The organism is Citrobacter sp. NCU1 (assembly GCF_010231475.1).
Classification (GTDB): Bacteria; Pseudomonadota; Gammaproteobacteria; order Enterobacterales; family Enterobacteriaceae; genus Citrobacter_D.
Genome location: NZ_NRDO01000044.1, coordinates 1 through 55,979, shown reverse-complemented (window position 1 = coordinate 55,979; position 55,979 = coordinate 1). Strand labels below are relative to the sequence as shown.

Genomic DNA, 55,979 nt, shown 5'->3' with positions numbered 1-55,979 from the left:
TGACAAAAATATGCTTTTCTCTCGCTAGACTCTATAACATCAAGGATGAAGGAGGGAGGATTAGCAATGATTAAAAGAGCCGCCGAAATAGATAACATCTTACTGAGCCTGAATCTATCTATTGATGCCCATTACAAGTGGTTGGTAAAAATGTTTCGCTGCGTGGCTTCTGGCGATATCACTCAGCCAGAAATTATCCATGTTAATTCCTATTATTTGTGCGAATTTGGTCAATGGATAAATAATCATCCTGCGTGTGAAGACGATGAAACAGGATATCTCTATCATATAGATAACGCGCACATCGACATGCATGTCAGTGGCCGTACTTTACTGTCGGCAATTGTCGAAAAAAGATGGCTGCCAGAACATTTTGAGCATTTTCAGGACACATTATTAGCGTTTACTGCCGCAGTGACGGACTACAAAATATACCTGCTTAATATCCGGAGCAATATGGATATATTGACGGGATTACCGGGGCGACGTCTTTTGGATGAGTCTTTTGACCGTCAGCTTGTTGAAGCCAGTCCCAGTCATTTATATCTGCTGTTATTGGATATCGATCGCTTCAAGTCCGTTAATGACACCTATGGGCATGTGATTGGTGATGTTGTGTTACGGGCGCTGGCCTCTAATCTCTCGGCATGGACCCGGGATGACGAAACGGCTTACCGCTACGGCGGGGAAGAATTTATCGTCATCATCAAAGCACAAACAGACGACATGGCTTGTCAGGCTGGAATGCGTATTTGCGACTTAATTGCCAGAAACAGCATTCCCTACCCTGGCGGCGAGATTAACATCACTGTGACCGGAGGAGTGACCCGGGCGCGACCCGGAGAACCTCTGGATGTGGTGTTGGGGCGCTCGGACCAGGCCATGTATGAAGGGAAACAAACGGGCAGAAATCGCTGCATGTTTATCGATGAACAGCAAAAAATCACCCGAATAACCCGTTGTGAGCCTGTTCACCCGATCTTTACAAAATCGGCTGTTGGCTGACATAACTCTTCATTAGAACTGTTAGTTTATATTTAACTAATTGATTAATGGAATAATAGCTGCGTTATGGAGGCCACATGAAGTTATTCGCGGGTAAAAAACGTCAAGGTAAACGCTGGAATCGTCGCCCTGAGTCTCAGGATTTACATCAGATACAGTCGCCAGGAAGGTGGGTTTCGCGGACCGCATGTTGTCAAAGTAAAAAAGGATGGAAGCGAGAATGACCCGTTTTGCTGGTTTAGTTCCGTGTTGTTTAACCTTCATTGAGATTGTCAGTGATAGGGTGTATGCGAGCCGTTGTCATCGCAGGGAATTGCCAGATAACGTATAAAGCAAAACACAAATCTATCCATGCAAGCATTGACCGCTGGTTCATCCGGCGGTTTTTTTTGCCCGTTTTTCAGGTAAAAAAATAGCCCCTTGTGCAGTGATGCAACAAGGGGCCATGTCGGTGCGTCATTATCTCCGTTCATTAGTCATCCCATTTGTGACTGAAGTACGCGGCCAGAAAGCCAGAAAATAAAATAATTCCCAGTACCGCCATAAAAACGTTCATGTTACCCAGCATATTATCTCTCCTGTTTTGATGTGTTTCCTCGTCTACCTTTATTTCATTTCGTTGATATCTATCATGGCACAATGAACTTAAACAAAAGATGAATTAGATGATGATTCTAAATTTAGCGTAAGTTTTTTCACCGCATGATGGCCAGAAATATGAAAAAACGTAACCAAAATAGCGATGTGTAGAAAGGGAGGATAACGGAATTTGCATTAATAGAGGGCAATGGCAGGTGATGTGCATCAATTTGTCACATCGCGTTGCACTTTTGCAAAGCATGACTGTTTCATGATGGTTCATTTCCTTCTTTGAATGTCTCTTCATTTGGCGTTGCCATCACGAATTTTATCTTCGTTAAATAACAACACATTGATATTGATATGCTTTAAATAGATGGCATCGATTTTGCCTTATCGCTTCTGAACATCGGTGATATGCGCTGATTTGTCTTACCGATCGCGCAGGGACTCTCAGCAAGCCAAATTTCAGGAGTGAATATATGCAGCGTCGTACATTACTAAAAGCATTTGCCCTGTCAGCCTCGGTTGTTGCAATGGGGCTGAGTTTCAGTGTTCAGGCGGCCGACACCATTAAGGTCGGCATTATGCATTCTTTATCTGGCACGATGGCCATTTCTGAAACCCCGCTCAAAGAGATGGCGTTAATGACCATTGCTGAAATTAACGCGAACGGTGGTGTTCTTGGCAAAAAACTGGAGCCAGTGGTGGTTGATCCCGCTTCGAACTGGCCGCTGTTTGCGGAGAAAGCACGCCAGTTGCTGAGTCAGGACAAGGTCGCGGTCGTGTTTGGTTGCTGGACTTCCGTCTCGCGTAAGTCGGTGTTGCCGGTCTTTGAAGAGTTGAACGGTTTACTGTTTTATCCCGTGCAGTATGAAGGTGAAGAGATGTCGCCAAACGTCTTTTATACCGGCGCCGCGCCAAATCAACAGGCTATTCCGGCCGTCGAATACCTGATGAGTGAAGATGGGGGTGGGGCAAAACGTTTCTTTCTGCTGGGGACTGATTATGTGTATCCACGCACCACCAACAAAATTTTGCGTGCCTGGCTGCATGCAAAAGGGGTCGCGGATAAAGATATTGAGGAAGTCTACACCCCGTTTGGCCACAGTGATTACCAGACCATCGTGGCGAGTATTAAGGCATTTGCCGCTGGAGGCAAAACGGCGGTGGTGTCCACCATCAATGGCGACTCCAACGTGCCGTTTTATAAAGAACTGGCGAATCAGGGCGTAAAAGCAACGGATGTTCCGGTAGTCGCTTTTTCCGTGGGCGAAGAAGAGTTGCGGGGGATCGACACCAAACCGCTGGTGGGAAATCTGGCGGCATGGAATTACTTTGAATCGATTGATAATCCAGCCAACCAAAAGTTCGTCGCAAAGTATCGGGCCTGGGCCAAATCGCATGCGTTACCTAATGCGGATACGGTGGTGACTAACGATCCGATGGAAGCCACGTATGTTGGCCTGCATATGTGGGCGCAGGCGGTAGAAAAAGCCGGTACTACCGATGTGGACAAAGTCCGCGTAGCCATGGCAGGTCAATCCTTCCCGGCACCCTCGGGCTTTACCCTGACGATGGATACGACCAACCATCATCTGCATAAACCCGTCATGATTGGCGAGATTGAAGGCGATGGACAGTTCAACGTCGTGTGGCAAACCGAAGGGCCGGTTCGCGCCCAGCCGTGGAGTCCGTATATTGCCGGTAACGACAAAAAGCCTGATCAGCCGGTTAAGACCGCCAGCAACTAAACCGATCTCTCGCCCTCTTGCGGGAGGGCCAGTTCTGGAGAATGCGCTCATGAAAGCCATGCGCTTTATTCGTGGTCTGTTGCTGATGGCGGGATTATTACCATTATGTGTTCAGGCAACCGATGCTGATACTTTTACCGCGGCCAACCGCACACAGCAGGCGACCTTACTCGAACAGTGGGCGATAACGCCGGAGGCACAGCGTTTACCGCTGCTGAAGGCGCTTGAACAGGAGCATCTTTTTGCCGACAGCGCGAAGCACGCGTTTATCCTGAACGGGACGCATGCTGTTTCGCTTGGCAGCGGCAGCGCCCCTGAAGGCGAACTGAAAAAGATTCGTCTGACCAATCGTCTGCGTGCTGCGCTGACGACGGCCATCGCGACACATCATTTTTTAAGTGACAGTGTCACTAATAGACTGTCTGCCGCAAAGGTATTACAACGGAATGCATCGCCAGCGATGTACTCTTTTTTGCAGCAGAGACTGAGGCAGGAAACGGATGAGGGGGTGAAGTCCCGTCTGGCCATTGCGCTGGCAAACCTGCAACTGACCAGTCCTCTGCCAGAAGTCAGACGCCAGGCCGTTCAGCTGTTGGCCGACTCGGATGATCCTGAAACATCGTCCCGTCTTACCCCCTTCATGAGCGCCCGGCACGAGCCGGATGCCCGTGTTCGGGCGGCAGCGGCGGACAGTTTACACACGCTGTCGCAACGAATCTGGCTAAGTGACCTGCTTGGGCAGGCGTTTATGGGATTGTCTCTGGGGGCGATTTTGTTGCTGGCTGCCCTCGGATTAGCCATTACCTACGGATTACTTGGCGTGATTAACATGGCGCACGGTGAGATGTTGATGTTAGGGGCTTACAGTACCTGGATCGTGCAGCAGTTCATGGGGCAGTGGTTCCCGCAATGGCTGACGTTTTATCCGATCGTGGCGCTGCCGATAGCATTCTTGTTTACCGCGGGTGTCGGAATGGCTCTCGAGCGTGGGATTATTCGCCATCTTTACGGGCGACCTCTGGAAACGTTGCTGGCAACCTGGGGGATCAGCCTGATGCTTATTCAACTGGTTCGTATGACGTTCGGGGCGCAGAACCTTGAGGTGGCCAACCCGGCGTGGCTTTCCGGCGGGGTTCAGGTTTATGCCAGTCTGATCTTACCGTGGAACCGTATTGTTGTGCTGGGGTTCGCGCTCTGCGTACTGTTCTTTACCTGGCTCATGCTGAATAAAACGCGCCTTGGCATGCGCATCCGAGCCGTGACACAAAATCGCAGCATGGCAGCCTGCTGCGGTGTTCCTACGGGGCGAGTGGACATGCTGGCATTCGGCCTGGGTTCCGGGATTGCCGGATTAGGCGGCGTGGCGTTATCGCAGTTGGGCAATGTTGGGCCGGAACTGGGTCAGGGCTACATCATTGACTCCTTTCTGGTGGTGGTGCTCGGCGGTGTGGGGCAACTCGCAGGGAGCGTGGCGGCGGCGTTTGGGCTGGGGATTTTTAACAAAATTCTGGAGCCGCAACTCGGCGCGGTGCTCGGCAAAATCGCCATCCTGGTGATGATCATTCTGTTTATTCAAAAACGTCCCCAGGGGTTATTTGCACTGAAAGGGAGGATCATTGACTGATGACGATGCCAATGACATTTGCACTGGCGCGTAAGGCGCCACGGGCGACAACTATTATCGCCACGATCCTCCTTCTGACGTTGACAGTGCTGCCGTTTCTGGCTCTGTTGCCCGCAGACCATCCGTTGGCGCTCCCTGTCTGGACGTTGACGCTGGCGGGGAAAATGCTTTGCTATGCCGTTGTAGCGGTGGCGCTGGATCTGGTTTGGGGGTATGCCGGAATGCTGTCACTGGGGCACAGTCTTTTTTTCGCCCTCGGCGGATACGCGATGGGGATGTATTTGATGCGCCAGGCATCTGGCGACGGACTGCCTGCTTTTATGTCGTTTCTGTCCTGGAATGAACTGCCGTGGTACTGGTGGGGAACACAACATTTTGCCTGGGCGATGTTGCTGGTGGTTCTGGTGCCTGGCGTGCTGGCGCTGATCTTCGGTTTTTTTGCCTTTCGTTCAAAAATCAAAGGGGTCTATTTTTCCATTATGACTCAGGCGTTGACCTTTGCGGGGATGCTGCTGTTTTTCCGCAATGAAACAGGGTTTGGCGGTAATAACGGTTTTACGGGCTTCACCACGCTACTTGGGTTTCCGGTGACGGCGGTCGCTACCCGGATAGCATTGTTTCTCGCGACGCTCCTTTTGCTGGTGCTGGCACTGTGGCTGGGTAGTGTCCTGGCGCGCAGTAAATTGGGTCGCGTGCTGACTGCGGTACGAGATGCCGAAAATCGGCTGATGTTTTGTGGCTACGACCCGCGTGGATTCAAGCTGCTGGTGTGGACGCTTTCTGCGGTGCTGTGTGGGATGGCGGGCGCGTTGTATGTCCCGCAGGTGGGGATCATTAACCCTGGCGAAATGTCGCCGACCAACTCTATCGAAGCGGCGATTTGGGTCGCGCTGGGCGGACGAGGAACGCTGGTGGGGCCGGTGATTGGCGCGGTCGCTGTCAACGGCGCGAAAAGTCTGTTCACGGTCATTATACCGGAATACTGGCAGCTCTTTCTGGGGCTGATTTTTATTGTCGTGACCCTGTTTTTGCCCCGGGGCGTCATGGGGCTGTTTCATAAGGGAGAGAAATGATGCGACCCGATGATGGACTCTTCACCCGCCAGTTACCGGGCGACCGTTTTCGCGATCAAACCGACCCGGTATTGCAACTGACAGAGATTAACGTGAGTTTTGACGGTTTCCAGGCGCTGACCGATCTCACCCTGAACATCGGAGTGGGTGAACTGCGCTGCGTGATTGGGCCAAACGGTGCAGGGAAAACCACGCTCATGGATGTGATTACGGGGAAAACACGACCTCAGAGCGGGCGGGCAATTTATGATCAGTCAACGGATTTAACCTTGCTTGATCCCATCACCATTGCCCGTAAGGGGATTGGCCGCAAATTCCAGAAACCGACGGTATTTGAAGCCCTGACGGTGGAGGAAAATCTGCAACTGGCGATGAAAGACGATAAATCGGTGTGGGGAACGTTGCGGGCGCATCTTCGCGGCGAACAACGTGACCGGATTGATGAGTTACTCGTGTTGCTGAGACTGGGCGCGGAGCGCTCGCGTCGGGCCGGGATGCTTTCGCACGGGCAAAAACAGTTTCTGGAGATTGGCATGTTACTGGCGCAGGAGCCTCATTTGCTGTTGCTGGATGAACCCGCAGCGGGCATGACGGACGCTGAAACGGAATATACCGCTGAACTGTTTCGTACCCTGGCAGGTAAGCATTCGTTAATGGTGGTCGAACACGACATGGGTTTTGTGGAAACCATTGCCGATCGCGTCACGGTTTTACATCAGGGACGCGTTCTGGCGGAGGGAAGTCTGCGTCAGGTGCAGGCCAATGAGCAGGTCATTGAGGTCTATCTCGGACGCTGAGGAGGGGAAAATGCTGCAGGTGAATGCGTTGAATCAATTCTATGGTGGGAGTCACATTCTGCGCGGGGTGAGCTTTGAGGCTCATATTGGCGAAGTGACCTGCTTGCTGGGACGAAATGGCGTAGGCAAAACGACGTTGTTGAAATGTCTGATGGGACTTATCCCCGCGCGTAGCGGCAGTGTTATCTGGCAAGGAAAGGCGATAACGCATCGCAAGCCCCACCAGCGAGTTCAGGCTGGCGTGGCTTATGTTCCCCAGGGGCGGGACATTTTTCCCCGCCTGACGGTAGAGGAGAATTTGTTGTTGGGGCTCTCCCGCTTTTCCGCCCGTGAAGCCACAACCGTACCGGATGACATCTACGCGCTTTTTCCGGTGCTTAAAGAGATGAAGCACCGGCGGGGCGGCGATCTCTCCGGTGGGCAACAACAGCAGTTAGCCATTGGCCGCGCGCTGGCCAGTCGGCCGCAATTGCTGATTCTGGATGAACCTACGGAAGGTATCCAGCCGTCGGTTATCAAAGAGATCGGTCTGGTTATCTCGCAACTGGCGCGTCAGGGCGAGATGGCGATTCTGCTGGTCGAACAATTTTATGACTTTGCCGCCCAACTGGCAGACCATTACTTGTTGATGTCACGGGGCACGATTATTCAACACGGGAGGGGGGAAAATATGGACGCAGAAGGTGTTCGCGGTCTGGTGGCTATCTGAATCTAAAACCGTGCAGGTAACGCGCCTGCACGGTGGTCGATGATTTAACAGGTTACTGGCTGTTGCCAGGGTTTAACGCGCATGCCTTTTAGCATCATCAACCATGCCAGACCAATGGCGACGATCAGTACCGCAAACAACGACCAGGCGGGCAGCGTGGTTAAAATGATGCCGCTGGCTAATGGGTTGAACGCCGCGCCCAGCCAGCCAAGCGACTGCGCAGAGAAGTAGCTCGCTTTCATGCCCGCAGGCGCAATATTGTCGATCAACATATATTCCCCTGGCGCGTAGATTACTTCACCGAGGGTAAAGACAGCGGCAGAAACGCCCCACAGGATCAGGTTGTTTCCGGAGAACATAAAGCCTACCAGGCCAATAATGAAGCAAAGGGTGCCTGCCGCCATTAATGGCCGGATATTCGCGGCATTGAGCTTGCGCCCGAGGGCGTATTGCAGGCTGACTACCATTGCTGCGTTCACCGGTAAGACCACGGCGACGACCTTCTCGGCAAAATCACCGTCAGCAACGACCATCACATACTGGGAGATACAGGATGAAAACGCGCCGCCTACGAACGAGGCGAGAAACGCGGAGAGGGTAAACCAGAGCAATGCTTTATCGCGCAGCAGAACCGACGGCGACCACACGGCGGTGTTCATCCCTTCCGTTGGGGTCATTGACCGTGTTACCCATGTCTGAATAAAAACCAACGGGAAGGCAGAGCAGACGGCCGCCAGCCAGAAAGGCAGGTTAATGCTTTGCATGACCAGCAGGGTGCCGAGCGGCGGCCCAATTGTCCAGCCAATGTTGAGTACGGTGTAGTTGAGCGAAAAAATTTTGGTTTTCGCGCTGGCTGAGAGGTTATCGGCAAACCAGGCTTTCAGCACAGTGGCGAAAACGGAATAGGCGCAGTTGATCAGTGCAAACAGCAGGACCACCAGGGTGACGCTATGCACGAGCGGGATCGCGATAAACCCGAAGGCAAATGCGCAAATCGCCACCAGCATGTAGCGTTTTTTATCGAATTTATCCGCCAGAATGCCGAAGCCAAGACTGAAGATCACGCCGATGGTCAGCGCCACCGTCATCGCATAGCCAATCAGATCGACGCTCAGCGCATACTGGCGATTCAGATAAATGGTCATGAACGGTAGCGTGGCGCCACGACCAATGGTCAGTAATAACGATGAGGCGAGTAATGCAAGGGTTGACCGTCTCAGAGTGGTGTTCATTTTCCTGCCCGACAATGCGTGTTGTTTTGTTTTTGTTAACGACCAGAAAGGAATAGCACGGCAAAATTGTGATGTATACCTAATAAGTTGTTCAAAAGTGCCTCTGTTGACCTACCTGAATTAATGATCTGTTACAGGACAACAATTTCCGCTAACTTAACTTGTTTACAAAAATTTAATATTTGCAGAGGTCAGGGGATGTCACGTAAAGACGGGCTGTTGGCATTATTGGTCGTGGTGGTATGGGGGCTAAATTTTGTCGTCATCAAGGTGGGATTACACAATATGCCGCCACTGATGCTGGCAGGGTTACGTTTCCTGCTGGTGGTGTTCCCGGCGATTTTCTTTGTTGCCCGTCCTAAAGTCCCGCTCAGGCTTCTGCTGGGTTATGGCCTGACGATCAGTTTCGGGCAATTTGCGTTTCTGTTTTGCGCCATTAACTTCGGCATGCCCGCCGGACTGGCGTCGCTGGTACTTCAGGCGCAGGCCTTTTTCACCATCGTTCTGGGGGCGTTTGCCTTTGGCGAGCGTTTGCAGGGGAAACAACTGGCGGGGATCGCGCTGGCGATTTTTGGCGTGCTGGTGCTCATTGAAGCGAGCCTCAACGGTCAACATGTGGCGATGACCGGATTTATGCTCACCCTGGCTGCCGCGCTCAGTTGGGCCTGCGGCAATATCTTTAATAAAAAGATCATGTCGCGTGCGGATCGTCCGGCCGTCATGTCGCTGGTGGTCTGGAGCGCGTTAATCCCGATTATTCCGTTTTTCCTCGCGTCGCTGCTTCTGGATGGTTCTGACCGCATGATGCAAAGCCTGATCAGCCTTGATATCACGACGGTGTTATCGCTGCTTTATCTTGCCTTTGTTGCCACCATTGTCGGGTACGGAATTTGGGGCACGCTGTTGGGGCGTTATGAAACCTGGCGTGTGGCACCGTTATCGCTGCTGGTTCCGGTTGTTGGGTTGGCCAGTGCCGCCGTGCTGTTGGATGAAACGTTGACCGCACTGCAATTAATCGGCGCAGTGCTGATTATGGCGGGATTGTATATCAATGTGTTTGGCTTTCGTTTACGCAAACCGGCGCCGGTGAGAGGGTAAAAAAAAGCCCCGCAGTGACGGTAACACGGTTAGTTTAAGACTGGAATATTCGGGGCGACCACCGGGTTTGGCGTCCCTCCGGGAACCAAATCCCGGTGTTTCCCCTCATTCATTGACTTAAGTGAACCGTGTTACGCAGTGACGGGGCAAAACGAATTAGAGGTCGTACCGATTGTAATAAGGCACACCTAACTCGTCGGACTTATCGCTGCCAGCCCCCATATGATTGAAATCAAAAGGGTATTGTTCGTGCGCCGTGGGCATTACCATCACATCCTGATTGGTTTGTGTCGCGGGCTGGGCAGTTTGCTCCGCAACACTCTGGCCGGAAACGACAAGCAACAGAGCCAGCATTGCAGAAGACAAAAATTTCATGATTTCCTCGATTACGTTGTTAGCAGGCGATTAGCAATGACACTGATTGAGCGGCAGCAAATACCGGGATTCGCCGTGCATATTGGTAATGCGGAACTTATGCGGCGGCACATCAAAATAGTTTTTAAACGTGCGGGTCAGCGTTTGCTGCGACTCAAAGCCGTAACGTTCAGCCAGGTACAAAATGGGCTCGTTACTTTCTTTTAATTTCTGGGCTATCTCGGTCATTTTGCGGCTGCGGATGTATTGACCTAATGAATGGCCGGTTTCTTTTTTAAACATCCGTTGCAGGTGCCATTTGGAGTAACCTGAACGCTCTGACACCTTTTCCAGTGAGAGCGGCGACTCCAGGTTATCTTCGATCCAGTCCAAAATGCTATGAATAGTGATAGCGTCAGTGTTGCGTCTGGACATCGTCATACCTCTTTCTGTTTACGGCAGGATTTTCTTGAGTAAATACTCAAGTGTTGCCACTTCATCCGCCGTTAAGTTTTTTGTGAGTTCCTGGTGTAGGTCTTGTCCTACTAATTGATGACATTGCTCGCAAATTGCCGCGCCGTGTTCGGTGAGTTTCACCAGCACGCCGCGTTTATCGTTGGGATTTGGCAGTCTTTCGATCCAGCCTTTACAGACCAGGCGGTCAAGCATGCGCGTTAATGCGCCAAGATCAACAGACAGCACTTTTTTAAGTTCAACCGGGGTAATACACACCGCGCAGCGGATGGAACACAGCACCTTAAACTGAGAGGCGGTGATATCCAGCGGTGACAGATAGTCGTTTAACAAACGATCTTTTTTCTGATTAACCATGTAGATCAAGCGGCCAAGTGGAATGATTTCATTGAAAAGGTCACTGGTGCTTTTCACGATGGTTGCCCCGGCAAGTAGTTAGTCACGGCAGATACTATTGCCCAGGCAAGTATAAGTCAAACGAATGAATTGACTGATGACACAATTTGCTAAAACGGTTCATTAGGCTGATGGTTTAGCTTTTAATAACTTAATGATAATTACAGATTATAGATGTGATGGGAAAATGAATGCTTACATCGCTGAAATAGCGGTCGGCGCGCATTTGAACTTATACTTGCCGCTATGAAGAGCGACTGGAGAAGAGAGTACCAATGATAGATTTGTTTAAAGCGATAGGGCTGGGTCTGGTAGTTCTGCTGCCGCTCGCCAACCCACTGACCACCGTGGCGCTGTTCCTCGGGCTTGCGGGCAACATGAACAGCGCGGAGCGTAATCGTCAGTCAATGATGGCGTCGATTTACGTGTTTGCGATCATGATGGTGGCGTATTACGCCGGTCAGTTAGTGATGAATACGTTTGGCATCTCGATTCCTGGGCTACGGATTGCCGGGGGATTAATTGTCGCGTTTATCGGTTTCAGAATGCTGTTCCCACAGCAGAAAGCGCACGAGTCGCCGGAAGCGACAAGCAAATCCGAAGAGCTGGAAGACGAACCGACGGCCAACATTGCGTTCGTTCCACTGGCGATGCCCAGTACGGCAGGGCCGGGGACCATTGCGATGATCATCAGTTCGGCCTCAACCGTGCGTGATGGTTCCGATTTCCCAGGTTGGGTGATTGCCGTGGCGCCGCCGCTGATCTTTGCCATTGTGGGGGTCATTCTGTGGGGGAGTCTGCGCAGTTCTGGAGCGATCATGCGCCTGGTCGGCAAAGGGGGAATTGAAGCGATTTCGCGCCTGATGGGCTTCCTGCTGGTCTGTATGGGCGTACAGTTTATCATTAACGGTATTCTGGAAATTATTAAAACATACCACTAAAGCCTGCGGCCCGGCGCTAACACGTCGGGCCTTTTCTGTCTTTTCACTGCGGTTGTGGCTGTTCTTCCAATGAGACAGGCCAGCGGCGAAAAATAATCACTGACCAGACTAACGCGATGACCGCCGGGATAACCCCGACGTAGCCGATGGCCGACATCGACCAGTGTAAACTCACCTGATTACCCACTAACGCCCCTGCACCAATCCCGATATTGAAAATGCCGGAGAACAACGACATCGCGACATCGGTGGCATCCGGCGCCAGCGCCAGCACTTTCACTTGCATTCCCAGGCCGATAACCATGATGGCAATCCCCCAGAAGATGCTCAACATCGCCAGGTGTGTTTCGCTGTCGGCGGCAGAGCGCAGAAGGAGAAGGCAAGCGACCAGCAGGACAATGGCAAGGGTGATGAGCGAGGAGGCATGACGATTGCCCAACTTACCAAAAATCACGCTGCCGACGATCCCGGCACCGCCGAGAATAAGCAACAGCAGCGTGGCAAAGTTGCCGCTCAACCCGGCCACGGTTTGCACAAACGGCTCGATATAGCTGTATGCCGTGTAATGGGCGGTCACCACGATCACGGTCAACAAATAAAGACTCATCAGCGCAGGGCGGCGAAACAGCACCGGCAGGCTTTTCAGCGAGCCAGAATGTTCACTGGGTAAGGTGGGCAGGAGCTTGAACAGACACACCAGCGTTGCCAGCGCGCCAACGCCGATAGCCAGGAAGGTGGTGCGCCAGCCAAAATATTGCCCAACAATGCGCCCAATAGGGATCCCGAGCACCATCGCCAGTGCGGTTCCGGTGGCTATCAGACTCAGTGCCTGCGCGCGTTTACCGGCAGGGGCCAGGCGAATGGCGAGCGAGGCGGTGATCGACCAAAAAATGGCGTGCGCAAAAGCAATGCCGATGCGGCTAATTAACAGAACGGTAAAATTCCACGCCAGAAATGAGAGCACATGGCTGGCAATAAACAGCACAAACAGACAGATAAGCAGCTTGCGTCGTTCCACCTGGCTTGTCAGCAGCATAAAGGGAAGCGACATCAGCGCCACAACCCAGGCGTAGATGGTCAGCATAATACCGACCTGTGCGGTCTGCATATCAAAGCTTTGAGCAATATCAGAGAGTAAGCCGACCGGGACAAACTCCGTGGTATTGAAGATGAAAGCGGCAATAGCAAGCGTAACGACCCGTAGCCACGCGACTTTACGGGAAACAATGCGAGTTGACATAAAAAGTAATGGGGCTTGTTGCGAAAAGGTGAGGTCAGGATCTTAAAACGTTTGCTGGCGTAAATACAATCACTTTGTGATTAAGGTCACATTTTTTAGTTACTAAAAAGTAACGCCACGGACGTCACGTTTGGTATACGCTTTTTTGGTGGTGACGTTGTCACAAAATGATTTGCACTCTGTGTTGTTGTCACTCCGCCCGGTGCCGAGCGGAGTCGTTATACGGCAATATTATGCCCGCGTTTGCGGTGGCAGCAGTTCTATAAAGGCTTCAAGTCGCCGGGTCATTGCGCCGCGTCGCCAGACCAGCCAGGTATTCAGCCAGCGCCACTCTTCTGTTAACGGCCAGGCGTCGACCTGATGATGTCCGGGCATACTTTCTAACATCGTGCGAGGAATCAACGCGATGCCCGCACCGGCGATAACGCAAGCCAGCATTCCATGATAGGACTCCATTTCATGAATCGTACCCGGTGTGGCGCGATCGTCATGGAACCAGCTTTCAAAATGGCGGCGGTAAGAGCAGTTCGCGCGAAAAGCGTAAATATTACAGCCGTTAACATCACTCGCGCGGCGCACGACGGGGTGACCGCACGGGGTGACAATCATCATCTCTTCACGGTAAACCGGCATCCCTTCAAGACCGGGATGGGTAATGGGGCCATCCACAAAGGCGGCATTCAGTTTCCCCTCAAGTACCCCCTCCAGCATGGTGCCGGAAGGCCCGGTGGATAAGGCAAACTGAATCTTAGGGTAACGTTGGTTATATTCGGCAAGCGTCGCGGGAATACGCACGGCGGCGGTACTTTCCAGCGCGCCAAGGGAGAACAGCCCTTGCGGTTCATCACCGGCCACCACCATCCGCGCTTCATCGACCAGCGCCAGGATCTGCTGGCTATAGCGCAAAAAGTTATGGCCTGCCGGAGAAAGTCTCAGACGCTGATTCTCGCGAATAAACAGATCCACCCCGAGGTCGGCCTCAAGCTGGCGAATGCGTGTCGTGAGGTTCGACGGAACACGATGCACTTTCGCGGCGGCCTGAGTAATGCTGCCCGTCTGTGCGACAGCATTGAACATTTCCAGTTGCGTCAGATCCATGGCTTTCTCTTTTTGTGAACGGAGTGGTTAATATTATTCAATTTTCAGAAAGAGTAAACGGGGTCATGATATCGCCATTCCCTGTGATGAAGAGAGCACGCTATGAACCCGACACCCGCGACACATGCAATTTCAGTGAACCCCGCAACGGGAGAACATTTGACGGCCATGCCCTGGAGCAGTGACCGCGAGATTGAGCAGGCCCTAAATCTGGCTGCCAACGCGTTTGCCGCATGGAAGCGCACGACGGTCGCGTACCGGGCGCAGAAATTGCGTAATGTCGGACAAGCCTTGCGGCTACGGGCTGAAGAAATGGCGCAATGTATCTCGCGGGAGATGGGAAAACCGATCAAGCAGGCGCGGGGTGAAGTGGCAAAATCCGCCAGCCTGTGCGACTGGTATGCAGAGCACGGCCCAGCCATGCTCAACCCTGAACCCACGCTGGTGGAAAATCAGCAAGCGGTGATTGAGTATCGCCCGCTGGGGACGATTCTGGCGGTGATGCCGTGGAACTTTCCGCTATGGCAGGTGCTGCGTGGGGCGATCCCCATTCTGTTGGCGGGTAATGGCTATCTCCTGAAGCATGCCCCGAATGTGACGGGCTGCGCCGGGCTGATTGCCGATATTTTTGCCGACGCGGGAATGCCTGACGGTGTATACGGCTGGCTCAACGCCAGTAATGCGGGCGTCAGTCAGATGATTAACGATCCGCGTATTGCGGCAGTTACGGTTACTGGCAGCGTTCGCGCTGGTGCGGCTATCGGCGCTCAGGCGGGGGCAGCGCTGAAAAAGTGCGTGCTGGAACTGGGCGGTTCGGATCCCTTTATTGTGCTGAATGATGCCGATTTGGATCTGGCGGTAAAAGCGGCTGTCGCCGGGCGTTATCAAAATACCGGACAAGTTTGTGCTGCGGCGAAACGTTTTATTGTCGAAGAAGGCATTGCCCGTGACTTTACCGAGCGCTTCGTCGCAGCGGCGGCGGCCCTGAAAATGGGCAACCCTTTGGACGAGGAAAACGATCTCGGGCCAATGGCGCGCTTTGATTTACGTGATGAACTGCATCAACAAGTGATGGCGTCGGTCGCACAAGGCGCGCGTTTATTACTGGGTGGAGAAAACATCGCAGGGGAAGGCAATTACTATCCGGCAACGGTTCTCGGTGATGTCACCCCTGAAATGACGGCATTTCGCCAGGAGCTGTTTGGTCCGGTGGCGGCAATCACGGTGGCGAAGAGTGCCGCGCATGCCTTACAGCTTGCCAATGACAGTGATTTCGGTCTCTCGGCGACAATTTTTACCGCCGACGAAACGCGCGCACAGGAGATGGCCAGCCAGCTGGAATGCGGCGGGGTGTTTATCAATGGCTACAGCGCCAGCGATGCGCGGGTGGCATTTGGCGGCGTGAAGAAAAGCGGTTTTGGCCGTGAGCTTTCCCATTTTGGTTTGCATGAGTTTTGTAACGTACAGACGGTCTGGAAAAACCGTATCTGATCTCTGAAGCGCCTCGTCAGGGGGCGCGATGGTCTCTGCCGACCTGACGTCGCCTATTCCGCTCTGTTATACTCGCAGACCTTTTCAGACCAGCGGCAAGGAGCATATGGTGGCCAGGGCCATGGACAATTCAGTATTAGAGACCATTCTGGCGCAGGTTCGCCCGTTAATTGGTCAGGGAAAAGTGGCTGACTATATTCCAGCATTAGCCTCCGTCGAGGGGTCAAAACTGGGTATCGCCATTTGTACCGTTGATGGGCAACACTATCAGGCCGGTGATTCGCAGGAACGTTTTTCCATTCAGTCTATTTCGAAGGTGCTGAGTCTGGCAGTGGCAATGCGTCACTACCAGGAAGATGAGATCTGGCAGCGTGTGGGAAAGGATCCTTCGGGTTCTCCCTTCAATTCGCTGGTGCAACTGGAAATGGAACAGGGAATTCCGCGCAATCCCTTTATCAACGCTGGTGCATTGGTTATCTGCGATATGTTACAAGGGCGGCTGAGCGCCCCTCGCCAGCGTATGCTGGAAGTGGTGCGCCTCCTGAGTGGCGTTCCCGATATTGTTTATGATTCCACCGTGGCCCGTTCGGAATTCGAGCATTCGGCGCGTAATGCGGCGATTGCCTGGCTGATGAAATCATTCGGTAATTTTCAGCATGATGTGACGACGGTTTTGCAGAATTATTTCCACTATTGCGCGCTGAAAATGAGTTGCGTTGAACTGGCGCGCACGTTTGTTTTTCTGGCGAACCAGGGACACGCGTTTCATCTTAACGACCCGGTGGTGACACCGATGCAGGCCAGACAAATCAACGCGTTGATGGCAACCAGCGGCATGTATCAGAACGCCGGGGAATTTGCCTGGCGAGTCGGGCTGCCCGCGAAATCGGGGGTTGGTGGCGGCATTGTTGCGATTGTGCCGCATGAAATGGCCATTGCTGTCTGGAGTCCTGAGCTGGATGCCGCCGGAAACTCGCTGGCAGGTATCGCAGTCCTTGAGCAACTGACCCAACAATTAGGACGCTCAGTCTACTGATGAACGTATCCGATTCACTGTTTACCCGGCTGTCTCGTTCCACATTTCGTTCCCGGTTTCATCTTGGCGCAAAGGAGAGACAGTATTGCTGGGATAAAGGCGCGCAGGTCATCGATCAACACGCAGCGGACTTTGTGGCAAAACGTCTGGCCCCGGCAATTCCCGCCAATGATGGTAAGCAAACGCCTATGCGCGGTCATCCTGTTTTTATTGCCCAGCATGCCACGGCAACCTGTTGTCGCGGTTGTCTGGAAAAATGGCACCAAATTCCTCAAGGGCAACCGCTCAGCGAGGAACAGCAAAAGTATGTGGTGGCGGTCATTCATCATTGGTTAGTTATTCAAATGAATCAGCGATAACAAAATATACAATTTTCAACGTGCTGGTAATCGCCATAAAATAACGCATGAAAACTTTGTGGTTTAAATAGTTACAATTCCTCTCTTTTGCAATATAACGTGATGCCCACCTTCGAGGGTGAGTCACTTTTGCAAATAAAGCGTGCTATGCTTAATTAGATTACACTCGCTATGTCGAAATAATTGCCATGTGCAATTATATGGATAGATATTTAATGCACGCACTCTTCACTTCTTCATTTCGCTTGTTTCGGGAAGATAATCCGTTACGTAATGCTTTCGTCCTTTTTATCATCACCACGCTATTTTATTTTATTGGCGCGCAATTGCGCCTCGTTGAGGCGTTGTCGCTGTTTTGGCCTCTCAATGGCGTGATGGCTGGGGTGTTTGCCCGTTATGTGTGGCTTAACCGTCTGCATTTCTATGCCGTATGCTATGTCGCCATGCTGGCTTATGATGCCATAACGACCGAATGGGGATGGGTGTCGCTAATCATTAATTTATCTAATATGGTATTTATTATTACCTTTGCTCAACTGATATTACGGGATAAACGACGGGGTATAAATACATATGAACCGATAAATGCCTTACGTTTGTTTAATTATTGTCTATTTGCTGCTTTGCTGTGCGCCTTATTCGGTGCGACAGGATCGATTGGTATTGAGCGTCAATCATTCTGGCCGTTATTTGCCGACTGGTTTAGCGAACAATTCTCCACTGGCGTATTGATTGTACCCTGTATGCTGACGCTCTCTTTGCCAGGGACATTGACACGGTTTAAAGCGGAACAACTGATGCCGGTTGGGGCGTTGATAGTCTCTGTTGCCGCTTCGGTGATCATTGGTGGCGCAGGGAGCCTGGCCTTTCCGCTGCCCGCGCTCATCTGGTGTGCGGTGCGTTATCCTACGCCGATCACCTGTTTGTTGACCTTTATGACCGGGGCCGTTGAGATAATCCTGGTTGCCAACTCCATTATCAATATCTCTGTGGCCTCACCGTTTTCGGCGCCGCACATGTTTTCAGCGCGCCTGGGTATCGCCACAATGGCGATCTGTCCGGTGATGGTTGCCGTCAGCGTTTCGGCAATCAATTCGCTGATAAAACAAGTCTCTTTACGGGCCGATTTCGACTATTTGACACGGGTATATTCCCGTTCCGGTTTATTTGAAGCACTTAAAAAACGAGAACCACAGAAACCGCAGCACGTGACGGTAATGTTGCTCGATATCGATTACTTCAAACAGATTAATGACAATTTTGGCCATGAGTGTGGCGATCAGGTGTTAAGCGCCTTTGCCCGACACGTGCAAAAAATTGTCGGTGACAAAGGACTTTTGGCCCGTATGGGCGGTGAGGAGTTTGCCGTCGTCGCGGCTTCTGCTGATAGCGATGAGGGAATACAACTGGCAGAAAAAATTCGTAAAGCGGTTGCGTTACAGCCTTTCAACTGGCAGCAGCAAACCCTTTATCTGACCGTAAGTATCGGTTTGGCTAACGGAAAAACGCAATCGCACTCCTTAGCTGATCTGTTTAATACCCTTATCGTTGACGCCGACGAATGTTTATATCGCTCGAAAAAAGAGGGGCGTAATCGAACCAGCGTCAGGTTCGACAACACACAAAATGTGCCCGGTAATGATGCGTGTCGATGAAACATAACGTAATCCTATGGTTGCGGCGCTTGTGTAAAAAAAATGTTAAGTGCATGGTGGTGCAGTCAATCAAGGAGACCCTATGGCTGCCACTCATTCCTGTTTTATCCTCGATGCTGAGCATATCCACGACAGAATCAATGAACTGAGCGATGTGCTTGAGGATTGCGTCAATCAAGGCGCGTCCGTCAGTTTTGTATTGCCTTTTGGTCGCGAAAAATCCCTCCCTTTCTGGACGAACGTCGCGCAGCACGTTGCGGGAGGAGAGCGCATTGTCCTGGCGGTTGAAGATGCCGCGGGGATGATTGTCGGTACGGTACAACTCCTGTTGGATCAACCTGAAAATCAACCGCACCGTGCCGACGTGGCCAAACTGTTGGTTCACTCGTCCGCGCGCCGGGGCGGTATCGCCAGGCATTTAATGGAGAGGCTGGAGAATTGCGCAAAACAACATCATAAATCGTTGCTGGTGCTGGACACCGCAACGGGAAGCAGCGCAGAGTTGTTCTACCAAAATTGCGGCTGGCAGAAAGCAGGGGAAATACCGGATTACGCGCAAATGCCAGACGGAAAGCTGACCAGCACCACGGTTTTCTACAAATACCTGTGATTTATGTTTGAGAGTTGATCAAAACAGGGTTTCATTGCATTAAAGGTTTGCTAACCTGTTCCACCAATTCAAGCAGGTTGTATGACTAATCCAAAAGGGAACTCATTGTGAAAACTCTAAACCGTCGCGATTTTCCTGGCGCCCATTATCCTGAGCGTATCATTCAGTTTGGCGAAGGGAACTTTCTGCGTGCTTTTGTTGACTGGCAGGTTGATCTGCTAAACGAGCACACCGATCTGAATGCCGGCGTGGTGATTGTCCGTCCCATCGAAAGCACATTCCCTCCGTCACTCAGTACGCAGGACGGTCTCTACACCACCATCATTCGCGGTTTGAACGAAAATGGCGACGCCGTCAGCGATGCCCGGCTGATTCGCTCGGTGAACCGTGAAATCAGCGTGTATGGCGAATATGATGAGTTCCTGAAACTGGCGCATAACCCTGACATCCGCTTTGTGTTCTCTAACACGACCGAAGCAGGGATCAGCTACCACGCAGGTGATAAATTCGAAGATGCACCTGCGGTTAGCTATCCGGCGAAACTGACCCGACTGCTGTTTGAACGCTATACGCACTTTGCCGGGGCGTCTGATAAAGGCTGGATAATCATTCCTTGCGAGCTGATTGATTATAATGGCGATGCATTACAAGAGCTGGTTCAACGCTACGCCAAAGAGTGGGCGCTTCCGGAGGCATTCTTGCTCTGGCTGGATCAGGCAAATGCCTTCTGCTCGACGCTGGTGGATCGCATCGTGACCGGTTACCCGCGTGATGAAGTGGCACAACTTGAAGAATCGCTGGGTTATCACGATGCGTTTCTCGACACCGCCGAACATTTCTACCTGTTTGTGATCCAGGGACCGAAGTCACTGGCGTCTGAATTACGCCTTGATAAATATCCGCTGAATGTGCTGATCGTTGATGACATCAAGCCTTACAAAGAGCGTAAAGTGGCCATTCTGAATGGCGCGCATACGGCTCTGGTTCCGGTGGCGTTCCAGGCGGGTCTGGATACCGTTGGCGAAGCGATGAACGACACTGAGATCTGCGCGTTTGTCGAAAAAGCCATTTATGAAGAAATCATCCCGGTACTCGATCTTCCGCGCGATGAGCTGATCTCTTTTGCGAGCGCGGTGACCGGGCGTTTCCGTAATCCGTACATCAAGCATCAGCTCCTTTCTATCGCCTTGAACGGCATGACGAAATTCCGCACCCGAATTTTACCTCAGTTACTGGCAGGGCAGCAGGCGAAGGGAACTTTACCCGCGCGTCTGACGTTTGCGCTGGCCGCACTGATTGCGTTTTATCGCGCAGAGCGCAATGGGGAGTCTTATCCGGTTCAGGACGATGCACACTGGATCGAGCGCTATCAGCACCTGTGGAGTCAGCATCGCGATGGCGTGATCAGTACGCATGATTTGGTTAATTCGGTGCTGGCGGTGGCAGAACACTGGGAACAAGACCTGACCCAGGTTTCCGGTCTGGTAGAGCAGGTCAGCGCCTGCCTGGATGCTATCCTGACGAAAGGGATGCGCGAAGCAGTGAAGCCACTGTGCTAATGACGCCTCGCTGAAGGGTTAACCCGGTTTCGGCCGGGTTTTTAATAAATCTTCTTTAGTTACAACATACAATGATGTTTTTTTAAAATAAGCCGATCTGCAACCCCGTGCTACTGGCGTCAATCAGTCAAAAAGAGGCGCAATATCTCTATTTGGAGATGCTTGCAACATTGACCGTGATCACGTTTAATGTTCGCGCTTTCCCATTTTCCGAAGATAATCATGATTGTTCGACCTCAACAGCACTGGCTACGCCAGATATTCGTCTGGCACGGCTCCGTTTTATCCAAAATCTTCTCCCGGTTGCTCCTGAATTTCATATTGTCTATCGCGGTTATCATTATGCTGCCGTGGTATACGATGCTGGGTATCAAATTTACCCTGGCGCCTTTCAGTATTCTCGGCGTCGCCATCGCCATATTTTTGGGTTTTCGCAACAATGCTTGCTATGCGCGCTACGTTGAGGCCCGACATTTGTGGGGGCAGTTGATGATTGCTTCCCGCTCATTACTGCGTGAAGTAAAAACCACGCTGCCAGACGATCGCGAATTAGGGCAGTTTGTCCGTTTGCAGATCGCTTTTGCACACTGTTTACGCATGACGTTACGTCGACAACCGCAGGCAGAATCGCTGGCAAAATACCTCAGTACCGGGGATCTGCAGCGCGTCTTTTCTTCCCATTCACCGGCAAACCGTATTTTACTGTTGATGGGGGAGTGGCTGGCGGTTCGTCGGCGGGAAGGACAACTGTCTGATATATTATTTCACAGTTTAAACAACAGGTTAAATGATATGTCGGCGGTACTGGCAGGCTGTGAACGCATCGCGAATACCCCCATTCCTTTTGCATACACCTTGATTTTGCATCGCACGGTGTACCTGTTTTGTATTATGTTGCCCTTCGCGCTGGTGATGGATTTACACTATATGACGCCGTTTATTTCAGTGCTTATTTCCTATACGTTTATTTCGCTCGATACGCTGGCAGAAGAACTGGAAGATCCGTTTGGTACGGAAAATAACGATCTGCCACTGGACGCCATTTGCAATGCCATCGAAATTGATTTGTTGCAGATGAACGATGAGACAACCATTCCGGTTAAACAGATCCCTGACAGGCATTACCAGTTGACGTAAATACCGCATCGACAACATCGTCAAAACAACCGGTTAAGAGAGCAACAGTGGGCGCATCATCTATTGCGCCTATCGAGCTTCCGCAACGGGGGCAAAAGGCTCTGCTGGAGAATTCAGAAGAGCGCCACATCGCCGGTTTACCGCCTTTCCCCGTCCATTGGACATCCTGAACATCAAATTCTACCCAGCCGACGCTGTGCGCTCCTGTGTGCTTTTGACACAGAGTGCATGAGCAGGTGTGAGGATTTCTGGGCGAATGGGCACTAATACGGATAAAGCCGCAGAGGCAACCGCCGGTGTACACTTTCGTCATCGCCCATCTCCTGAAATTCGCGTCTCAGCACACTACCAGATGATCTGTTGAGCAACCAGTCTTCAATGGTAAAAAGGCGAGGAGAGTTCAAACATACTGATTGTTAACAATATTTAACGGCACCTGGCGGACGTTCGGGATTGATGGTTGCCCGTTGTTCATTTATTGTGATTCCGTTCAATTAGACATGATGTCTGAGAGGGCGTCATACCTATCCACTTTTTATTGATCATTGAGCAGAAACCATGACATCAGCAAATTTCTATCCAATTGGCACTCCCGGACAGCCCTGGGGAGAATCTGAGCGCGAGCAATGGCGTAAGAACCAGTTACCGTCACGGTCCTATGACGATGTGTTAAGTCAAATCCGCGCGCTTGGCAACGACTATAAGATTGTTAAATACGGTGAAATAACCTGTGCCAGTGATACCTATGCCCTGATGGCGCTGCGCAGCGTTGATTGGGATGAATCGTTACCGGCGGCGCTCGTTACCGGTGGCGTGCATGGCTATGAAACCAGCGGCGTGCTGGGTGCGCTGCGGTTTTTAAAGGAGCATGGGCAAGAATACAAAGGCAAAATGAATTTGTTGGTAGCTCCTTGTGTCAGTCCGTGGGCATTTGAACGGGTATCACGCTGGAACTATCATCTCATCGATCCGAACAGAAGTTTCTACCCCGAAGGAAAAGCAGAAGAGGCTCAGGCGCTTATGTCGCTGATTGCGCCGCTGCGGGAACAATTTCGGGTGCATATCGATCTCCATGAGACAACGGATAGCGATGAAAGTGAATTCCGTCCGGCACTCGCGGCCAGGGACGGCAAGCAATTTATTCCGGACATTGTCCCGGATGGATTTTACCTGGTCAGTGACGAAGAAAATTCTCAACTGGATTTCCAGCGGGCGATCATTGCCGCTGTTGAAAAAGTGACCCACATAGCACCTTCCGATGCCGAAGGGAAAATGCTGGGATTTCGGGTCGCGAGTCCTGGTGTCGTTGAATATCCAAATAGTCACTACCATCTTTGCGCAACCGCCACCAGTGCGCGTTGTACCACGACCACTGAAGTGTATCCGGACAGCGAAAAAACAAATCCGGAACAATGCATCATTGCCCAGGTCGAGGCGGTGAGAGCGGCGCTGAATTTTGCGCTGAAGGGGTAAACGTCAGCAGATAACTAAAACGAATCGAGCAGCCTGAAAGGGCTGCTCTAAATACAAAAAAATCGCCAGTTTTTATATCATCCTGAATGTCTTAATCATCAAAAAAAATGAAAAGGGATTTTCATTCAATTTGATAGTAAAATCGACAACCATCGTATCCACGCCTGGCGTTGATAGCGAGATTACGACAGGCTGAAAGGGAATGCCTTTCATGTGAAAATATTCAGTTCAGGACGAATGTCATGAGAAATTACGTGGTTTTATTCGTTGCAGCAGTTTCTTTCCCTTTGGCGGTTCACGGGAATATCAATACAATAAAACCCACGGCATTTGTTGCGTTGAAGAAAGGCAGTGAACAGTATACGGGCGTATGTAAAGCCTCGTTCAACCATTGTGGGGAAGACACAAAGGTCTGGAAAGCAAAAGGCCAGGAGGATATTTTTTACTTAATAGAGCCCACGCTTGAGATGATTAAATTCCGCAAAAAAAATGGCGATTACATCAGGGAAGGACAATGGAAGATCGCCAATAAAAATAACGATGAAAATGCGGTGAATGAAGATCTGACAAAAGATAACGTGTATATTTATCCGGCTTTATATCCCTTAAGCAAAACAAAACAGGCCATTGCTGTCGTGACGAAATGGCAGGCATTGTATTCTGGGGGTAGCCGTGAAGAAGAGTATGCTGATTTTATTATGCTTAATGATGATGGCTCATCTCAGGTGGCATTTAAAGAGATCCTTTTTTCATCAAAGGCGATGATCAGAGCGTGTTTTACAGCAGAAGAGTATGCAAAAACCTCACACTGTCATGACGAAGACTGGTCGCTTCTGAACCTGAAGTTTATTGATGAAGGTAAAGAGTATTATTCATGGAAGTTTATTACCAAATCATACACCTGGCCCGCATTTGTTGAAAAAGCCCCAACTCAGGCAAAAATAACGGAACGTGTCGCCTATCCGTTCCAATAGCGCCATCATGGCGGGAAGATGTTTTTTATCCCGTGTATAGAAAATTTTTCCACGAGAGTCGGTAATCAGATCCCCCAATGCCGAGGATTAAAAACAGGGGTTCACAGGAATGCGGTTTCACTGCTTCCTGTTTTTTTGACTTCACTTCCATAAAATTTAATTCCTAACCCATGCTCCGGGTCAAGGGAAGTGGAAAGCATGAAGCCGAATTGACTCTTCTCTTCAGGGAAAAGGTATATTTTTACCAGCGTAAGATCGTTCACAAGCACGCCATATACGCGATCACAATATTGTTTGGCCTCGGCATTTACCTTCTGACAGAAATCATTTTGTCTCTTGACGAGAAAATCGATGTCGTCTTTCATTTTTTGATCCACAACCTCAGCCTCAAGATTTATGCACTGAACTGGATCAGGACCAAATACCTGTAGAATTACATCAACAGCAATGCCTTCGTCGTCTTCATAAAACTGCAGCTCATCTAAATTCATGAATGTTCCCTTTCTATAAGACTTGTTACGTACCCGGTGTCGCACCGGTGTTGATGGAGCAGGGAAGAGACTTGTCACTGTCTGAAACCTCACCGTAGAAAATGTCAACGCTTCTGTTCGTTCAGGCAGATTTTCGATACAGATAGAATATCAATTGTCATTATTATTAGTAATGGGGCTAAAATGTTTTTTCCTATGAAAACCCTTCATAAATTCTCTTCGAGGGAATGCCTGAATAAGGAAATAGCTAATGCTCAAAGAAAACTTCAATGAACTGCACATTTTTCTGGTCGTGGCAAGAGAGCGAAGTTTTACCAGAGCGGCCAGTAAGCTTGGCGTTTCGCAGTCAGCGTTGAGCCATGCGATGAAAGCGCTGGAAGAGCGTTTAAATATCCGTCTGTTAACGCGAACCACCCGAAGCGTTGCGCCAACGGAAGCCGGAGAGCGAATTATTGCCTGTCTGGAGCCTCGAATCGCCGAGCTTGAACAAGCGCTGGAGGCGTTGGTTCAACTGAACGGTGCCCCCGCAGGCAATATCCGCTTATCAGCAGGTGAGCATGCTGCACGGAGTCTGGTATGGCCAAAGCTGAAATCCTTCCTCAGGGAATACCCGGAAATCAATGTCGAACTGGTGGTTGATAATGGTTTTGTCGATATTGTCGAAGGGCGCTTTGATGCCGGAGTACGCCTTGGCGAAAACGTTGATAAAGATATGGTCGCAGTGAAAATTGGGCCGGATATGAGGATGGCCGTGGTCGGCGCGCCAGCTTATTTTGCCGCAAACCCTGCGCCTGAAACACCACACGAACTGCAACATCACCGGTGTATCAATATGCGCTTGCCCACTGCCGGCGGTCTTTATCATTGGGAATTCGAAAGGGAAGGGAAGTCGCTACGCGTCAGGGTTGAAGGGCAACTGACGTTTAATTTGTTGTCAGAACGCATTGATGCCGCGTTATCCGGGTTTGGCATTGCCTGTGTACCTGAAGATATGATTCAGGATTATGTCAAATCAGGAGAACTTATTCAGATTCTGCAGGCGTGGTGTCCGTCTTTCCCCGGATACTACCTTTATTATCCCAGCCGTAAACAACATCCGCCAGCTTTCGCACTGATGATCGAAGCGCTTCGCTACACGGAATGACTGGTCTGCAGCGCACCGCAGACCAGTATGTGATTAACGATCTACACGCGCCTGATGTTCTGGAGAGTAACGATGGCCGACGATTTTCACCGTTTCAAGCGCCTGGGTTATCCGCTGCAAATCATCCTGAGAAAGATGAATATCGGCGGCTCCCAGGTTTTCCTCCAGTCGATGCAGTTTGGTGGTACCCGGGATGGGAACAATCCACGGTTTTTGTGCCAGCAACCAGGCGAGAGCAATTTGTGCAGACGTCACCCCTTTTTCAGCCGCCACTTTGCCCAGTAACACAATCAGTTTTTCATTGGCTTCAAGTGCTTGTGCGGCAAAGCGCGGCACCTGGCTTCGGTAATCATCCTGACCAAACGTGGTGCCTGCCTTGATAGATCCGGTCAGGAAACCTTTGCCTAATGGACTGAAGGGGACGAAACCAATGCCTAACTCTTCCAGCAGCGGCAGAATTTCCTGTTCAGGTTCGCGCCACCACATTGAATATTCGCTTTGCACCGCCGTAACCGGTTGGACGGCATGCGCCCGGCGAATCGTCTTCGCGCCCGCTTCGGAAAGACCGAAATGTTTGACCTTGCCTTCAGCAATCAGATCTTTCACTGTTCCTGCAACATCTTCGATGGGGACATTTGGATCGACGCGGTGCTGATACAGCAGATCAATAACGTCCGTTTTGAGGCGGCGCAATGATCCTTCTACGGCTTCACGAATGTGCTCCGGACGGCTGTTTAAAATCTGCTGCTTGTTGTCATCACCGAAGGTAAAACCAAATTTGGTGGCGATGACCACGCGGTCGCGAAACGGTTTTAAGGCTTCGCCGACCACTTCTTCATTCAGATATGGGCCATACACTTCGGCGGTGTCGAAGAAAGTGACGCCACGATCAACCGCGGCACGAATGAGTTCGATAGCCTGACGGGTGTCTGTCGCTGGGCCATAACCGTGGCTGAGTCCCATGCAACCGAGACCCAGAGCCGACACATTGAGTCCAGATTTACCCAAATAACGTTTCTGCATTTAATACGTACCTCTTTTGCGTGGCTTAAACGTCGAGTTTTCGGCCTGTTAACCATTCCACCATCGCCGGATCGCGATGAGAGAAGAACGCGCTGGTTGCGGTATCAAGGGACGCAATCTGCAGCATATCTTCCGGGCTAAGTTCAAAATCGAGAATATTGATGTTCTCTTCCATGCGTTCTTTTCGCACCGATTTCGCCAGTGAAACGATGCCACGCTGGAGAATCCACCGCAGGACAACCTGACCCACACTTTTGCCGTACTTCTGACCGATCGCCGCTAAGGTGGGGTGCTGGAAGAGACCATTTTTACCTTCAGCAAAAGGGGCCCAGGCTTCCGGCTGAATGCCGCGGCTTTGCATCCACGGAACAGCATGCAGCTGCTGATTGAAAGGGTTTACTTCAATCTGATTGACGGCGGGGACGATGTTGTTGAAAGCGATAAGGTCGGCAAGTCTGTCCGGATGGAAGTTACTTACGCCAATCGCGCGAATTTTCCCTGCCTGATGCAGTTCTTCCATTGCACGCCAGGCACCGTGGACGTCGCCGTAGGGCTGATGAATCAGATACAGATCAACATAGTCCAGCTGTAGTCGGTTCAACGAACGTTCGAACTGTGCTTTAGCACCCTGGTAATGGGTATCCTGCAGCCATAGTTTCGTGGTGATAAAAAGTTCGCTGCGTGAAATGCCGCTGCGTTTCAGCGCGTTCCCGACCTGAGTTTCGTTCTGGTAGGAGGCCGCGGTATCAATTAGCCGATAACCCGTTTCGATAGCATCGATAACCGATCTTTCGCACTCGGCGGCATCCGTCATCTGAAACACCCCAAAACCCAGCAAGGGCATTTCAATACCATTGTTCAGTTTTACCGTTTGCATAACGTTATCCTTCCGTTGTTATCGGGGAAAAGCATAACGCAGAGTGATTTATTTGATTAGATGGGGTAATAAACTAGGGTTTATTAGTAGGGTTCATTAATTTGCCCGTATATGGCAAGTTTTTTTGCCAGATGCGAAGGTTGCGTTGAGAGTTAACAACTACAGTCTGGAACCTTCGGTTCATTCCTGGGTTTCTGAATCTGTTGAATCATCAGCCTGCTTGCACATGCCATCCTGACGAAGTGCCATGCACAGCAGGCATCAAGGTTAACGTCAAAACCTTAGGGGCTCCCGAAAGAGAAGGGCAATGTGCAGGGGAATACAAGCAAGGGGAATTAAGCCCCCCAGGAATACATTTCAGAGGGAGGCATAAAATGTATTACTTAATGAGCTTTGAAATAAACGGGATGTTTCTGTATTTGTGATCCCACGGCAAACCATACCCAATCAGTAAATCATCATTGGTCATTTCGTAGGCATAGTATTGCTCGAAGGGGATTTCAACTCTTCCTGGTTTTACAAACAGAGTAACAATAGACAGGGATTTTGGTTTAAATTCGTTCGAAAGGAACTGAACAAGCCTTTTCATCGTGCCACCGGATTCTATTGCATCATCAATAATTAGAACGTTTCTCCCCGTTATACCAATGTTATCGTGGAAAATGATCTCTGATTCATTGCTTGTTGCGCCAGGGGTATGTGGGCACGAAATGTAATCCATGCTGACATTAAAATTCAACTGTCTGACCAGATCGGCTGTGAACAAAATACCACCGGGGACTACGGTGATCACAACGGCGTCGTCGAACGTATCATTAAGGCGTTTGGCTACCTTCTGCACACCTTCTTTGATTTGCGATTCACTCAAGACCAACTCACCAATAGGACGTTTATTCATGCTTTCCTCTTTACAATGCCTTTGGGCTGGGTATTGACCATATCTCATTGATTGCACATTTTACATTTTAGAAGAGTAGGTCACTTCTGCTTTTCGCTCATCTTACAACTACACATTGAACGTCAAGAACTTTTCAACTGATGACAGTGCAAACGTCATCCGACATGCGGTTCCGCAGCCAGATCCCGCGAACCACGCGGGCTAGAGCCTCTTGGTGGCATCCAACGCCTCTGGGTGACATATAAAAGTGCGTACGCGCTTTACTGAATCTTCCGATAAAATCTATCGTCATCGAACAAACCAAACTCGCTCTGATGAGATTCGGCAGCTGTCATTTCGTGACAGAACCCCCGGTGCGACGTAGCCACAAGAACAAGAAGGCGATAGGCATGACCCCAATGGTTCGTATTGCGGCCCTGACCAACTACCTGGAGGAGGCCCGCCACCTTGGCCTGAATCTCCTGCAGCCGCTCACCCGGATGGGTCTGAGCCTACCCATGCTGGAGCACTCTGAACAGCATGTCCCCAGCACTCGGGTGGTAAGCCTGTTGGAAAATCCCCTGGGCGAGATGTCTGGTAAGCAGAGTCTTTGAAATATAAGGCTTTCAATAACACCCAGGTCTACCTCATTTAAAATTTGCAACCATGCCGCTGGTTCATCAACCAGTACGGCATGTCGCTGGCTGCCTGGCGACGGGAGCATACGAGGGCGGGAATCAGAGTGAGGTTTCGCTGGGGCGGGCTTTTTTAGGCCGGGGAGAATGTCAATTACCAATCGCCAAAATTGCAGAGCTGCGAGACAGAATGCTTGTGATGGGCATGCAGTTATTGTGACTCCAGAGCAATGGAATGCAATCCGGACAGGGTAAATGCGATTTTGCGGGATTTCAAATGCGATTAGCTACATTCAGGCAGGAGAAAAACCATGCAAGAGAAAAACGACACTTTGCACTTCAAGAAGCATCTGCCTGAATTGACCCTCGCCATGGCGACAGCTCTGTTCTCGGTGTCTGCACTGGCATTCGACTTCAATATTGACAACCCGGATCTGAACGTCCACTGGAACAACACCGTAAGGCTCAATTTGGGTTATCGAATAGGCGAGCAAGATAGGGCGATCACGCACACCCCCAACAGCAACGATGGAGATCTCAACTTCGGCAAGGGGGCTATGGTTACCGAGCGCCTTAATCTATTAAGTGAACTCCAGTTGGATTACCAAAAGAAGATGGGGTTTCGCGTCAGCGGTTCGGCCTGGTACGACCCGGCCTACAGCAATCTGGAGAGTAATAATAATACTCCGAACACTTTGGTGGACGGTAAGCCGACTGCCGGCGCACTCAGCCCGTACACTAAACGCTTTGCGGAAGGCCCATCTGGCCAGTTGCTGGAAGCTTACGCCTATCATACTTTCGAGTTTGGGCAGCAGAAACTCAATCTCAGTATCGGTAAAAGCCTGCAGTCATGGGGGAATAGCTTGTTTGCTCCGCTGCATGGAATCAACTACGGCCAGTTTCCGATTGATCTCGGAATGATGTTTGGTTCACCACTCAGCGAGCGTACTGAAATACTTCTCCCACGTAACCAGGTGACTGCTGATTACATGGTCTCCTCCACCTGGTCGTTCGGCGCAGAATATTTCCTTGACTGGCAGCACGCACGCTTTCCTGAGTCCGGTTCGTACATGGGCATGTATGACCTTGCGTTAGACGGCGGTGAAACAGTATATCTGCCTAACGGTAAACTCGCTACGCATGGCGATGATGTGACACCAAATAAGGTCGGCGACTTTGGTTTGTATGTGAAGTGGAGCCCTGGTTGGCTCGGAGGTACGATGGGGCTGTTCTTCCGCCGCACCGCAGACCAGTTACCGGATACGGTAGTGTTCAACCCGAAAACCAATCAATACGCCATTACCTATGCGGGCGATATCGACATCTACGGTTTTAGCCTGTCCAAAGACATTGCCGGAGTGAAAACCGGTCTGGATTTGAGCTACCGCCGAAACATGCCTCTGAATAGCCAGCAAGTCCTCACGGTGTTGCCAGTTAAAGCAGGCACGCCTGGTTTCATCGGCGCGATGCCACAGGATGGTCAAACCGGTGGGGCGATTGGCAACACCTTTCATGCCGTGTTGAACGGGGTGAATGGAATCGGAAAAACGCCTTTCTTCGATAGCGCGACGGTAGTGGCCGAACTGGCCTGGGACCACGTACTATCGGTGACCGAGGGATATGCGCAATATCGTGGTAATCCTGCGTACACCGGCATCGATAAGTCTACGCGTGATTTCTTTAGTTTGAACCTGAACTTTATGCCAACCTGGGACCAGGTGTACCCTGGGATTGACCTGTCAATGCCATTGACATATGCCGTCGGCCTCAAAGGCGAATCTGCCGTCCCACTAGGGGGCAATGCGCACACGGGCAATTATTCTATTGGTCTTAGCGCGATGGTGCAGTCCAGGTATCAGATTGAATTGAAATACACCGATTTCTTCGGCCCATTCGTGACGACACCGAGCGGGACGATCTCCTCGTATGCTGGCCTGACGAGCTTACTTAGTGATCGTGAGACCCTGTGGCTAACCTCCAGGATCAAGTTCTAAACGACAGACTTGACTCAAGCAGTTGTGCCATTTCCAGAGTGCGCCCAGACGCTTATCGTCCACAATAACGCCTTGATCTATTTCTGAAAGACGGACATAGGTGGAGTAGGGAAGTGATACTCCATGAAATTTGATTTCCTTACGGTCATCTGGGTAATGTCATATATCCAGATATTTACCGATTGCTCGGCGGCAAAGTTCACTGTCTTCAATCAAATAAATTTATCGTATTGAAGTGTAAGTGATTTATTCACTTTTCGCGGTTCTTGCCATGTAAAAATACTGTTCAGATCATCGCCATCTTCAAGCTGACGATGAACATAGCCTCGTGTGGCCTCAAAGTAGGTGAATGTTGATTCGGAGTGCACGAAACGTAAATGCATTAATTGCTCGTGGCGTCATCCACATATACCAGCAAAGTGCATCGCCGGGCGCGGGATTCAAACGATAACGTTTAAGAAGACGACTTAGATGCCGAGGTGTGACATTCAGGATTTCTGCCGCCTGGCCAGGGCGAAGATTACGACTGATGACATCCTGTATGATTTTGATGCGTGTATTGTCATTCATGGTACGGGACCTTTATGTCTGTAGTCGAATGGACATTCCTGGTAAATGAGCCAGAAATAGACTTTACTATTGAGCCACCACAACGTTAGTGCGCATAATGTATATTATGTTAAATTGAATTGGACTGTACAAACGCCGCTAAACAAGGCGTATTACGCCCTTGCTGCAAGACTCTAACTTCTCGCCTGCTTCTCAGTCCTGATTATTTCAACTACAAACTGCGCATTAAGGCGATTGACCTCAGCCTGCCTTGCAACCCGCTGGCCGCTTCTGATTGTGTGCGAGCATTAAAAAACCCGGATACGCAAACCGGCACCCCCGTCAATCCGATATTCACCAATGCCCGGACGCCCTGACAGCCACTTCACGGCTGACATGTTACCATCTGACAGACGCTGGGTTGCGGCCATCACTTTACCCATTGCCGAACGGTTTTTCTTAAGCCACTTTTCAAGTGGGCTTTCACCGTCTTCCTTTTTATAGTGTTTAACTTTCACGTTAAAACCTCCCTTACCTGTTAATAATGGTAACGTATGTGTTACCATGCTGCAAGCGGACAAAAAGAGACCGGCCAGTGCCGGGCACAATGTGACAAGGGTTTGGTGTCCCTCCGGGAACCTAATCCCGGTGTTTCCCCTCACTCATTGGCTTAAGTGAATGGTGTTAGCCAGTATTCGCGGGATTTTTAGCTTTTCTATTACTGACCCTACGTTGCCGATGGCACCGCTTTCTTGTACTCTCACCGCAATTCTAAATTGTCGGGACCTTCCTGTGACTGCTCACTTTTCTAAAGACCCTTTACATGGCGTAACGCTTGAAATGCAAGTGAATGCACTGGTTGCGCGTTATGGCTGGGTTAAGCTGGGTCAACTGATCAACATCAACTGTTTTAAGAATGATCCCAGTGTCAAATCGAGTTTAAAATTTTTACGGCGTACGCCGTGGGCCCGCGCGGAAGTTGAAGCGCTGTACCTTGATTCTCTGAATGATGCAGTGCCTGAAGAAAAGGATGAACCCGCGTTTAATCCGTGGACCGAGGGGCGCAGTAAGAAAGAGTAATCCCCTGCTCTGCCAGTCAGCCTGTAGGCCGCACGCTGCGTATTGACTTAAGTTCGAATAATACGAGAATGACCTTCTCACGTGATTACCGGAAACTGGCATACATGGATATCTGTTCTCGTCGCCTCCAGCTCATGGCTAAAAAGTCATTCTCATTTATCGCAATGGCTCTTTTACTTTCCAGTTGTTCCTCAGAACCACCGGTTTCGCTTGTCACTCCGTCAAAACCGGTCGCGCCAGTTCCATCTCAACAGAGCCAGCAACCCATGCGCGGTATCTGGTTGGCGACGGTTTCTCGCCTTGACTGGCCACCGGTGTCATCCGTCAATGTGAGTGATACAGCCAGTCGAATTCGCCAGCAACAAAAAGCGCTAACTGACAAACTGGATCAGCTGAAAAGCATTGGTATCAACACGGTATTTTTTCAGGTTAAGCCCGACGGTACGGCACTCTGGCCTTCGGAGATTTTACCCTGGTCAGATCTTATGACTGGCACCATCGGCGAAAATCCGGGTTACGACCCGCTGCAATTTATGCTTGATGAAGCGCACAAACGCGGCATGAAAGTACATGCCTGGTTTAATCCTTATCGCGTATCCACCAACACAAAGCCCTCGACCGTTGCAGAACTGAACCGCACGGCGTCGCAACATCCTTCCAGCGTTTTTGTACAGCATCGCGACTGGATTCGAACCGCTGGCGATCGTTTTGTTCTCGACCCGGGTATTCCGGAGGTACGCGAGTGGATCACCCGTATTGTTGCTGAAGTCGTCTCGCGCTATCCGGTCGATGGCGTGCAATTTGATGACTACTTCTATGCGGAATCCCCGGGTTCCACCCTCAATGATAACGACACCTTCCGAAAATACGGCGGCGCGTTCGCGTCGAAAGCGGACTGGCGTCGGCACAATACGCAACAGTTGATAGAACAGGTTTCACGCACCATTAATACGCTTAAACCCGAGGTCGAATTTGGCGTGAGTCCGGCGGGCGTATGGCGCAATCTCTCACATGATCCCGCCGGTTCCGACACGCGAGGCGCTGCGGCCTACGATGAATCTTATGCCGACACACGTCGCTGGGTGCAACAAGGATTACTGGACTACATTGCCCCGCAAATTTACTGGCCTTTTTCGCGCAGCGCGGCCCGTTATGATGTGCTGGCAAAATGGTGGGCCGATGTCGTAAAACCGACCAACACGCGGCTCTATATCGGTATTGCCTTCTATAAAGTTGGCGAACCGTCGAAAAATGAACCGGACTGGATGATCAATGGCGGCGTGCCGGAGCTTAAAAAGCAGCTTGATTTGAATGAATCCGTGCCACAAATTAGCGGCACGATCCTGTTCAGAGAAGACTATCTCAATCAGCCGCAAACGCAGCAGGCGGTCAACTATCTGAGAAGTCGCTGGGGCAGTTAACGAACCTTCCCTTCCCTGCATCACGCCTGGCAACGTGCAGTTATGAGATTGCGCGTTGCTGGGCTGGGCTAGATGTCGCTTTCCTGACGTGCATAGAGATACGCCGTTGCTCTGGAGATACCGAGATGTTGAGCGATGGTCTCCATCGATTTTTTCACCTCCAAAAGTCCGTCTTTGCGTAATTCCTGAATAACGGCTTTGCGGTCGGCAACACTGAGCGCTCGCGCCGTGGTCGCACGTTTGGCGGCGTAACTGTCGATACGCTGACGGATCGCCTCAGATCCTGTCGGTTCTATATGTTCCTGTACGGAGGTATTTTCGATCTCGGTGAAGCGCGCTAACGCACTTTGCATCCCCCTGAACAGCGTCATGTCCACGTTCAGGCACAGGGCCGCGACGTAGTTGCCGTCATTATCTTTGATGCCAATAGAGGTGCTTTTCACCGGACGGCCATCGGCAAATTGATTACCGTAGTTCGCCACAATGTTGGGGAAATCTGGCGAGGCAATGCGCGCAAGCCCCAGTTCGGTGGCGGGCTGCCCTGCTTTCCTGCCGGATAAGTTGTTATGAATCGCGAGAATCGCATGGTCGGGATTTTTAAGATCGTGCACAACAACTTCGCAGAATGGCGAAAAGGTTTCACTGAGCCCTTTAGCAATGATATCAAGTTGACCTAACAGTGAATTTTCTTCGGGTTTAGACATTTTCTCTCCTGCGAACGACACAATATTCCCGGTGCAGTCTAAAGAAAAAGGATATCTGCTGCCAGATATCCCTGCGTAGTTTAGCCCGCCAGAAACTCGCTAAACCGGCTGATATCGACGTTGCCGCCGCTGATAATGATGCCAACCCGTTTCCCGCGTAACTGTTCTTTATTGGCCCGTGCCGCGGCAAACCCTAAGCAGCCGGTCGGTTCAACCACCATTTTCATCCGCTCGGCGAAAAAGGCCATTGAGTCAATAAGTTCCTGATCGGAAACCGTCAGAATATCATCAACATGTTTCATAATTAGCGAAAACGTATACTGCCCAAGATGCTGGGTTTGCGCGCCATCGGCAATGGTTTTGGGGGTATCAATGTGGACGATGCTGCCAGTGCGAAACGATTGCTGCCCGTCATTGCCCGCTTCTGGCTCGACACCGTAAATTTTGCACTTTGGCGACAAATGCCGTGCGGCCAGCGCTGAACCGGAAAGCAATCCGCCACCGCCCAGACAAACATAAAGCGCATCGAGCGGCCCGACCTCTTCGATCAACTCTTTGGCGGCTGTACCTTGCCCGGCAATCACGTGCGGGTGATCGTAAGGCGGGATGAGCGTCAGCCCGTGTTTTGTCGCCAGATCCCGACCAATCTGCTCGCGGTCTTCGGTATAACGATTGTAAACCACCACATTACCGCCATACCCTTTCGTCGCCGCCACTTTTGCCGCTGGCGCATCATGCGGCATGATAATCGTCGCGGGGATGTTTAAAAGCTTTGCCGCCAGTGCAATGGCCTGGGCGTGATTGCCTGAGGAAAACGTCACGACGCCAGCTTCGCGCTGCTGTGGCGTAAACTGGCTGAGGGCGTTCATCGCCCCACGAAACTTAAATGCGCCCATGCGTTGGTAGTTTTCACACTTAAAAAAAACGTCCGCCGCAAACGCGTCATTCACCGTACGCGAGGTCAGTACCGGCGTGCGGTTGGCATAGCCTTCGATGCGCTGTGCCGCAGCAACCACATCGTTATACTCAGGGAATTGCAGTGAAGTCATATCATTAACTCCGAATAGTTCAGGAAGACGAACGAGCAAGGGCAACGGCTTCAACTTCTACGGCAAATCCATAATGAAGCGCATCAACACCCGCCACTACGCGAGCCGGTTTAAATTCGCCCAGCCATTGTGCATAAATCTGATTGAACAAGGGCCATTGCGAGACATCGGTGACATAGATTCTGACCGACACCAGCGAGGCGCGGTCCGTTCCCGCCGCCGCAAGGCAGGCATCGAGGTTCGCAAGCACCTGATGTACCTGCTCTTCAAACGAGGCGTCGGGATTGATCTCACCCGTAGCGGTGACGGGTAATTGCCCTGAGACAAACACAAACCCCCCGGCGGTGCAGGTGTGCGAGTAGTGGCCTGCGGGGCTCACGCCGGAGGTCATGTTTCTGAGGATAATGTCGGAAGACATACGTACTCTCCGTGTTGGTTATAATACAAAACGTCTAATTTAATACTTTATGTATATATAGCGCGATTTTTTCTGATCGACAACCCATATCTGCACGTTGGGATCACATTTTGAGCCACGGTAAATTCAATAAAAAAGCCGTGTTGCGGGCATTCAACACGGCTTTTTAGGCATCTGCGAACCTGTGGTGTTATCAGATCATCCGTTCAGACGGCGGATGTTTTCAGCGATCCGGTTTTGTATGGTTTTAAGTGTAGATGGCGTAATGTGTCCGGGATACAGATCCCTCGCTATTTCACTGAATCTGGCTGCGACGGCACAAATCTTCGCGATGATTTCGGTCACGTTCGCCGGCATCAACTCCGCTTCCTGTTCCCCCAGGGATTGCAGATTTTTTCTCTCGATATCTAATGCCTCGCCCATGACATCCATCTGGTGATAGCCGCCAGGCCCTTCACACCAGGTGACATCATAAGCGGGAGCCAACGTCCAGTTGCCCTCGGCCGACATCAGCCAGGCAAAATTCTTCGGATGGTCGTCCCGATTGTTAAACACCACGTTGAAAACCACGCGCTCAAAGGCGAAGGCTTTTTCTCTGACATCATTGGTGCAGATTTGGGTAGCGCGTAAAAAACTACGATAGTCCAGCGCCCCCGGAACCTGATAATTCGCCCCGGTAAAAGAAGCCAGACTTTGCATCGGGACGCGACGATCATTGTGGCGGTCGAAACGACGTGTGGCAAAGGCCGCCTGTTTGTCATCCAGTGAAAAGTAAGCGGTGTCCGGGGTGACAATACCGCAGCGACGCAGGCATTCAGAGTAGACGGCCTCGATAGCACAGACTTCCGGGTGCTCATCGCGTGCCGGAAACTTGATTAACCAACTTTCGTACCCCGGTTGCGGTGACGTGGTGAATTTTTTTGTGACAGTGTCACGATAAAGTAGCGCCTTGGGTCTGGCGCCCTGCGGCGAGCCTCCCATCTGCAACAACTTTTGCAGGAACTCGCCGCCCTCGCCGCTCAATACCTCCTGCACTTCAGAGGCTAACTGAATCAGCGGGATCTCCTGTGCATTGACGGTTTCAGCATCCGGCTGAACCGGCTGGAATGTCATGGCGCCCATCGCATTGCTGCCTATCCAGGTCAATCGTTCCAGAGGACCAATACGCGCAGCATTGAGTCCCCGTCGTTTAAACAATCGATCCATCAGCAGCATTCCCCAGCCATCAGGTAATGCGTCATAAACGGGGCCAGGCAGACCAAGTTGATGTGCGGGGAAACCTTGTCGTAAACGAGAACCGTTAAGAGGCAGGGTCAGTCGGGAGAGTTCAAAGCCTTTGCGTACGGCTTCATCACTGTATTCGAAAGCAATCAGGGGGCGTCCCGTCATTGCGGTGGATGACATCAGTCGCCCCCAACGCCAGCGCTCTCCCCACCCTTCATAAAAGACATCAATTTGTTCAGGCATCGTCATTTTTCCTTCTTACGCGCTGACGTGCTGAACTCTCCTCGTAGCGCACCATGTCATCCAGGCTCTCAATTTTCGGTTTGAACAGGTTTTCCAGTTCATCCCCCAATCCCAGAACCACGGCCACTCTGACCAGCCCCTCAAAGCCCACATTTCGTCCGGCCTCGAGATTAGACACGGTATTCACGCCAATCCCCGCGCGCGCGGCGACCTCCGCCTGCGTCATCCGTTTTGCCAGGCGTTCTTTACGTAATCGTTCGCAGAGAAGTTTGACGATCTCAACAGGCGTTCTGAGCATTAAATCCATAATATGGGTTCTTATCTCTCTAATTCAGACTTTAACCACAATATTATAGAGTTAATGATGAATATCCGCAAACCAGCATAACACCCAAAATAAGAGAATTAAGTGCATTAATCAGCGTTAATACACTTAATAGTGGAGTTAACTGGCGCTAACAGGTGTTGGCAGTCTGAACGAAGAGACCAGCCGTGCCAGTTGCTCCGCCTCTTCCTTCAGCGTCTGGGTACGTGTCGCCGCATCGTCGATGAGCGAGGTGTTTTGCTGAACCGTACTGTCCATTTCGGTGACAGCAAGTGTCACTTCAGAAACCCCTTTACGCTGCTCTTCTCCCGCAACACGGATCTCCCCCATCAACTGTCTGACCTGGCGTACATTGCTGACCAGCTCTTCCAGTCGGTTACCCGCATGATGAATTTGCTGACTTCCGCTACCCACATGCGAAACGGACTCATCAATTAAGGTTTTGATCTCTTGCGCGGCGGTGGCGCTACGCTGCGCCAGCGTACGCACTTCGGAGGCGACCACCGCAAATCCCCGCCCGGCATCGCCAGCCCGTGCGGCCTCAACCGCCGCATTGAGCGCAAGGATATTGGTCTGGAAGGCAATGCTGTCGATCACCGCCACAATTTCAACCATCCGACCAGAAGACGCGCTGACATTATCCATCGTCGAAATCACCCCCTGCATCATATCGCCGCAGCGGTTCGCGGTTAGCGCGGTGCTGTCGGATAACTCATCCGCCAACTGGGTATTGCCTGAATTTTGATGAACGGTCGCATTTAGCTGTTCCATCGCCGCCGCACTCTCCTCAAGGGCTGCCGCTTGCTGCGTCACGCGCGTAGAGAGCTCTGTATTACTGTCTGCCAGACTGACGGCGTTGCTGGCGACCACCACGCTACTGCTGCGTACGTTGATCAAAATAGCGGCTATTTTGTCGACAAAAAGGTTGAATGCCTGGGCGATATCAGAAATTTCATCTTTTCCGCGTACATCCAGACGTCGGGTGAGATCGCCTTCTCCCTGGGCAATATCATCCAGTGCGCGGCGTGTATCATCCAGCCGGGAGATAAGCCTGCGCACCACCAGCCATGCGCCCACCAGCAACAGCGTCATAAGGGGGATCAGCACTTCAAGAACATCCTGCATCATCACTTTCGCCAGGCCGACAATGCGCTCTTGCGGTGTGACCAGACCAACCACCCAACCGGTGTCTGCCATTGGGAACAACATGACGCGTGAAGGCGCGTTAAGGATCTGGTCATGTTCGAGCGCCATCGAGGTCACTTCCGTACTGCCGCGTAGAGATTTCAGGCTTTCTGCCACTGGCGTAAGCCAGTCAGCGGTGCGGAGCAGATCGCTAAACGTCTTGTTTTTAGCCGGATCCGCCTGCGGGAAATAGAGAATTTGCCCCTGCTTATCCACCACAAAAGCATAGCCGCCGGTGCTGTTACCCTGCTGGCGCATAAACGTCGCGACATTATCCAGACGGATATCAGTGGTCGCGACGCCCGCAAACGCGCCTGAGTGACGATACGGAATGCTACAGGTCACCATATTGACGCCGGAGATCGCATCCCGGTAAACATCAGACCACAGGCAGCTTTCCTGCGAACGCCCTTTCGCCTGCTGATACCAGCTTTCGCTGTGGTAGCCGTTACCGCTGGGCACGTTGTAGTCATCAGAAAATATCAGTTTTCCTTCGGCGTTACGCGCCCAGAAAAAACTGCGACGCTCTACGCCTTGCGTAAAGGCATCCGGTTCTGGCCAAATCCCGCCGCCGGTAATCATTGCGTTATTCTGTTCGCCAATCAGATGAGGAACCACACTGCGATACAGCGCTTCATCATTAGGCAGCACTTCGGCCATCCGCGCGAGAGTGACCGTTTCCCCTTCAATACGGGATAACACAGAACTGAGATGTCGCGTCAGACCTTGTCCCGTCTCTTCGATCAGGGCGGAATTGATCTCGACGACCCGTGGCTGACCGCGCCACAGCATAATCGCGACGATGACCAGCGTAGTGACGGCCAACAACGAAATGCCGCCGAGGGTCAAACGGGTAGAAATACGTGAGGGATACCAGGCCATACAAACTCCTTCTGTAAAAGGCGAACGTTTAACCAGTATCGGCAGGTGAATTTATATCTTTATGGCGGTTGAGGGATAAAAAGGGGTGAGCGTTTAATTACTCTCGAGTGACGTTGTCACAAATAACAAAACCCAGCACTTTGGCCGGGTTTTAATAACGCTAAAACTTATTTCGATAATTCTTTTTTGATTTCGTCTTTAATTTTGCTTAATTCACTCTGAGGGTGTTTCTTGCAAATTTCCACGGTTAACGGAACCGCCGTTGTCACCGTTTCGTCGAAGCTAACAACGTCACCGCCTTTGAAATCCTCATCTTCATTCAGTACCCAGAAAGCCACAGGTGCCATAGTTTGCGGATTCAGATCAATGAACTCCTGACAGCTCATACCTTTGGGGGTGACGTCTGTTTTTGCGTTATCTGTTGCTGCATTTACGCTTACACTGGTCAACAGCGCTGCTGCCAAAATACCTGCTGTAGAAAGGGAGAATTTATTCATTTCTGTGACTCCATAAACACAATAATTAATATCTACACACGCGCTTTAAACCGTTAATGTAGGACGAAATAAATAATACTCCTGACGCTTCAGGAATAAAGTCCGTGATGGGGATATGGCTATTATTGATATTTCCGATGGCTGATTTTTATGTATCGGGTATTCAAACAGCCAGCGCAGTGTGATCGTGTCTACGAATTCAACATATTCCTCCCCCTCCTCTACAGCCGTTGCACCAAAAGTGAACTACGCTGCACAAATGTTGATCATTCGTTAATTAAAAATCACCATGATTTAACAAAAAAACGCATCGGGGCGACGGTCGATGGCATGGCACGCGTCCTGCATTGTTAATCAGATAACAGCACAGCGGTATCTGACAGTGACTTAACAGCGAGACGGTAATGACAGCAAAACCTGAGTTATTTGCCCGCATTGAACGCACGTTCAGTCAGCAAACGCCAAGCGAAAAGCGTGTTGCAGGCTGGCTGTTGACGCACGCGGCGCAGATCCCCTTTGAAACGGCAGACGGCATCGCCAAAGCGACCGGCACCAGCGGGATCACGGTGGGACGCTATTTGCGTAAGCTCGGTTTTCGCAATCTCGAGGATGCCAAAGCGAGTCTGCGCGAACTCCCCGCCATCCCCTATCAACCCTGGGGAATGAACGAGCGTCTGGGATCGTGGCAGCAACAACAGCGGTTGCCGGACAGAGCGCAGCAGTCGTTATCGCTGGAAATTGACGCCATTAGCCACGTGTATCAACTGGCGCAAAGTGACGCGTTTTTACGTATTGCCCGGCAACTGGCGCATGCAGAAGCCGTCTACATTCTGGGGATCCAGTCGACTCGCGGGATCGCTAACGCTTTTTTTAGTCATCTGGAATATCTGCGTCCGAAAGTGAGTTACTCCGAAGGGTTGTCAGGCAGTTGGGTTGAATCGCTGAATTCCGGGTTTACGCAGCCTTATGTGGTGATCACCGACACCCGCGCCTATTCCGCCACCGCACGACACTACTGCCGCGTAGCCAGTGAACGGCACATCCCGTTGGCACTGGTCACCGATGTCTGGTGTCCGTGGGCACGAGACTATTCCATTGATTTATTACAGGTAAAAACCGATACCGGGCATTTCTGGGATTCCCTGGCGCCCGTCAGTTGTCTGTTCAACTTATTACTCTCCAGCGTGGTTGAGCTGTTGGGCGATAGCCTCGCCGAGCGCTTACACACCAACCGTCAATTACAACAAGAATTTGGTCAATTCGAACAATAAACAGGAACTGTGCTTATGTCAGAAAACCCCGTACTGCGCGATGTGTCGGCGCTCTTCCCGTCACTGCATATCGATCTCAAATACGCTACGGCCGATAACCTCACCGGCGCGCCGATCTACCGGGAAGCGCGATGCCTGTTGCACAAAGACGCCGTGGTTGCCCTGGCAAAAAGCATCAGCATTGCGCAGTTGGCGGGCTTATCTCTGGTGGTGTACGACGCCTACCGTCCCCAGCAGGCGCAATCGATCCTGTGGGATGTCTGCCCTGACCCGCAGTATGTGGTCGATGTGGCGATGGGATCGAATCACAGCCGCGGCACCGCTATCGACGTCACGCTGATGGACGCAAACGGTCAGGTGCTTGATATGGGCGCGGGTTTTGACGAAATGCACGACCGTTCTCACGCGTATCACCCGTCGGTGGGGCCGCAGGCACAGCGAAATCGCCTGCTGCTGAACGCCATTATGTTCGGTGGCGGTTTTGTGGGGATCAGCAGCGAGTGGTGGCATTTTGAGTTACCCGCTGCGGCGAAATACCCCTTACTCGACGACTGTATTGCCTGTTTTTCACACACAACAACACAACACACACTTTAATTCTGGAGCAAGGTCATGAAGACAACCCTCACATTCGCCTCGCTGTTTCGCCCCGCCCTGATCGCCGTAGCACTGGCAATGGCCCTGCCTGCTCAGGCTGCCGTTCCGAAAGATATGCTGGTGATCGGCAAAGCGGCTGACCCACAAACCCTCGACCCGGCGGTCACTATCGACAACAACGACTGGACGGTGACCTACCCCTCTTATCAGCGCCTGGTGAAGTACAAAACGGAAGGCGGCAAAGGCTCTACCGAGGTGGAAGGCGATCTGGCGAGCGGCTGGAAAGCCTCTGACGATCAAAAAGAGTGGACTTTCACGCTCAATGACGAGGCCAAATTTGCGGATGGCACGCCGGTGACCGCCGAGGCGGTGAAGCTCTCTTTTGAGCGTCTGTTGAAGATCGGTCAGGGACCTGCGGAAGCCTTCCCGAAAGATTTGAAAGTGGAAACGCCTGACGATCATACGGTGAAATTTACGCTGACTCAGCCGTTTGCGCCGTTCCTGTATACGCTGGCTAACGACGGCGCCTCGATCATCAATCCGGCGGTGTTAAAGGAACATGCGGCGGACGATGCGCGCGGTTTTCTGGCGCAGAACACCGCGGGTTCCGGGCCCTTTATGCTGAAAAGCTGGCAGAAAGGCCAGCAATTGATCCTGGTACCGAACCCCCATTACGCGGGCGCGAAACCGGCGTTTAAACGCGTGTCGGTGAAAATCATTGGCGAGAGCGCGTCCCGTCGCCTGCAACTGTCGCGCGGAGACATCGATATCGCGGATGCCTTACCGGTTGATCAGCTCACCGCCTTAAAACAGGAAGGCAACGTGACGGTGGCCGAGTATCCGTCGTTGCGGGTGACTTACCTCTATCTCAACAACAGTAAAGCGCCGTTGAATCAGGTTGATTTACGCCGCGCTATCTCCTGGTCAACAGATTATCCGGGCATGGTGAACGGCATTTTGAGCGGGAACGGCAAGCAGATGCGTGGACCGATTCCGGAAGGCATGTGGGGTTATGATGCCAATGCGATGCAGTACAGTTCAGACGAGGCAAAAGCCAAAGCCGCGTGGGAGAACGTTGCCGCCAAACCGAAGACCCTTAGCTTCCTCTATTCGGATAACGATCCGAACTGGGAGCCGATCGCTCTCGCGACACAGGCCAGTCTCAGTAAGCTGGGCATTCAGGTGAAGCTGGAAAAACTGGCGAATGCCACCATGCGTGACCGCGTCGGCAAAGGGGATTATGACATCGCCATTGGTAACTGGAGTCCGGATTTTGCCGACCCCTATATGTTTATGAACTACTGGTTTGAATCCGATAAGAAAGGATTGCCGGGCAACCGTTCATTCTATGAAAACGCCGATGTCGACAAACTGTTGCGTAGCGCGCTGGCCACCACCGACCAGACGGTGAGGACGAAGGATTACCAACAGGCGCAAACCATCGTGATTGACGAGGCGGCTTACGTTTATCTGTTCCAGAAAAACTACCAGTTGGCGATGAACAAAGAGGTCAAAGGCTTTGTATTCAACCCGATGCTGGAACAGGTGTTCAATATTTCCACTATGAGCAAATAAGCCACGTTGAGGCGGAGCCGTAATGGCTCCGCAAGGGGAAGCCAATGACGTTCTGGACCATTTTACGTCAGCGATGCTGGGGACTCGTCCTGGTGGTCGCTGGGGTTTGCGTGATTACCTTTATTATTTCGCACCTGATTCCTGGCGACCCTGCACGTCTACTGGCAGGCGATCGCGCCAGCGACGAGATTGTGGAAAACATTCGCCAGCAGTTAGGGCTGAACCAGCCGCTGTATATCCAGTTCTTTCGCTATGTGAGCGATCTCTTTCATGGCGATCTGGGTACTTCGATTCGTACCGGACGCCCCGTGATGGACGAACTGCGCGTCTTCTTCCCCGCCACGCTGGAACTGGCGTTTTGCTCGTTGCTGCTGGCGTTGATTATCGGCATTCCTCTGGGCATTTTATCCGCCGTCTGGCGCAACCGTTGGTTGGACCATCTGGTGCGTCTGATGGCCATTACCGGTATTTCAACTCCGGCGTTCTGGCTGGGGCTTGGGGTGATTGTGCTGTTTTACGGTCATCTACAAATTTTGCCCGGCGGCGGGCGACTCGATGACTGGCTCGACCCGCCGAATCACGTCACCGGTTTTTATCTGGTAGACGCATTGCTGGAAGGCAATGGCGAGGTCTTTTTCAATGCGCTACAGCACCTGATTTTACCCGCGCTGACTCTGGCCTTTGTGCATCTGGGTATTGTGGCGCGTCAAATTCGCTCCGCGATGCTGGAACAGCTGAGCGAGGATTACATTCGTACGGCGCGCGCCAGCGGTCTGCCAGGCTGGTACATCGTGTTGTGCTATGCGCTCCCTAACGCGTTGATCCCATCCATTACCGTTCTGGGACTGGCGTTGGGTGATTTGCTCTATGGCGCGGTACTCACCGAAACGGTGTTTGCCTGGCCGGGAATGGGCGCATGGGTCGTGACCTCGATTCAGGCCCTCGACTTCCCCGCCGTGATGGGTTTTGCCGTGGTGGTCTCTTTTGCTTACGTGCTGGTGAATCTGCTCGTGGATTTACTCTACCTGTGGGTCGATCCCCGTATTGGTCGTGGAGATGCGAAATGATGTTAACCGAGGAAACACCGACACCCCCGCAGACCTCCCGGCGGCGCACCGATTGGGCGAAGCTGTTGTGGTTGATAAAAGGCAGTCCGCTGACACTGATTGGCGGCGTCATTATTGTTCTGATGCTGCTGTTGATGGTGCTTTCGCCGTGGCTCACCCCCTATAACCCGAACGCTATCGATTTAACCGCCCGCCTGCTGGCGCCTTCTGCCAGCCACTGGTTTGGCACCGATGAAGTCGGCCGCGATCTGTTTAGCCGCGTTATGGTCGGTAGCCAGCAATCTATCGTAGCCGGCCTGGTGGTGGTCGGTATTGCGGGTGGCATTGGCTCGCTGCTCGGCTGTTTATCAGGCGTGATGGGCGGACGTGCCGATGCCGTCATCATGCGCATGATGGACATTATGTTATCGATCCCCTCGCTGGTCCTCACCATGGCGCTGGCGGCGGCGCTCGGCCCCAGTCTGTTTAACGCCATGATGGCGATCGCCATCGTCCGTATTCCGTTTTATGTTCGCCTCGCGCGCGGGCAAACGCTGGTTGTCCGTCAGTTCGCCTATGTTCAGGCGGCACGTACTTATGGCGCAACACGCTGGCACCTGATCAGCTGGCATATTTTACGCAACTCGCTGCCGCCGCTGATTGTTCAGGCCTCGCTGGATATCGGCAGTGCGATCCTGATGGCCGCGACGCTGGGCTTTATTGGCCTCGGCGCGCAACAACCGAGCGCCGAATGGGGCGCGATGGTGGCGATTGGCCGTAATTATGTGCTCGACCAGTGGTGGTATTGCGCCTTCCCGGGGGCGGCGATCCTCATTACCGCCGTGGGATTTAATCTGTTTGGCGACGGCATTCGCGATCTGCTGGACCCCAAAGCCGGAGGAAAACAATCATGACGCACCCCGTACTGGAAATTGAAGATCTGCATTTGAGTTTTCCGGGCTACAACAGTGAAGTTCATGCTCTGAACCGGGTGTCGTTGCAGATTCAGCGTGGCGAAATCGTCGGCGTCGTTGGCGAGTCGGGTTCCGGTAAATCGGTGACCGCGATGCTGGCGATGCGTTTGCTACCGGAAGGCAGTTATCGCATTCATCAGGGACGCGTTTCGTTACTCGGTGAAGATGTCCTGAACGCCAGTGAAAAGCAGATGCGTCAATGGCGTGGCGCGCGGGTGGCGATGATTTTTCAGGAGCCGATGACCGCGCTGAACCCGACCCGACGCATCGGGCAACAAATGGTTGAAGTGATCCGCCACCACCAGCCAATGCGCCGTTACGATGCGCGGCTGAAAGCCATCTCTTTACTGGAAGAGATGCAAATCCCGGATGCCGCTCAGGTCATGTCGCGGTTTCCGTTTGAGCTTTCCGGCGGTATGCGCCAGCGAGTGATGATCGCGCTGGCCTTCTCCTGCGAGCCGGAATTGATCATCGCCGATGAACCGACCACCGCGCTGGATGTGACGGTACAACTTCAGGTGTTGCGCTTACTCAAACATAAAGCGCGCGCCAGCGGCACTGCCGTCCTGTTTATCAGCCATGATATGGCGGTGGTGTCGCAACTGTGCGACAGGCTGTATGTCATGTATGCCGGTAGCGTTATCGAAAGTGGCCCGACGGCAAACGTGATTCGCCATCCCACGCATCCCTATTCTATCGGTTTGTTGAAATGCGCTCCGGAACACGGCCAGCCTCGCGAACCGCTACCGGCGATCCCCGGAACCGTACCCAATCTCACCCATTTACCCACGGGATGCGCCTTTCGCGATCGTTGCTTCGCCGCAGGACCGCAATGCGATGCTATCCCGCCGATGCGCCCCACAGGCGACACGACGCAGCAATCTGCCTGCTGGTATCCACAACAGGAGACAACGCATGTCTGATATTTTACTGGCGCTACAGGATGTGCACGTCAATTTCCCGGCGCGCAGCAATTGGCTGGGGCGCGTCACCGAACGGGTTCATGCTCTGAATGGACTGGATTTGCAGATCCGCGAGGGCGAAACCCTCAGCATTGTGGGAGAGTCCGGCTGCGGTAAAAGCACGCTGGCGCAGTTGTTGATGGGGATGCTGAAACCCAGTCAGGGGCAATGCTCCCGGGCAAAGGTACAGGGGCGTGGGTCGGACAACGGCATGCAGATGGTGTTTCAGGACCCGCTCTCTTCGCTAGACCCCCGATTGCCTGTCTGGCGGATCATCACTGAGCCGGTCTGGATCCAAAAACATAACAGCGAGCGAGAACGCCGTGCGCTGGCAGAAGAGCTGGCGCTGTTAGTGGGTATTCGTCCGGAGTATCTCGACCGTCTTCCCCATGCGTTTTCCGGCGGGCAACGCCAGCGTATCGCTATCGCGCGGGCGCTCTCCTCTGAGCCGGATGTGATTGTGCTGGATGAACCCACGTCGGCGCTGGATATCTCCGTACAGGCGCAAATTCTCAATTTGCTGGTTTCCCTTCAGGCGCGCAGAAACCTGACCTATGTACTTATCTCCCATAACGTGTCGGTGGTCAGGCACATGAGCGATCGCGTGGCGGTGATGTATCTCGGGCAAATTGTTGAACTGGGTGATGCCCGGCAGGTATTAACCTCGCCCGCGCACCCCTATACGCGGTTATTACTGGATTCGGTGCCGAAAACAGACGCACCGCTGGCGGAAGATCTGGTGTTGCGCAAAACGGAGCTTCCCGGTAATCGCACCCTGCCGCAGGGATGCTATTTTCGCGATCGCTGCCCGTTAGCGACGCAGGGATGCGAGAAAAAACAGGCGCTTCTCCCACAGGATTCGGGGCGTGATGTGCGCTGTTGGCGGGCGCTTGAGAATCATTGATCTGCGGCGGCGTCAGGCGTTGTAGGCTTTTTTTAGCGTCTCCATCAGCGCCTGAGCGGCCGTCGAAAGTTTTTGATGCGCCGCGCACAGCACGCCGACCCGACGCTCAATCACCGGCCCGTCGAGATCCAGACATGTCGCGCCCAGCTCAGTCATCTGGCTGCGGCATAACGCCGGGACCGCGCTTCCTCCTAACCCATTGGCCACCAGACGTCCGATGGTCACCAGTTGGTGGCTTTCGAGCGCCACTTCCAGCGGCCGACCGCTTTGCGCCAGCTTTTCTTCCAGCATCAGGCGAACCGCAGAGGGACGCTGTAAGGCAATGAAATCCAGACTCAGCAGTTCTCGCCAACAAATACGTTCCCGCGTGGCCAGCTTACTGTCGGGCGGGACAATGGCGATGAAGCGATCCATCCCCAGCGGCGTAAAATGGAGGTGCCCGGAAGACTCCGGTTCAAAGGCAATCCCCATCTCCACGCGCCCTTCACTGACCATCTCAATCACCTGTTCATTAATCACGTCGTGGACGGTGACATTGATCCCGGAATAGCGATCGCGAAACGTTTTCAGCACCGGCGGTAACACATTGGCGGCGAATGACGGCATCGCGGCAACGGAGACTTTCCCGCGCTGTAAGGTAAACCGCTGGCGCATCGCCTCTTCGGTGTTTTCCCAGTCGGCGAGCAGCTGCCGCGCCATCGTCAAAAACGTTTCCCCTTCCTGGGTTAGCGTGACTTTGCGCGTTGTTCGTAACAGGAGCGCCCCGCCAAGCGCATCTTCCAGCCCTTTAATGGCCAGACTCAGTGCGGGTTGCGACATATTCAGTCGTTCACTGGCATGAGCAAAATTAAGAGTGTGAGCTACCGCTAAAAACGCGCGTAACTGTTTGATGCTCATTCTCATTTTTCTTCTCTTTAACCTATTGAATACGTTTAATTAACATTAAATTGATAAAAAAACCAAATGAGTGAGTCACAAATTTAAAATTAACAAATCATTTTTCGCCCCTAATGATGTCGGCAAGGTTAACAGGAGGGGCAAGTGTATGGCTGGACTGGATAAACGGGTTGCCACCTATAAAGAGGCACTGGAAGGACTGACCGACAACATGACGCTGCTGGCGGGCGGATTTGGTTTATGCGGCATTCCGGAAAACCTGATCGAGGAAGTTCGCCGACGGGGTGTTCAGGGGTTAACGGTGGTGTCGAATAACTGCGGCGTAGACGGTTTTGGGCTTGGTGTCCTGTTGGACAACCGCCAGGTACGCAAAGTCGTGGCCTCGTATGTCGGTGAAAATGCGCTGTTCGAAAAACAGGTATTGAGCGGCGAACTGGATGCGGTACTGACTCCGCAGGGAACGCTGGCAGAACAATTACGTGCTGGCGGCGCGGGAATACCCGCCTTTTTTACCGCCACCGGCTACGGCACCCCCGTCGCTGAAGGCAAAGAGGTACGTGAATTTGACGGTCGCCCTTACATCATGGAACGGGCGATCACCGGCGATTTCGCGTTGGTTAAAGGCTGGAAAGCCGACTGGTACGGGAACGTGATTTACCGCCATACCGCCCAAAACTTCAATCCTTTAATGGCTGCCGCCGGGCGAATCACGGTGGTGGAAGTTGAAGAGATAGTCGCTCCCGGCGAACTGGATCCCGCTGCCATCCATACCCCCGGTATCTTCGTCAACCGCATCATCCAGGGGCATTTCGAGAAACGAATCGAACAACGCACCCTGCGAGCCGAAGGAGTCTGACCATGTTAACGCGTGAACAAATGGCGATGCGTGTCGCCCGCGAACTGCGCGACGGTTACTACGTCAATCTGGGGATTGGTATCCCTACGCTTGTCGCGAACTACATTCCCGACGGGATGGACGTAATGCTGCAGTCAGAAAACGGTTTGCTGGGAATGGGGGCATTTCCGACCGAAAGAGAACTCGATGCCGACATGATCAATGCCGGCAAACAGACCGTCACTGCCCGCAAAGGCGCGGCGATTTTCGATTCTGCGCAATCGTTCGCCATGATCCGTGGCGGCCACGTCGATCTGACGGTGCTCGGCGCGTTTGAAGTTGACGTCAACGGCAGCATCGCCTCGTGGATGATCCCCGGCAAGATGGTGAAAGGGATGGGCGGCGCAATGGATTTGGTGGCCGGAGCCGAGAACATCATCGTCGTGATGACCCACGCCTCCAAAAACGGCGAATCCAAATTACTGCCCGCCTGCACCCTGCCGCTGACCGGCGTCGGATGTATCAAACGTGTGCTGACTGACCTGGCGTTGCTCGACATCGCTGATGGCGCGTTCATTCTGCGTGAACGGGCGCCTGGCGTCAGCGTGGAAGAGATCGTTGAAAAAACCGCAGGCAAGCTGATCGTGGCGGATCAGGTTCCTGAAATGCAATTTGCCTGAGGAGAACACCATGCAGGACGTCGTTATTGTCGCGGCCACCCGGACACCGATTGGCAGTTTTCATGGCGCGCTGGCTCCCCTTTCCGCCGTTGAACTCGGTGCGGCGGTCATTCGGGCCTTACTGGAGAAAACCGCCGTATCGCCCGAACTGATTGATGAAGTGATTTTTGGTCAGGTACTCACTACCGGCAGCGGTCAAAATCCCGCCCGGCAGAGTGCGTTAAACGCCGGTTTACCGGTCACAACCCCTGCGGTGACCGTCAATCTGGTCTGCGGCTCCGGGCTAAAAACGGTACAACAAGCCGCGCAAGCCATTCGTTGCGGCGATGCGGAAATCGTCATTGCCGGGGGGCAGGAAAGCATGAGCAATGCCCCCTACTTTCTCGACGGCGCCCGCGCCGGATTGCGCCTGGGTCACGCCAGTCTGAAAGACAGCGTGGTGCATGACGGCTTGTGGGACGCTTTCAACGATTACCATATGGGGATTACCGCCGAAAATCTGGCGGATCGGTTCGCCATTAGCCGGGAGCGCCAGGACGCTTTCGCCCTGCGCTCGCAGTACAACGCGGCCGCTGCGATCGAATCTGGACGCTTTGTTGCGGAAATCACCCCAGTGAGTGTTCCGCAGGGCAAAAAACCGCCCCGCCTGGTCACGGCCGATGAGCAACCAAGACCGGACACTACCGCTGAAAAACTGGCCCAGCTCAAACCGGCGTTTCGCCCGGGAACAGGCTCCGTCACGGCGGGAAATGCCTCTTCTCTTAATGACGGCGCGGCGGCGGTGATGCTAATGAGCGCCCGTAAAGCGCAGGAACTGAATTTGCCGGTTCTCGCGCGGATTTCCGGTTATGCGGTTTCTGGCGTTGACCCGTCGATCATGGGTATCGGTCCGGTGAATGCCAGTATTGAGTGCTTGTCCCGCGCGGGCTGGGCGCTTAATGACGTTGACCTTATCGAAGCCAATGAAGCCTTTGCCGCCCAGGCGCTGGCGGTCGGCGATTCGCTGCAATGGGACAGCGACAAGGTCAACGTCAACGGCGGAGCCATTGCGCTGGGCCATCCTATCGGCGCATCCGGCTGCCGTATTCTGGTGACTTTGCTGCATGAGATGGCGCGGCGCGATGTTGCCAAAGGGCTGGCGACGCTGTGCGTCGGCGGCGGTCAGGGCGTGGCGCTGGCGGTGGAACGCCCAACAGGAGCCCACCATGCCAGATAATAGGTTCGCCGTCCTCGGGGCGGGATTAATGGGCGTCGGGATTGCCACACATTTTGCCCGCTACGGGCATGATGTCTGGCTGTTTGATACCGATAGCGCCAGAATCGCAGAAATTAGCGCTGTGGCGGGTTCCATTCTCGATGAGCTGATCGCCACCGGGCAATTTTCGCCAGCAGATAAAACGCCGGTGATCCGCCGACTGAAAGGCACCACCACGCTCCAGGATATCGCCTCTTCGCAGATTTTGATCGAAGCCATTCCTGAACGCCTCGAACTTAAACATGCGCTGTATGCGCAACTGGAAGCGTGTATCGGTCCCGAAACGGTGATCGCCAGTAATACCAGTGGATTGCCGCCGGACGCACTGGCGGCAACCCTGGAGCACCCTGAGCGCTTGTTGATTGCCCATTTTTGGCATCCCCCCCACTTTATTCCGCTGGTCGAAATTGTGCCCGGCACCGCGACCCGGCCAGAACTGACGGGCTGGCTGCAACGCATTCTGCTCGACATGCAACTGGAAGCGGTGGTGCTCGACCGCGCCGCGCCTGGGTTTGTCGGTAACCGTCTGCAATTCGCCCTGTTGCGTGAAGCACTGCATATCGTGAAAAGCGGGATCGCCAGTGCGCAGGTGGTTGATCAGGTGATGCGCGCCTCGCTTGGACGACGCTACGCGATGGTCGGCCCGCTGGAAGCCGCAGACATGACCGGGCTAGCTACGGTGCAGGATATCTGTCGGCATCTGCTGCCTGAACTGGCAACCGGCAGCGACATGCTGTCGCTGGTCACTGAAAAAGTAGAACGTGGTGAGACGGGTTTTCGCAGCGGTCAGGGATTTTATCGCTGGGACGACGCCCGTAAGGAGTACATCCAACAGCGTCGGGAGCATCAACTGCGGTTTGCCTTAAAACCGTAACTTCTCTTTCTGTACCCCACTATAACAATGATATTGAGGAGTCTTGATGAGTGTTTTAATCGCCCTGGCCGCGTTAGGCCTGCTCATGCTGGCAGCCTATCGCGGATACAGCGTCATCCTGTTTGCCCCCATTGCGGCATTAGGCGCTGTTCTGTTGACGGACCCCAGCGCCGTCGGCCCGACCTTTACCGGCCTGTTCATGGAGAAAATGGTCGGTTTTGTCAAACTCTACTTCCCGGTGTTTTTACTGGGCGCGGTGTTTGGCAAGTTGATCGAACTGTCCGGTTTTTCCCGCTCGATTGTGGCGGCGGCCATCAATATTCTGGGACGGCGGCACGCCATTCCGGTGATTGTGTTGGTCTGCGCGCTGCTGACTTACGGCGGGGTGTCGTTATTTGTGGTGGCGTTTGCAGTGTATCCGTTCGCTGCGGAACTGTTCAGACAAAGTAATATTCCCAAACGCCTGATCCCGGCAACGGTGGCGCTGGGGGCGTTTACCTTTACGATGGATGCCTTACCGGGAACCCCGCAGATCCAGAACATTATCCCGACCAGCTTTTTTGGCACCAACGCCTGGGCCGCGCCCTGGCTGGGATTGATTGGCTCGCTGTTTATTATTTTTGTCGGGCTGGTCTATCTTGAGCGTCAGCGTCGTAAAGCGCAGACAAAGAACGAAGGCTATGGCACTGAACTGCTGAATGAGCCGGAAACGCCGGAAAACATCAACCTGCCAAATCCGTTGATTGCGATTTCGCCGCTGATTCTGGTAGGGGTATTTAACCTGCTGTTTACCCGCTGGATCCCGGTCTGGTATGGCGCGACGCATCAGCTGGAACTTCCGGGTCTTGCCAAGCCGATTGTCACTGAAGTCGGCAAAATCACTGCCATCTGGGCCGTGGAAGCGGCGCTGATCTCGGGGATTCTGCTGGTCGTGATCTTTGGTTATCGCAATATTAAAGGTCGTCTGGCGGAAGGCAGTCGAACCGCTGTCGGCGGCGCGATTCTGGCAGCAATGAATACCGCGTCAGAATACGGCTTTGGCGCAGTGATCGCCGCGCTGCCCGGATTCCTCGTGCTGTCAAAAGCACTGGCGGCGATTCCCGACCCACTGCTCAATGAAGCCATCAGTATCACCACGCTTGCCGGGATCACCGGCTCCGCATCGGGTGGGATGAGTATCGCCCTTGCGGCGATGTCCGACACCTTTATTGCGGCGGCGAACGCGGCGAATATTCCGCTGGAAGTGTTACACCGCGTGGCCTCAATGGCCAGTGGCGGTATGGACACGCTGCCGCACAACGGGGCGGTGATTACGCTGCTGGCAATCACCGGATTGACTCATCGTCAGGCTTACGGCGGGATTTTTGCTATCACCGTGATTAAAAGTCTGGCCGTTCTGTTTGTTATCGGTGTCTTCTACGCCACCGGCATTGTCTGAGGAGAATCATGATGAATTTACACGGTAAAACAGCGCTGGTCACCGGTTCCACCAGCGGTATTGGATTGGGGATTGCGCAGGTGCTCGCAAAAGCTGGCGCAAAAATTATTCTCAACGGTTTTGGCGATATTGAGGCGGCAAAAGATCGTGTGACGCAATACGGCACCACGCCAGGCTATCATGGCGCCGATCTGAGTGATGAAACACAAATCGCCGACATGATGCGCTATGCGCAAAGCGAATTTGGCGGCGTGGATATTCTGATCAACAACGCCGGGATCCAGCACGTTTCCCCTGTCGAAACCTTTCCGGTGGAAAAATGGAACGCCATCATTGCGATTAACCTCTCGTCCGTGTTCCACACCACGCGACTGGCGCTGCCGGGGATGCGCGAGCGCAACTGGGGACGGATCATTAATATTGCCTCGGTGCATGGACTGGTCGCTTCGAAAGAGAAATCCGCCTATGTGGCGGCGAAACACGGGGTGGTGGGACTGACCAAAACCACGGCGCTCGAAACCGCGCAAAGCGGTGTCACCTGTAACGCCCTCTGCCCTGGCTGGGTGTTGACGCCATTGGTGCAGCAGCAAATCGACAAACGCATTGCCGACGGCGCAGCGCCGGAAACCGCCCGCGATGCGCTGCTCGCAGAAAAGCAGCCTTCCCGTGAGTTTGTCACCCCAGAACAACTCGGCGAACTGACGCTCTTTTTATGTTCCGAAGGGGCCGCCCAGGTGCGCGGCGTGGCGTGGAATATGGATGGTGGGTGGGTCGCGCAGTAAAGCGTATAACCTTACCAGGCCTACGCAATGCCAGGCCTGGTAAGCGTTACGCGAGCAGGCAAGACCGTTATGATGTTAACTGATAATCAAGGGTAATTTCCGCCTTCAATACCTGGGATACCGGACATCCGGCCTTCGCTTTTTGGATAATCCCGTCAAAGGTCGATGCATCAATACCGGGTACCGCCACCACGCTGTTCAGGGCAATTTTTGTGATTGCAAAACCGGCATCCACTTTATCCAGTGAGACATCCGCCGTGGTATCGATAGCGGTTGGCGTAAACCCGGCCTCTCCCAGCATCAACGAAAGCGCCATCGAGAAACAGGCGGCATGCGCGGCACCAATCAGCTCTTCCGGGTTGGTGCCTTTGACGCCTTCAAAGCGCGTATTAAACCCGTAAGGCTGCTGGTTCAGTACCCCGCTTTCGGTTGATACGGTGCCTTTTCCGCGTTTAATGTCGCCTTCCCAGTGTGCCTGACCTTTCTTATGGATCGTCATTACTACTCTCCTTAATCGTCATCGGGATAACAAGTATAGGTCGCCTGAACGCAAACCGGATAGATAAGAGAACCTTCTTAATTACCGCTTACACATTGACCTTT

General features: G+C 52.5%; 58 protein-coding genes and 1 pseudogene. 35 read left to right on the top strand and 24 right to left on the bottom strand.

The window, feature by feature from the left end; genetic code table 11:
- Window positions 1-66 precede the first annotated feature (66 nt).
- Window positions 67-1,005, top strand: coding sequence for a diguanylate cyclase (locus tag CJP72_RS14785; RefSeq protein WP_162382117.1), 939 nt, complete (start codon window positions 67-69; stop codon window positions 1,003-1,005).
- Between the two features lie 272 nt (window positions 1,006-1,277).
- Here the strand turns inward: CJP72_RS14785 and CJP72_RS26325 are convergent, their stop codons facing one another.
- Both CJP72_RS26325 and mgtS read right to left on the bottom strand, forming a co-directional pair.
- Window positions 1,278-1,478: a hypothetical protein gene (locus tag CJP72_RS26325; RefSeq protein ID WP_446714968.1), complete on the bottom strand. Its 201-nt coding sequence runs from the start codon at window positions 1,476-1,478 to the stop codon at window positions 1,278-1,280.
- Complete coding sequence (gene mgtS / locus CJP72_RS14780; protein WP_000901367.1) at window positions 1,478-1,573, bottom strand: protein MgtS; 96 nt, start codon at window positions 1,571-1,573, stop codon at window positions 1,478-1,480. The genes CJP72_RS26325 and mgtS overlap by 1 nt, the downstream gene beginning before the upstream one ends.
- 493 nt (window positions 1,574-2,066) lie before the next feature.
- On the opposite strand from mgtS, the gene urtA reads away from it, so the two are divergent.
- From urtA to urtE, 5 genes are read left to right on the top strand one after another with little or no spacing between them, the layout of a single operon-like run.
- Entirely contained in the window at window positions 2,067-3,338 is a 1,272-nt protein-coding gene (gene urtA, locus CJP72_RS14775) for an urea ABC transporter substrate-binding protein (RefSeq protein WP_162382116.1), read from the top strand.
- Between the two features lie 49 nt (window positions 3,339-3,387).
- Window positions 3,388-4,962, top strand: coding sequence for an urea ABC transporter permease subunit UrtB (gene urtB / locus CJP72_RS14770; protein WP_162382115.1), 1,575 nt, complete (start codon window positions 3,388-3,390; stop codon window positions 4,960-4,962).
- Window positions 4,962-6,035 (top strand): urea ABC transporter permease subunit UrtC, encoded by a 1,074-nt coding sequence (gene urtC, locus CJP72_RS14765; RefSeq protein WP_162382114.1) that lies wholly within the window; start codon window positions 4,962-4,964, stop codon window positions 6,033-6,035. The genes urtB and urtC overlap by 1 nt, the downstream gene beginning before the upstream one ends.
- Window positions 6,035-6,832 carry an urea ABC transporter ATP-binding protein UrtD gene (urtD, locus tag CJP72_RS14760; RefSeq protein WP_162382150.1) on the top strand — a complete coding sequence of 266 codons (798 nt, stop codon included), beginning with the start codon at window positions 6,035-6,037 and terminating at the stop codon, window positions 6,830-6,832. Before urtC ends, urtD begins: the two co-directional genes overlap by 1 nt.
- Window positions 6,833-6,842: 10 nt before the next feature.
- Complete coding sequence (gene urtE, locus CJP72_RS14755) at window positions 6,843-7,541, top strand: urea ABC transporter ATP-binding subunit UrtE (protein ID WP_162382113.1); 699 nt, start codon at window positions 6,843-6,845, stop codon at window positions 7,539-7,541.
- Between the two features lie 44 nt (window positions 7,542-7,585).
- On the opposite strand, the gene ydeE is transcribed toward urtE, so the two are convergent.
- Complete coding sequence (ydeE, locus tag CJP72_RS14750; protein WP_162382112.1) at window positions 7,586-8,773, bottom strand: efflux MFS transporter YdeE; 1,188 nt, start codon at window positions 8,771-8,773, stop codon at window positions 7,586-7,588.
- Window positions 8,774-8,971: 198 nt separating this feature from the next.
- On the opposite strand from ydeE, the gene eamA reads away from it, so the two are divergent.
- Window positions 8,972-9,871, top strand: coding sequence for an O-acetylserine/cysteine exporter (gene eamA / locus CJP72_RS14745; protein ID WP_162382111.1), 900 nt, complete (start codon window positions 8,972-8,974; stop codon window positions 9,869-9,871).
- Between the two features lie 156 nt (window positions 9,872-10,027).
- On the opposite strand, the gene marB is transcribed toward eamA, so the two are convergent.
- From marB to marR, 3 genes are read right to left on the bottom strand one after another with little or no spacing between them, the layout of a single operon-like run.
- Window positions 10,028-10,246, bottom strand: coding sequence for a multiple antibiotic resistance protein MarB (marB, locus tag CJP72_RS14740; protein WP_162382110.1), 219 nt, complete (start codon window positions 10,244-10,246; stop codon window positions 10,028-10,030).
- 30 nt (window positions 10,247-10,276) lie between these two features.
- Complete coding sequence (gene marA, locus CJP72_RS14735; protein ID WP_162382109.1) at window positions 10,277-10,660, bottom strand: MDR efflux pump AcrAB transcriptional activator MarA; 384 nt, start codon at window positions 10,658-10,660, stop codon at window positions 10,277-10,279.
- 18 nt (window positions 10,661-10,678) lie between these two features.
- Window positions 10,679-11,113 (bottom strand): multiple antibiotic resistance transcriptional regulator MarR, encoded by a 435-nt coding sequence (gene marR, locus CJP72_RS14730; protein ID WP_162382108.1) that lies wholly within the window; start codon window positions 11,111-11,113, stop codon window positions 10,679-10,681.
- A gap of 257 nt (window positions 11,114-11,370) precedes the next feature.
- On the opposite strand from marR, the gene CJP72_RS14725 reads away from it, so the two are divergent.
- Window positions 11,371-12,036, top strand: coding sequence for a MarC family NAAT transporter (locus CJP72_RS14725; protein WP_162382107.1), 666 nt, complete (start codon window positions 11,371-11,373; stop codon window positions 12,034-12,036).
- Window positions 12,037-12,079: 43 nt separating this feature from the next.
- Here CJP72_RS14725 and CJP72_RS14720 read toward each other — a convergent pair whose 3' ends face one another.
- Together CJP72_RS14720 and ptrR are read right to left on the bottom strand one after the other, a co-directional pair.
- Window positions 12,080-13,276: a sugar transporter gene (locus CJP72_RS14720; RefSeq protein ID WP_162382106.1), complete on the bottom strand. Its 1,197-nt coding sequence runs from the start codon at window positions 13,274-13,276 to the stop codon at window positions 12,080-12,082.
- Window positions 13,277-13,507: 231 nt separating this feature from the next.
- Complete coding sequence (gene ptrR, locus CJP72_RS14715) at window positions 13,508-14,374, bottom strand: putrescine utilization regulator PtrR (protein WP_162382105.1); 867 nt, start codon at window positions 14,372-14,374, stop codon at window positions 13,508-13,510.
- Between the two features lie 102 nt (window positions 14,375-14,476).
- Here ptrR and sad point away from each other — a divergent pair, with 102 nt between their 5' ends.
- The 7 genes from sad (at window position 14,477) to CJP72_RS14680 (ending at window position 22,221) form a co-directional block, all read left to right on the top strand.
- Window positions 14,477-15,865: a succinate-semialdehyde dehydrogenase gene (gene sad, locus CJP72_RS14710; protein ID WP_162382104.1), complete on the top strand. Its 1,389-nt coding sequence runs from the start codon at window positions 14,477-14,479 to the stop codon at window positions 15,863-15,865.
- Window positions 15,866-15,974: 109 nt separating this feature from the next.
- Window positions 15,975-16,901, top strand: coding sequence for a glutaminase B (glsB, locus tag CJP72_RS14705; RefSeq protein ID WP_162382149.1), 927 nt, complete (start codon window positions 15,975-15,977; stop codon window positions 16,899-16,901).
- Window positions 16,901-17,260 (top strand): DUF4186 domain-containing protein, encoded by a 360-nt coding sequence (locus CJP72_RS14700; RefSeq protein WP_162382103.1) that lies wholly within the window; start codon window positions 16,901-16,903, stop codon window positions 17,258-17,260. The genes glsB and CJP72_RS14700 overlap by 1 nt, the downstream gene beginning before the upstream one ends.
- Before the next feature lie 215 nt (window positions 17,261-17,475).
- Window positions 17,476-18,915 carry a GGDEF domain-containing protein gene (locus tag CJP72_RS14695; RefSeq protein WP_238340084.1) on the top strand — a complete coding sequence of 480 codons (1,440 nt, stop codon included), beginning with the start codon at window positions 17,476-17,478 and terminating at the stop codon, window positions 18,913-18,915.
- 82 nt (window positions 18,916-18,997) lie between these two features.
- A complete protein-coding gene (locus CJP72_RS14690) occupies window positions 18,998-19,525 on the top strand; it encodes a GNAT family N-acetyltransferase (RefSeq protein ID WP_162382101.1) in 528 nt (175 codons plus the stop codon).
- A gap of 107 nt (window positions 19,526-19,632) precedes the next feature.
- Complete coding sequence (locus CJP72_RS14685; protein WP_162382100.1) at window positions 19,633-21,084, top strand: tagaturonate reductase; 1,452 nt, start codon at window positions 19,633-19,635, stop codon at window positions 21,082-21,084.
- Between the two features lie 222 nt (window positions 21,085-21,306).
- On the top strand, window positions 21,307-22,221 hold the full coding sequence (locus tag CJP72_RS14680) for a bestrophin family protein (protein ID WP_162382099.1): 915 nt from the start codon (window positions 21,307-21,309) through the stop codon (window positions 22,219-22,221).
- Here the strand turns inward: CJP72_RS14680 and CJP72_RS14675 are convergent.
- Entirely contained in the window at window positions 22,184-22,534 is a 351-nt protein-coding gene (locus CJP72_RS14675) for a GFA family protein (RefSeq protein WP_162382098.1), read from the bottom strand. The two genes, CJP72_RS14680 and CJP72_RS14675, sit on opposite strands and share 38 nt — an antisense overlap.
- A 245-nt stretch (window positions 22,535-22,779) precedes the next feature.
- Here CJP72_RS14675 and CJP72_RS14670 point away from each other — a divergent pair, with 245 nt between their 5' ends.
- Both CJP72_RS14670 and CJP72_RS14665 read left to right on the top strand, forming a co-directional pair.
- Window positions 22,780-23,694, top strand: a complete 915-nt coding sequence (locus tag CJP72_RS14670; protein WP_162382097.1) for a M14 family metallopeptidase — start codon at window positions 22,780-22,782, stop codon at window positions 23,692-23,694.
- 242 nt (window positions 23,695-23,936) lie between these two features.
- The gene (locus CJP72_RS14665) at window positions 23,937-24,668 is read left to right on the top strand and encodes a hypothetical protein (RefSeq protein ID WP_162382096.1); all 732 of its coding nucleotides are present in this window, start codon (window positions 23,937-23,939) and stop codon (window positions 24,666-24,668) included.
- Between the two features lie 101 nt (window positions 24,669-24,769).
- Here CJP72_RS14665 and CJP72_RS14660 read toward each other — a convergent pair whose 3' ends face one another.
- Window positions 24,770-25,159, bottom strand: coding sequence for a hypothetical protein (locus CJP72_RS14660; RefSeq protein WP_162382095.1), 390 nt, complete (start codon window positions 25,157-25,159; stop codon window positions 24,770-24,772).
- A 250-nt stretch (window positions 25,160-25,409) separates the two neighbouring features.
- Between CJP72_RS14660 and CJP72_RS14655 the strand changes: the two genes are divergently transcribed.
- Entirely contained in the window at window positions 25,410-26,303 is an 894-nt protein-coding gene (locus CJP72_RS14655; protein WP_162382094.1) for a LysR family transcriptional regulator, read from the top strand.
- Between the two features lie 33 nt (window positions 26,304-26,336).
- On the opposite strand, the gene CJP72_RS14650 is transcribed toward CJP72_RS14655, so the two are convergent.
- The 3 genes from CJP72_RS14650 to CJP72_RS14640 all read right to left on the bottom strand — a co-directional run bounded on the left by CJP72_RS14650 (window position 26,337) and on the right by CJP72_RS14640 (window position 29,101).
- The gene (locus CJP72_RS14650) at window positions 26,337-27,326 is read right to left on the bottom strand and encodes an aldo/keto reductase (protein WP_162382093.1); all 990 of its coding nucleotides are present in this window, start codon (window positions 27,324-27,326) and stop codon (window positions 26,337-26,339) included.
- 25 nt (window positions 27,327-27,351) lie between these two features.
- On the bottom strand, window positions 27,352-28,203 hold the full coding sequence (locus tag CJP72_RS14645; RefSeq protein ID WP_162382092.1) for an aldo/keto reductase: 852 nt from the start codon (window positions 28,201-28,203) through the stop codon (window positions 27,352-27,354).
- Between the two features lie 379 nt (window positions 28,204-28,582).
- Complete coding sequence (locus CJP72_RS14640) at window positions 28,583-29,101, bottom strand: phosphoribosyltransferase (RefSeq protein WP_193568735.1); 519 nt, start codon at window positions 29,099-29,101, stop codon at window positions 28,583-28,585.
- A 389-nt stretch (window positions 29,102-29,490) separates the two neighbouring features.
- Between CJP72_RS14640 and CJP72_RS14635 the strand changes: the two genes are divergently transcribed.
- Entirely contained in the window at window positions 29,491-29,694 is a 204-nt protein-coding gene (locus CJP72_RS14635) for a hypothetical protein (protein WP_193568734.1), read from the top strand.
- Window positions 29,695-30,026: 332 nt separating this feature from the next.
- A complete protein-coding gene (locus CJP72_RS14630; RefSeq protein ID WP_162382091.1) occupies window positions 30,027-31,709 on the top strand; it encodes a DUF1302 domain-containing protein in 1,683 nt (560 codons plus the stop codon).
- A 10-nt stretch (window positions 31,710-31,719) separates the two neighbouring features.
- On the opposite strand, the pseudogene CJP72_RS25565 reads toward CJP72_RS14630, so the two are convergent.
- Window positions 31,720-32,154, bottom strand: a pseudogene (locus tag CJP72_RS25565) (ISNCY family transposase); the annotation flags it as partial.
- 412 nt (window positions 32,155-32,566) lie between these two features.
- Window positions 32,567-32,776, bottom strand: a complete 210-nt coding sequence (locus CJP72_RS14620) for a hypothetical protein (protein WP_162382089.1) — start codon at window positions 32,774-32,776, stop codon at window positions 32,567-32,569.
- Window positions 32,777-33,050: 274 nt separating this feature from the next.
- On the opposite strand from CJP72_RS14620, the gene CJP72_RS14615 reads away from it, so the two are divergent.
- Window positions 33,051-33,338 (top strand): VF530 family DNA-binding protein, encoded by a 288-nt coding sequence (locus tag CJP72_RS14615; protein ID WP_162382088.1) that lies wholly within the window; start codon window positions 33,051-33,053, stop codon window positions 33,336-33,338.
- Between the two features lie 104 nt (window positions 33,339-33,442).
- A complete protein-coding gene (locus CJP72_RS14610; RefSeq protein WP_162382087.1) occupies window positions 33,443-34,759 on the top strand; it encodes a glycoside hydrolase family 10 protein in 1,317 nt (438 codons plus the stop codon).
- A 68-nt stretch (window positions 34,760-34,827) separates the two neighbouring features.
- On the opposite strand, the gene CJP72_RS14605 is transcribed toward CJP72_RS14610, so the two are convergent.
- From CJP72_RS14605 to hdeB, 7 genes are all read right to left on the bottom strand, one after another.
- Window positions 34,828-35,463, bottom strand: coding sequence for a helix-turn-helix transcriptional regulator (locus CJP72_RS14605; protein ID WP_162382086.1), 636 nt, complete (start codon window positions 35,461-35,463; stop codon window positions 34,828-34,830).
- Window positions 35,464-35,543: 80 nt separating this feature from the next.
- On the bottom strand, window positions 35,544-36,512 hold the full coding sequence (locus CJP72_RS14600; RefSeq protein WP_162382085.1) for a threo-3-hydroxy-L-aspartate ammonia-lyase: 969 nt from the start codon (window positions 36,510-36,512) through the stop codon (window positions 35,544-35,546).
- Window positions 36,513-36,531: 19 nt separating this feature from the next.
- Window positions 36,532-36,930: a RidA family protein gene (locus tag CJP72_RS14595; RefSeq protein WP_162382084.1), complete on the bottom strand. Its 399-nt coding sequence runs from the start codon at window positions 36,928-36,930 to the stop codon at window positions 36,532-36,534.
- Window positions 36,931-37,128: 198 nt separating this feature from the next.
- Window positions 37,129-38,397 (bottom strand): type II toxin-antitoxin system HipA family toxin, encoded by a 1,269-nt coding sequence (locus CJP72_RS14590; RefSeq protein WP_162382083.1) that lies wholly within the window; start codon window positions 38,395-38,397, stop codon window positions 37,129-37,131.
- A complete protein-coding gene (locus CJP72_RS14585) occupies window positions 38,390-38,704 on the bottom strand; it encodes a helix-turn-helix domain-containing protein (RefSeq protein ID WP_162382082.1) in 315 nt (104 codons plus the stop codon). The genes CJP72_RS14590 and CJP72_RS14585 overlap by 8 nt, the downstream gene beginning before the upstream one ends.
- 138 nt (window positions 38,705-38,842) lie before the next feature.
- A complete protein-coding gene (locus tag CJP72_RS14580; protein ID WP_162382081.1) occupies window positions 38,843-40,789 on the bottom strand; it encodes a methyl-accepting chemotaxis protein in 1,947 nt (648 codons plus the stop codon).
- A gap of 167 nt (window positions 40,790-40,956) precedes the next feature.
- On the bottom strand, window positions 40,957-41,286 hold the full coding sequence (gene hdeB / locus CJP72_RS14575) for an acid-activated periplasmic chaperone HdeB (RefSeq protein ID WP_162382080.1): 330 nt from the start codon (window positions 41,284-41,286) through the stop codon (window positions 40,957-40,959).
- Between the two features lie 404 nt (window positions 41,287-41,690).
- On the opposite strand from hdeB, the gene CJP72_RS14570 reads away from it, so the two are divergent.
- The 7 genes from CJP72_RS14570 to CJP72_RS14540 are packed head-to-tail and all read left to right on the top strand — an operon-like array spanning window position 41,691 to window position 48,615.
- Window positions 41,691-42,557, top strand: a complete 867-nt coding sequence (locus tag CJP72_RS14570) for a MurR/RpiR family transcriptional regulator (protein WP_162382079.1) — start codon at window positions 41,691-41,693, stop codon at window positions 42,555-42,557.
- A gap of 15 nt (window positions 42,558-42,572) precedes the next feature.
- Entirely contained in the window at window positions 42,573-43,154 is a 582-nt protein-coding gene (ddpX, locus tag CJP72_RS14565) for a D-alanyl-D-alanine dipeptidase (protein WP_162382078.1), read from the top strand.
- A 15-nt stretch (window positions 43,155-43,169) separates the two neighbouring features.
- Entirely contained in the window at window positions 43,170-44,729 is a 1,560-nt protein-coding gene (locus CJP72_RS14560) for an ABC transporter substrate-binding protein (RefSeq protein ID WP_162382077.1), read from the top strand.
- A 44-nt stretch (window positions 44,730-44,773) separates the two neighbouring features.
- Window positions 44,774-45,796 (top strand): ABC transporter permease, encoded by a 1,023-nt coding sequence (locus CJP72_RS14555; RefSeq protein ID WP_162382076.1) that lies wholly within the window; start codon window positions 44,774-44,776, stop codon window positions 45,794-45,796.
- Entirely contained in the window at window positions 45,793-46,689 is an 897-nt protein-coding gene (gene ddpC / locus CJP72_RS14550) for a D,D-dipeptide ABC transporter permease (protein ID WP_162382075.1), read from the top strand. Before CJP72_RS14555 ends, ddpC begins: the two co-directional genes overlap by 4 nt.
- Window positions 46,686-47,672 (top strand): ABC transporter ATP-binding protein, encoded by a 987-nt coding sequence (locus CJP72_RS14545; RefSeq protein WP_162382074.1) that lies wholly within the window; start codon window positions 46,686-46,688, stop codon window positions 47,670-47,672. The genes ddpC and CJP72_RS14545 overlap by 4 nt, the downstream gene beginning before the upstream one ends.
- Window positions 47,665-48,615, top strand: coding sequence for an oligopeptide/dipeptide ABC transporter ATP-binding protein (locus tag CJP72_RS14540; protein WP_162382073.1), 951 nt, complete (start codon window positions 47,665-47,667; stop codon window positions 48,613-48,615). The genes CJP72_RS14545 and CJP72_RS14540 overlap by 8 nt, the downstream gene beginning before the upstream one ends.
- A 12-nt stretch (window positions 48,616-48,627) precedes the next feature.
- Here CJP72_RS14540 and CJP72_RS14535 read toward each other — a convergent pair whose 3' ends face one another.
- Window positions 48,628-49,518, bottom strand: a complete 891-nt coding sequence (locus CJP72_RS14535; RefSeq protein WP_162382072.1) for a LysR family transcriptional regulator — start codon at window positions 49,516-49,518, stop codon at window positions 48,628-48,630.
- A gap of 142 nt (window positions 49,519-49,660) precedes the next feature.
- Here CJP72_RS14535 and CJP72_RS14530 point away from each other — a divergent pair, with 142 nt between their 5' ends.
- Genes CJP72_RS14530 through CJP72_RS14505 form a run of 6 tightly spaced genes read left to right on the top strand, consistent with a single transcriptional unit; the run spans window position 49,661 to window position 55,376 of the window.
- Window positions 49,661-50,368 (top strand): CoA transferase subunit A, encoded by a 708-nt coding sequence (locus CJP72_RS14530; RefSeq protein WP_162382071.1) that lies wholly within the window; start codon window positions 49,661-49,663, stop codon window positions 50,366-50,368.
- Window positions 50,369-50,370: 2 nt separating this feature from the next.
- On the top strand, window positions 50,371-51,027 hold the full coding sequence (locus tag CJP72_RS14525; RefSeq protein WP_162382070.1) for a CoA transferase subunit B: 657 nt from the start codon (window positions 50,371-50,373) through the stop codon (window positions 51,025-51,027).
- Between the two features lie 10 nt (window positions 51,028-51,037).
- Window positions 51,038-52,243: an acetyl-CoA C-acetyltransferase gene (locus tag CJP72_RS14520; RefSeq protein ID WP_162382069.1), complete on the top strand. Its 1,206-nt coding sequence runs from the start codon at window positions 51,038-51,040 to the stop codon at window positions 52,241-52,243.
- Window positions 52,233-53,156 (top strand): 3-hydroxyacyl-CoA dehydrogenase family protein, encoded by a 924-nt coding sequence (locus CJP72_RS14515; protein ID WP_162382068.1) that lies wholly within the window; start codon window positions 52,233-52,235, stop codon window positions 53,154-53,156. Before CJP72_RS14520 ends, CJP72_RS14515 begins: the two co-directional genes overlap by 11 nt.
- A 43-nt stretch (window positions 53,157-53,199) precedes the next feature.
- Complete coding sequence (locus CJP72_RS14510; RefSeq protein ID WP_202882578.1) at window positions 53,200-54,594, top strand: GntP family permease; 1,395 nt, start codon at window positions 53,200-53,202, stop codon at window positions 54,592-54,594.
- 11 nt (window positions 54,595-54,605) lie between these two features.
- Window positions 54,606-55,376: a 3-hydroxybutyrate dehydrogenase gene (locus tag CJP72_RS14505; RefSeq protein WP_162382147.1), complete on the top strand. Its 771-nt coding sequence runs from the start codon at window positions 54,606-54,608 to the stop codon at window positions 55,374-55,376.
- Between the two features lie 67 nt (window positions 55,377-55,443).
- Here CJP72_RS14505 and osmC read toward each other — a convergent pair whose 3' ends face one another.
- The gene (gene osmC / locus CJP72_RS14500; protein ID WP_162382066.1) at window positions 55,444-55,875 is read right to left on the bottom strand and encodes a peroxiredoxin OsmC; all 432 of its coding nucleotides are present in this window, start codon (window positions 55,873-55,875) and stop codon (window positions 55,444-55,446) included.
- Between the last annotated feature and the right edge of the window lie 104 nt (window positions 55,876-55,979).

What these genes read in the sequence shown, in the direction of transcription:
- CJP72_RS14785 (WP_162382117.1), top strand. Translation starts at nt 67, where the DNA reads ATGATTAAAAGAGCCGCCGAAATAGATAACATCTTACTGAGCCTGAAT.
- CJP72_RS26325 (WP_446714968.1), bottom strand. Translation starts at nt 1,478, where the DNA reads ATGAACGGAGATAATGACGCACCGACATGGCCCCTTGTTGCATCACTG.
- mgtS (WP_000901367.1), bottom strand. Translation starts at nt 1,573, where the DNA reads ATGCTGGGTAACATGAACGTTTTTATGGCGGTACTGGGAATTATTTTA.
- urtA (WP_162382116.1), top strand. Translation starts at nt 2,067, where the DNA reads ATGCAGCGTCGTACATTACTAAAAGCATTTGCCCTGTCAGCCTCGGTT.
- urtB (WP_162382115.1), top strand. Translation starts at nt 3,388, where the DNA reads ATGAAAGCCATGCGCTTTATTCGTGGTCTGTTGCTGATGGCGGGATTA.
- urtC (WP_162382114.1), top strand. Translation starts at nt 4,962, where the DNA reads ATGACGATGCCAATGACATTTGCACTGGCGCGTAAGGCGCCACGGGCG.
- urtD (WP_162382150.1), top strand. Translation starts at nt 6,035, where the DNA reads ATGCGACCCGATGATGGACTCTTCACCCGCCAGTTACCGGGCGACCGT.
- urtE (WP_162382113.1), top strand. Translation starts at nt 6,843, where the DNA reads ATGCTGCAGGTGAATGCGTTGAATCAATTCTATGGTGGGAGTCACATT.
- ydeE (WP_162382112.1), bottom strand. Translation starts at nt 8,773, where the DNA reads ATGAACACCACTCTGAGACGGTCAACCCTTGCATTACTCGCCTCATCG.
- eamA (WP_162382111.1), top strand. Translation starts at nt 8,972, where the DNA reads ATGTCACGTAAAGACGGGCTGTTGGCATTATTGGTCGTGGTGGTATGG.
- marB (WP_162382110.1), bottom strand. Translation starts at nt 10,246, where the DNA reads ATGAAATTTTTGTCTTCTGCAATGCTGGCTCTGTTGCTTGTCGTTTCC.
- marA (WP_162382109.1), bottom strand. Translation starts at nt 10,660, where the DNA reads ATGTCCAGACGCAACACTGACGCTATCACTATTCATAGCATTTTGGAC.
- CJP72_RS14725 (WP_162382107.1), top strand. Translation starts at nt 11,371, where the DNA reads ATGATAGATTTGTTTAAAGCGATAGGGCTGGGTCTGGTAGTTCTGCTG.
- CJP72_RS14720 (WP_162382106.1), bottom strand. Translation starts at nt 13,276, where the DNA reads ATGTCAACTCGCATTGTTTCCCGTAAAGTCGCGTGGCTACGGGTCGTT.
- ptrR (WP_162382105.1), bottom strand. Translation starts at nt 14,374, where the DNA reads ATGGATCTGACGCAACTGGAAATGTTCAATGCTGTCGCACAGACGGGC.
- sad (WP_162382104.1), top strand. Translation starts at nt 14,477, where the DNA reads ATGAACCCGACACCCGCGACACATGCAATTTCAGTGAACCCCGCAACG.
- CJP72_RS14700 (WP_162382103.1), top strand. Translation starts at nt 16,901, where the DNA reads ATGAACGTATCCGATTCACTGTTTACCCGGCTGTCTCGTTCCACATTT.
- CJP72_RS14695 (WP_238340084.1), top strand. Translation starts at nt 17,476, where the DNA reads ATGCACGCACTCTTCACTTCTTCATTTCGCTTGTTTCGGGAAGATAAT.
- CJP72_RS14690 (WP_162382101.1), top strand. Translation starts at nt 18,998, where the DNA reads ATGGCTGCCACTCATTCCTGTTTTATCCTCGATGCTGAGCATATCCAC.
- CJP72_RS14680 (WP_162382099.1), top strand. Translation starts at nt 21,307, where the DNA reads ATGATTGTTCGACCTCAACAGCACTGGCTACGCCAGATATTCGTCTGG.
- CJP72_RS14675 (WP_162382098.1), bottom strand. Translation starts at nt 22,534, where the DNA reads ATGACGAAAGTGTACACCGGCGGTTGCCTCTGCGGCTTTATCCGTATT.
- CJP72_RS14670 (WP_162382097.1), top strand. Translation starts at nt 22,780, where the DNA reads ATGACATCAGCAAATTTCTATCCAATTGGCACTCCCGGACAGCCCTGG.
- CJP72_RS14665 (WP_162382096.1), top strand. Translation starts at nt 23,937, where the DNA reads ATGAGAAATTACGTGGTTTTATTCGTTGCAGCAGTTTCTTTCCCTTTG.
- CJP72_RS14660 (WP_162382095.1), bottom strand. Translation starts at nt 25,159, where the DNA reads ATGAATTTAGATGAGCTGCAGTTTTATGAAGACGACGAAGGCATTGCT.
- CJP72_RS14655 (WP_162382094.1), top strand. Translation starts at nt 25,410, where the DNA reads ATGCTCAAAGAAAACTTCAATGAACTGCACATTTTTCTGGTCGTGGCA.
- CJP72_RS14650 (WP_162382093.1), bottom strand. Translation starts at nt 27,326, where the DNA reads ATGCAGAAACGTTATTTGGGTAAATCTGGACTCAATGTGTCGGCTCTG.
- CJP72_RS14645 (WP_162382092.1), bottom strand. Translation starts at nt 28,203, where the DNA reads ATGCAAACGGTAAAACTGAACAATGGTATTGAAATGCCCTTGCTGGGT.
- CJP72_RS14640 (WP_193568735.1), bottom strand. Translation starts at nt 29,101, where the DNA reads ATGAATAAACGTCCTATTGGTGAGTTGGTCTTGAGTGAATCGCAAATC.
- CJP72_RS14635 (WP_193568734.1), top strand. Translation starts at nt 29,491, where the DNA reads ATGACCCCAATGGTTCGTATTGCGGCCCTGACCAACTACCTGGAGGAG.
- CJP72_RS14630 (WP_162382091.1), top strand. Translation starts at nt 30,027, where the DNA reads ATGCAAGAGAAAAACGACACTTTGCACTTCAAGAAGCATCTGCCTGAA.
- CJP72_RS14610 (WP_162382087.1), top strand. Translation starts at nt 33,443, where the DNA reads ATGGATATCTGTTCTCGTCGCCTCCAGCTCATGGCTAAAAAGTCATTC.
- CJP72_RS14605 (WP_162382086.1), bottom strand. Translation starts at nt 35,463, where the DNA reads ATGTCTAAACCCGAAGAAAATTCACTGTTAGGTCAACTTGATATCATT.
- CJP72_RS14600 (WP_162382085.1), bottom strand. Translation starts at nt 36,512, where the DNA reads ATGACTTCACTGCAATTCCCTGAGTATAACGATGTGGTTGCTGCGGCA.
- CJP72_RS14595 (WP_162382084.1), bottom strand. Translation starts at nt 36,930, where the DNA reads ATGTCTTCCGACATTATCCTCAGAAACATGACCTCCGGCGTGAGCCCC.
- CJP72_RS14590 (WP_162382083.1), bottom strand. Translation starts at nt 38,397, where the DNA reads ATGCCTGAACAAATTGATGTCTTTTATGAAGGGTGGGGAGAGCGCTGG.
- CJP72_RS14585 (WP_162382082.1), bottom strand. Translation starts at nt 38,704, where the DNA reads ATGGATTTAATGCTCAGAACGCCTGTTGAGATCGTCAAACTTCTCTGC.
- CJP72_RS14580 (WP_162382081.1), bottom strand. Translation starts at nt 40,789, where the DNA reads ATGGCCTGGTATCCCTCACGTATTTCTACCCGTTTGACCCTCGGCGGC.
- hdeB (WP_162382080.1), bottom strand. Translation starts at nt 41,286, where the DNA reads ATGAATAAATTCTCCCTTTCTACAGCAGGTATTTTGGCAGCAGCGCTG.
- CJP72_RS14570 (WP_162382079.1), top strand. Translation starts at nt 41,691, where the DNA reads ATGACAGCAAAACCTGAGTTATTTGCCCGCATTGAACGCACGTTCAGT.
- ddpX (WP_162382078.1), top strand. Translation starts at nt 42,573, where the DNA reads ATGTCAGAAAACCCCGTACTGCGCGATGTGTCGGCGCTCTTCCCGTCA.
- CJP72_RS14560 (WP_162382077.1), top strand. Translation starts at nt 43,170, where the DNA reads ATGAAGACAACCCTCACATTCGCCTCGCTGTTTCGCCCCGCCCTGATC.
- CJP72_RS14555 (WP_162382076.1), top strand. Translation starts at nt 44,774, where the DNA reads ATGACGTTCTGGACCATTTTACGTCAGCGATGCTGGGGACTCGTCCTG.
- ddpC (WP_162382075.1), top strand. Translation starts at nt 45,793, where the DNA reads ATGATGTTAACCGAGGAAACACCGACACCCCCGCAGACCTCCCGGCGG.
- CJP72_RS14545 (WP_162382074.1), top strand. Translation starts at nt 46,686, where the DNA reads ATGACGCACCCCGTACTGGAAATTGAAGATCTGCATTTGAGTTTTCCG.
- CJP72_RS14540 (WP_162382073.1), top strand. Translation starts at nt 47,665, where the DNA reads ATGTCTGATATTTTACTGGCGCTACAGGATGTGCACGTCAATTTCCCG.
- CJP72_RS14535 (WP_162382072.1), bottom strand. Translation starts at nt 49,518, where the DNA reads ATGAGAATGAGCATCAAACAGTTACGCGCGTTTTTAGCGGTAGCTCAC.
- CJP72_RS14530 (WP_162382071.1), top strand. Translation starts at nt 49,661, where the DNA reads ATGGCTGGACTGGATAAACGGGTTGCCACCTATAAAGAGGCACTGGAA.
- CJP72_RS14525 (WP_162382070.1), top strand. Translation starts at nt 50,371, where the DNA reads ATGTTAACGCGTGAACAAATGGCGATGCGTGTCGCCCGCGAACTGCGC.
- CJP72_RS14520 (WP_162382069.1), top strand. Translation starts at nt 51,038, where the DNA reads ATGCAGGACGTCGTTATTGTCGCGGCCACCCGGACACCGATTGGCAGT.
- CJP72_RS14515 (WP_162382068.1), top strand. Translation starts at nt 52,233, where the DNA reads ATGCCAGATAATAGGTTCGCCGTCCTCGGGGCGGGATTAATGGGCGTC.
- CJP72_RS14505 (WP_162382147.1), top strand. Translation starts at nt 54,606, where the DNA reads ATGAATTTACACGGTAAAACAGCGCTGGTCACCGGTTCCACCAGCGGT.
- osmC (WP_162382066.1), bottom strand. Translation starts at nt 55,875, where the DNA reads ATGACGATCCATAAGAAAGGTCAGGCACACTGGGAAGGCGACATTAAA.